The 57,671-nt window shown below is 67.8% G+C and carries 50 protein-coding genes (1 of these 50 only partly in view); 45 read left to right on the top strand and 5 right to left on the bottom strand.

Annotated features, from left to right (window positions below; genetic code table 11):
• Nucleotides 1-482 carry the 5' portion of a CoA transferase subunit A gene (locus ACWEWT_RS11210; RefSeq protein ID WP_452558195.1) on the bottom strand. It extends 274 nt beyond the left edge of the window, so the window shows 482 of its 756 coding nt (coding positions 1-482); the start codon lies at nt 480-482; its stop codon lies beyond the left edge, outside the window.
• Between the two features lie 186 nt (nt 483-668).
• Between ACWEWT_RS11210 and ACWEWT_RS11205 the strand changes: the two genes are divergently transcribed.
• From ACWEWT_RS11205 to ACWEWT_RS11100, 22 genes are all read left to right on the top strand, one after another.
• Nucleotides 669-1,415, top strand: coding sequence for an IclR family transcriptional regulator (locus ACWEWT_RS11205; RefSeq protein WP_452558194.1), 747 nt, complete (start codon nt 669-671; stop codon nt 1,413-1,415).
• 270 nt (nt 1,416-1,685) lie between these two features.
• Nucleotides 1,686-2,612: a LysR substrate-binding domain-containing protein gene (locus ACWEWT_RS11200; RefSeq protein WP_452558193.1), complete on the top strand. Its 927-nt coding sequence runs from the start codon at nt 1,686-1,688 to the stop codon at nt 2,610-2,612.
• A 151-nt stretch (nt 2,613-2,763) separates the two neighbouring features.
• Nucleotides 2,764-3,870: an ATP-binding cassette domain-containing protein gene (locus ACWEWT_RS11195; RefSeq protein ID WP_452558192.1), complete on the top strand. Its 1,107-nt coding sequence runs from the start codon at nt 2,764-2,766 to the stop codon at nt 3,868-3,870.
• A gap of 3 nt (nt 3,871-3,873) precedes the next feature.
• Nucleotides 3,874-5,031: a M24 family metallopeptidase gene (locus tag ACWEWT_RS11190; RefSeq protein ID WP_452558191.1), complete on the top strand. Its 1,158-nt coding sequence runs from the start codon at nt 3,874-3,876 to the stop codon at nt 5,029-5,031.
• Nucleotides 5,028-6,380 (top strand): amidohydrolase family protein, encoded by a 1,353-nt coding sequence (locus ACWEWT_RS11185; RefSeq protein WP_452558190.1) that lies wholly within the window; start codon nt 5,028-5,030, stop codon nt 6,378-6,380. Before ACWEWT_RS11190 ends, ACWEWT_RS11185 begins: the two co-directional genes overlap by 4 nt.
• Nucleotides 6,381-6,487: 107 nt before the next feature.
• Complete coding sequence (locus ACWEWT_RS11180; protein WP_452558189.1) at nt 6,488-7,489, top strand: sugar phosphate isomerase/epimerase family protein; 1,002 nt, start codon at nt 6,488-6,490, stop codon at nt 7,487-7,489.
• The gene (locus tag ACWEWT_RS11175) at nt 7,486-8,961 is read left to right on the top strand and encodes a chlorohydrolase family protein (protein ID WP_452558188.1); all 1,476 of its coding nucleotides are present in this window, start codon (nt 7,486-7,488) and stop codon (nt 8,959-8,961) included. The genes ACWEWT_RS11180 and ACWEWT_RS11175 overlap by 4 nt, the downstream gene beginning before the upstream one ends.
• Complete coding sequence (locus tag ACWEWT_RS11170; RefSeq protein WP_452558187.1) at nt 8,958-10,478, top strand: amidohydrolase family protein; 1,521 nt, start codon at nt 8,958-8,960, stop codon at nt 10,476-10,478. The genes ACWEWT_RS11175 and ACWEWT_RS11170 overlap by 4 nt, the downstream gene beginning before the upstream one ends.
• Nucleotides 10,475-11,752 (top strand): DUF6986 family protein, encoded by a 1,278-nt coding sequence (locus tag ACWEWT_RS11165; RefSeq protein ID WP_452558186.1) that lies wholly within the window; start codon nt 10,475-10,477, stop codon nt 11,750-11,752. Before ACWEWT_RS11170 ends, ACWEWT_RS11165 begins: the two co-directional genes overlap by 4 nt.
• A gap of 5 nt (nt 11,753-11,757) precedes the next feature.
• Nucleotides 11,758-12,480 (top strand): aspartate/glutamate racemase family protein, encoded by a 723-nt coding sequence (locus ACWEWT_RS11160; protein WP_452558185.1) that lies wholly within the window; start codon nt 11,758-11,760, stop codon nt 12,478-12,480.
• Nucleotides 12,481-12,529: 49 nt separating this feature from the next.
• On the top strand, nt 12,530-13,882 hold the full coding sequence (gene allB, locus ACWEWT_RS11155; protein ID WP_452558373.1) for an allantoinase AllB: 1,353 nt from the start codon (nt 12,530-12,532) through the stop codon (nt 13,880-13,882).
• Nucleotides 13,876-15,036 (top strand): allantoicase, encoded by a 1,161-nt coding sequence (alc, locus tag ACWEWT_RS11150; protein ID WP_452558372.1) that lies wholly within the window; start codon nt 13,876-13,878, stop codon nt 15,034-15,036. The genes allB and alc overlap by 7 nt, the downstream gene beginning before the upstream one ends.
• Nucleotides 15,037-15,315: 279 nt before the next feature.
• Nucleotides 15,316-16,671: an MFS transporter gene (locus ACWEWT_RS11145; RefSeq protein ID WP_452558184.1), complete on the top strand. Its 1,356-nt coding sequence runs from the start codon at nt 15,316-15,318 to the stop codon at nt 16,669-16,671.
• A 157-nt stretch (nt 16,672-16,828) separates the two neighbouring features.
• Nucleotides 16,829-18,304 (top strand): 2-hydroxymuconic semialdehyde dehydrogenase, encoded by a 1,476-nt coding sequence (locus ACWEWT_RS11140; protein ID WP_452558183.1) that lies wholly within the window; start codon nt 16,829-16,831, stop codon nt 18,302-18,304.
• Between the two features lie 29 nt (nt 18,305-18,333).
• Nucleotides 18,334-19,113: a 2-keto-4-pentenoate hydratase gene (locus ACWEWT_RS11135; RefSeq protein ID WP_452558371.1), complete on the top strand. Its 780-nt coding sequence runs from the start codon at nt 18,334-18,336 to the stop codon at nt 19,111-19,113.
• Complete coding sequence (locus ACWEWT_RS11130) at nt 19,110-19,589, top strand: RidA family protein (protein WP_452558182.1); 480 nt, start codon at nt 19,110-19,112, stop codon at nt 19,587-19,589. The genes ACWEWT_RS11135 and ACWEWT_RS11130 overlap by 4 nt, the downstream gene beginning before the upstream one ends.
• On the top strand, nt 19,586-20,107 hold the full coding sequence (locus tag ACWEWT_RS11125) for a 3-hydroxyanthranilate 3,4-dioxygenase (protein ID WP_452558181.1): 522 nt from the start codon (nt 19,586-19,588) through the stop codon (nt 20,105-20,107). Before ACWEWT_RS11130 ends, ACWEWT_RS11125 begins: the two co-directional genes overlap by 4 nt.
• Before the next feature lies 1 nt (nt 20,108).
• Nucleotides 20,109-21,149 (top strand): amidohydrolase family protein, encoded by a 1,041-nt coding sequence (locus ACWEWT_RS11120; RefSeq protein ID WP_452558180.1) that lies wholly within the window; start codon nt 20,109-20,111, stop codon nt 21,147-21,149.
• 339 nt (nt 21,150-21,488) lie between these two features.
• Nucleotides 21,489-23,012, top strand: coding sequence for an FAD-binding oxidoreductase (locus ACWEWT_RS11115; RefSeq protein WP_452558179.1), 1,524 nt, complete (start codon nt 21,489-21,491; stop codon nt 23,010-23,012).
• A 111-nt stretch (nt 23,013-23,123) separates the two neighbouring features.
• A complete protein-coding gene (locus tag ACWEWT_RS11110) occupies nt 23,124-23,825 on the top strand; it encodes a GOLPH3/VPS74 family protein (protein ID WP_452558178.1) in 702 nt (233 codons plus the stop codon).
• 242 nt (nt 23,826-24,067) lie between these two features.
• Nucleotides 24,068-25,606 carry a sulfatase-like hydrolase/transferase gene (locus ACWEWT_RS11105; RefSeq protein ID WP_452558177.1) on the top strand — a complete coding sequence of 513 codons (1,539 nt, stop codon included), beginning with the start codon at nt 24,068-24,070 and terminating at the stop codon, nt 25,604-25,606.
• Nucleotides 25,603-26,988 (top strand): DUF1254 domain-containing protein, encoded by a 1,386-nt coding sequence (locus tag ACWEWT_RS11100; protein WP_452558176.1) that lies wholly within the window; start codon nt 25,603-25,605, stop codon nt 26,986-26,988. The genes ACWEWT_RS11105 and ACWEWT_RS11100 overlap by 4 nt, the downstream gene beginning before the upstream one ends.
• A gap of 60 nt (nt 26,989-27,048) precedes the next feature.
• Here ACWEWT_RS11100 and ACWEWT_RS11095 read toward each other — a convergent pair whose 3' ends face one another.
• Nucleotides 27,049-27,510 (bottom strand): nitroreductase family deazaflavin-dependent oxidoreductase, encoded by a 462-nt coding sequence (locus ACWEWT_RS11095; protein ID WP_452558175.1) that lies wholly within the window; start codon nt 27,508-27,510, stop codon nt 27,049-27,051.
• A gap of 306 nt (nt 27,511-27,816) precedes the next feature.
• Here ACWEWT_RS11095 and ACWEWT_RS11090 point away from each other — a divergent pair, with 306 nt between their 5' ends.
• The 4 genes from ACWEWT_RS11090 (at nt 27,817) to ACWEWT_RS11075 (ending at nt 34,131) form a co-directional block, all read left to right on the top strand.
• Complete coding sequence (locus ACWEWT_RS11090; protein ID WP_452558174.1) at nt 27,817-28,971, top strand: zeta toxin family protein; 1,155 nt, start codon at nt 27,817-27,819, stop codon at nt 28,969-28,971.
• A gap of 158 nt (nt 28,972-29,129) precedes the next feature.
• Complete coding sequence (locus ACWEWT_RS11085; protein ID WP_452558173.1) at nt 29,130-30,974, top strand: WXG100-like domain-containing protein; 1,845 nt, start codon at nt 29,130-29,132, stop codon at nt 30,972-30,974.
• Between the two features lie 130 nt (nt 30,975-31,104).
• On the top strand, nt 31,105-32,376 hold the full coding sequence (locus ACWEWT_RS11080) for a hypothetical protein (protein WP_452558172.1): 1,272 nt from the start codon (nt 31,105-31,107) through the stop codon (nt 32,374-32,376).
• 495 nt (nt 32,377-32,871) lie between these two features.
• Nucleotides 32,872-34,131 (top strand): cytochrome P450, encoded by a 1,260-nt coding sequence (locus ACWEWT_RS11075; protein WP_452558370.1) that lies wholly within the window; start codon nt 32,872-32,874, stop codon nt 34,129-34,131.
• A 70-nt stretch (nt 34,132-34,201) separates the two neighbouring features.
• Here the strand turns inward: ACWEWT_RS11075 and ACWEWT_RS11070 are convergent, their stop codons facing one another.
• Nucleotides 34,202-35,599 (bottom strand): wax ester/triacylglycerol synthase family O-acyltransferase, encoded by a 1,398-nt coding sequence (locus tag ACWEWT_RS11070; RefSeq protein ID WP_452558171.1) that lies wholly within the window; start codon nt 35,597-35,599, stop codon nt 34,202-34,204.
• Nucleotides 35,600-35,902: 303 nt separating this feature from the next.
• Here ACWEWT_RS11070 and ACWEWT_RS11065 point away from each other — a divergent pair, with 303 nt between their 5' ends.
• The 6 genes from ACWEWT_RS11065 to ACWEWT_RS11040 all read left to right on the top strand — a co-directional run bounded on the left by ACWEWT_RS11065 (nt 35,903) and on the right by ACWEWT_RS11040 (nt 42,968).
• Nucleotides 35,903-37,045, top strand: a complete 1,143-nt coding sequence (locus ACWEWT_RS11065; RefSeq protein WP_452558170.1) for a site-2 protease family protein — start codon at nt 35,903-35,905, stop codon at nt 37,043-37,045.
• Nucleotides 37,046-37,477: 432 nt separating this feature from the next.
• Nucleotides 37,478-39,289, top strand: coding sequence for an acetate--CoA ligase (acsA, locus tag ACWEWT_RS11060; protein WP_452558169.1), 1,812 nt, complete (start codon nt 37,478-37,480; stop codon nt 39,287-39,289).
• A gap of 38 nt (nt 39,290-39,327) precedes the next feature.
• On the top strand, nt 39,328-40,293 hold the full coding sequence (pdhA, locus tag ACWEWT_RS11055) for a pyruvate dehydrogenase (acetyl-transferring) E1 component subunit alpha (RefSeq protein ID WP_452558369.1): 966 nt from the start codon (nt 39,328-39,330) through the stop codon (nt 40,291-40,293).
• On the top strand, nt 40,290-41,258 hold the full coding sequence (locus ACWEWT_RS11050) for an alpha-ketoacid dehydrogenase subunit beta (protein WP_452558168.1): 969 nt from the start codon (nt 40,290-40,292) through the stop codon (nt 41,256-41,258). Before pdhA ends, ACWEWT_RS11050 begins: the two co-directional genes overlap by 4 nt.
• Before the next feature lies 1 nt (nt 41,259).
• Nucleotides 41,260-42,711 carry a 2-oxo acid dehydrogenase subunit E2 gene (locus ACWEWT_RS11045; protein WP_452558167.1) on the top strand — a complete coding sequence of 484 codons (1,452 nt, stop codon included), beginning with the start codon at nt 41,260-41,262 and terminating at the stop codon, nt 42,709-42,711.
• A 2-nt stretch (nt 42,712-42,713) separates the two neighbouring features.
• Nucleotides 42,714-42,968, top strand: a complete 255-nt coding sequence (locus ACWEWT_RS11040; protein ID WP_452558166.1) for a hypothetical protein — start codon at nt 42,714-42,716, stop codon at nt 42,966-42,968.
• A gap of 144 nt (nt 42,969-43,112) precedes the next feature.
• Here the strand turns inward: ACWEWT_RS11040 and ACWEWT_RS11035 are convergent, their stop codons facing one another.
• Nucleotides 43,113-44,078, bottom strand: coding sequence for a lysylphosphatidylglycerol synthase transmembrane domain-containing protein (locus tag ACWEWT_RS11035; RefSeq protein ID WP_452558165.1), 966 nt, complete (start codon nt 44,076-44,078; stop codon nt 43,113-43,115).
• 371 nt (nt 44,079-44,449) lie between these two features.
• Here ACWEWT_RS11035 and ACWEWT_RS11030 point away from each other — a divergent pair, with 371 nt between their 5' ends.
• From ACWEWT_RS11030 to ACWEWT_RS10970, 13 genes are all read left to right on the top strand, one after another.
• The gene (locus tag ACWEWT_RS11030) at nt 44,450-46,588 is read left to right on the top strand and encodes an MMPL family transporter (protein ID WP_452558164.1); all 2,139 of its coding nucleotides are present in this window, start codon (nt 44,450-44,452) and stop codon (nt 46,586-46,588) included.
• A gap of 69 nt (nt 46,589-46,657) precedes the next feature.
• The gene (locus ACWEWT_RS11025; RefSeq protein WP_452558368.1) at nt 46,658-46,927 is read left to right on the top strand and encodes a metal-sensitive transcriptional regulator; all 270 of its coding nucleotides are present in this window, start codon (nt 46,658-46,660) and stop codon (nt 46,925-46,927) included.
• A 50-nt stretch (nt 46,928-46,977) separates the two neighbouring features.
• On the top strand, nt 46,978-47,223 hold the full coding sequence (locus ACWEWT_RS11020; RefSeq protein WP_452558163.1) for a YgaP family membrane protein: 246 nt from the start codon (nt 46,978-46,980) through the stop codon (nt 47,221-47,223).
• 116 nt (nt 47,224-47,339) lie between these two features.
• Nucleotides 47,340-47,507 carry a hypothetical protein gene (locus ACWEWT_RS11015; RefSeq protein WP_452558162.1) on the top strand — a complete coding sequence of 56 codons (168 nt, stop codon included), beginning with the start codon at nt 47,340-47,342 and terminating at the stop codon, nt 47,505-47,507.
• A 61-nt stretch (nt 47,508-47,568) separates the two neighbouring features.
• Nucleotides 47,569-48,165, top strand: a complete 597-nt coding sequence (locus tag ACWEWT_RS11010) for an Rv1733c family protein (protein ID WP_452558161.1) — start codon at nt 47,569-47,571, stop codon at nt 48,163-48,165.
• A gap of 307 nt (nt 48,166-48,472) precedes the next feature.
• Nucleotides 48,473-48,904 (top strand): Hsp20/alpha crystallin family protein, encoded by a 432-nt coding sequence (locus ACWEWT_RS11005; protein ID WP_452558367.1) that lies wholly within the window; start codon nt 48,473-48,475, stop codon nt 48,902-48,904.
• Nucleotides 48,905-49,155: 251 nt separating this feature from the next.
• Nucleotides 49,156-50,343: a DUF1918 domain-containing protein gene (locus ACWEWT_RS11000; RefSeq protein ID WP_452558160.1), complete on the top strand. Its 1,188-nt coding sequence runs from the start codon at nt 49,156-49,158 to the stop codon at nt 50,341-50,343.
• 158 nt (nt 50,344-50,501) lie between these two features.
• Complete coding sequence (locus ACWEWT_RS10995; protein WP_452558159.1) at nt 50,502-51,086, top strand: CBS domain-containing protein; 585 nt, start codon at nt 50,502-50,504, stop codon at nt 51,084-51,086.
• A gap of 235 nt (nt 51,087-51,321) precedes the next feature.
• Nucleotides 51,322-52,317 carry an Acg family FMN-binding oxidoreductase gene (locus ACWEWT_RS10990; protein ID WP_452558158.1) on the top strand — a complete coding sequence of 332 codons (996 nt, stop codon included), beginning with the start codon at nt 51,322-51,324 and terminating at the stop codon, nt 52,315-52,317.
• Between the two features lie 130 nt (nt 52,318-52,447).
• Nucleotides 52,448-53,113, top strand: a complete 666-nt coding sequence (locus ACWEWT_RS10985) for a DUF2267 domain-containing protein (RefSeq protein WP_452558157.1) — start codon at nt 52,448-52,450, stop codon at nt 53,111-53,113.
• A 2-nt stretch (nt 53,114-53,115) separates the two neighbouring features.
• The gene (locus ACWEWT_RS10980) at nt 53,116-55,155 is read left to right on the top strand and encodes an erythromycin esterase family protein (protein WP_452558366.1); all 2,040 of its coding nucleotides are present in this window, start codon (nt 53,116-53,118) and stop codon (nt 55,153-55,155) included.
• Between the two features lie 52 nt (nt 55,156-55,207).
• Nucleotides 55,208-56,092, top strand: a complete 885-nt coding sequence (locus tag ACWEWT_RS10975) for an ATP-binding cassette domain-containing protein (protein ID WP_452558156.1) — start codon at nt 55,208-55,210, stop codon at nt 56,090-56,092.
• Between the two features lie 5 nt (nt 56,093-56,097).
• Nucleotides 56,098-56,892, top strand: a complete 795-nt coding sequence (locus tag ACWEWT_RS10970; protein ID WP_452558155.1) for an ABC transporter permease subunit — start codon at nt 56,098-56,100, stop codon at nt 56,890-56,892.
• Between the two features lie 100 nt (nt 56,893-56,992).
• Here ACWEWT_RS10970 and ACWEWT_RS10965 read toward each other — a convergent pair whose 3' ends face one another.
• The gene (locus ACWEWT_RS10965) at nt 56,993-57,568 is read right to left on the bottom strand and encodes a CBS domain-containing protein (protein ID WP_452558154.1); all 576 of its coding nucleotides are present in this window, start codon (nt 57,566-57,568) and stop codon (nt 56,993-56,995) included.
• Nucleotides 57,569-57,671 lie beyond the last annotated feature (103 nt).

Genomic DNA, 57,671 nt, shown 5'->3' with positions numbered 1-57,671 from the left:
TCGAGTACGTACCGGCGGCCGTCGAACTCGCGGACTTCTTTCGGCGGTGACGCGACCGCGACGGTTCCGTCCGGCGCGTAGCGCCACGGCAGCCCGCCGTCGCTGATCGGTGTCCCCACCCCGGCCGGGGTATAGAAGGCCGGGATGCCCGCGCCGCCGGCGCGCAGCCGTTCGGCGAGCGTGCCCTGCGGTGTCAGCTCGACCTCGAGTTCCCCGGCGAGGTACTGGCGCGCGAATTCCTTGTTCTCGCCCACGTACGATGCCGTCACCCGGGTGATCCGGCCGGCCGACAACAGGATTCCCAGCCCGTAGTCGTCGACACCGCAGTTGTTGGAGAACACCGCGAAGTCCGAGGCCGTGCCGTCGGCGATGGCCGCGATCAACATATCCGGGATGCCGCACAACCCGAACCCGCCGACCGCGAGTGTCGCGCCGGACGAGATATCGGCGACGGCGGCCGCCGCGGATTCGTATACCGTCACAGAATGACCCCTGACTGTTTGCTGAATGGACGTCTTGTATCCGTCTACGATGGAACAAGTGCGCAGTACAAGATGCAATAGGGCGGATCGGATTGCTCGGATGATGAACCAATCAGGATCGATCGTCCATTCAGTGGACGCATACCCGGCGGCTCGGTCATGAGGTCGGCGGCGGATTCGCCCCGGATGGTGACCAAGGTCGCCGCCCTGCTGCGCGCAATCGGTGGGCAGGGATCGTCGGGAAGCGCGACCAGTGACCTCGCGCGGGCGGTCGGTATACCCCGGCCGACGGCGCATCGTCTGCTCGCTTCGCTCGTCGACGAAGGACTCGTCGACCGGGATCCGCGTAGCGGGCGATGGTTCCTGGGTCCGGAGATGTATCTGCTCGGCTCGGTGGCCGCGAGCAGGTACGACATCACCGGCTACGCGCACGACGTTCTGGAAGGGCTGGCGCAGTCCACGGGCGAGAGCGCGTTCCTGTCGGCCCGCCGGGGAGACGAGACCGTATGCCTGCTCGAGCGCGAGGGCAGCTTCCCGCTACGTTCGCATGTGTTGCGCGAAGGCCGCCGGTTTCCCCTGGGAGTGGCATCGGCCGGGCTGGCGATCCTCAGCCACCTCCCCGTCGATGAAATCGACGCCTTTTTGCTCCGTGCCGACCTCGGACCGTGGGGCCCCGCACATCGGGCGGACGCGATTCGCGACCGTATCGCCGTGACACGGCAGAACGGCTACGCGCTGAATCCGGGACTGCTGGTCGAGGGGAGCTGGGGTATGGGAGCCGCGGTCTTCGACCGGGCGGGCCGACCGGCGTGGGCTCTGAGCCTGACGGGCGTCGAGTCGCGCTTCGGCAGCACTCGATCGCCGGAACTGGGCACCCTTCTCGTCGAGTGCGCGCACCAGCTCTCGAAGCGACTCGAAGGGAAGCCCGGATAGCTCGCTTCGGCGGCGCCCGATCACGGCGGTATCCGGCCGCTATCGCGAGTGGGGCGGGGTTGCGATGGCGAATAGAGCAGATCGCTACGGTCGCGCCGGAGAATCCGCCGGCCCACGCCGAGGCGGTTCTCGAACGCATCGGTGTTCGGCATGCCCTTCTCGACTACACCGGTGTATGTAGTCGCGGTTATATCGAAACCGGTATGGCAATGCGTAAATACTGTGTGAACCGGCTATTGCGTCGGGTCTGTGATGGATAAGGTGCCGTGGGTGGATATTCCTCACCTGCTCGACGGCCGTCTCAAGATCAAGCATCTGGTCCTGGTGGACGCGCTGAGCCGGCAGCGAAGCGTGGTCGGCGCGGCCGCGGCGTTGCATATGACCCAGCCCGTCGCCACCCGCAGCCTGCACGACCTCGAGGCGATCCTCGGCGTGCAGTTGTACGAGCGCGGGCCGCGGGGGATCACGCCGACGATCTTCGGTGAGGCGTTCACCAGACATGCCCGCGCGGTCATAGCCCAGCTCACGCAAGCCGGCCGGCATGTGACCGAATTGGCGGACGCGGATCGCGGCACCGTCGTGGTCGGCACTCATCTCGCGGGTTCGAATATCTTGCTCCCGGGAGCGATCGCGCGGCTGAAGGCCGCGCGGCCGTATCTGACGGTGATAGTGAAAGAGGGCACCCCCGAGGTGCTGCTCGTCGAGTTGGAGGCCGGCCGGATCGATCTCATCGTCGGCCGGCTGACCTCGCCGACGGACCAGAACGCGATCAGGGAAAACCTCTATGAGGAGTCTGTCGAGCTGGTGATCGGGTCCCGGCATCCGCTGGCCGGGGTCAGTGCGGTCACCCTCGGCGAGCTGGCGGACTATCCGTGGATCCTGCCCGGCGTGGAGACCGTCCTGCGCCGGGAACTCGAGGAGTTCTTCGCCCGCAACGGTGTCGCGCTACCGGCGAACCGGGTGGAGGCCACCTCGTTTCTGACGGTGCGCCAGCTACTGCTCGAGACCGATATGATCGCCGTGCTGCCGGGCCTGATCGCACGTGACGACGCCCGGTTGACGACATTGCCGCTGCCACTGGATCCCATCGGGCACAGCGTGGGAATCACCAGGTCGGCCGGGCGCACGCTGAGCCCCTCGGCGGACGCTCTCGTGGCCGGCCTCAACGAGATCGCGCAAGTCAGCGTATTGCGCTGATCGGGCCGCCGTGTCCCGCGGTGGCGATATATCAGAAACGGTATGTCCACGGCGCGAAATGGCATTGTACGAGTATGGGGAGTGTGGGACACACTGGTCACGGGCGAAGGCCCGAATCCCGGATCTCGTTATTTCACGAAGGGCCAGTGTGATGACCACCGTGCATATTCCTGCGTCGCCCGGCCCCCGCGTCGCCCAGCGCGAGATCGTGCTGCGCATTCGCGGTGTCCGGTCCGTCGGCGGGCAGCACCCAGTGGTCCCCGTGCTGGCCGATATCAATTTCGACCTGCGCCGGGGCGAGCGACTGGGAGTCACCGGTGGACGCGGAGCGGGGAAGTCGGCACTCGCGCGGGCGCTGGTGGGCGCGGCCGATCCCGGGCAGATGCTGGTAGCGGGCCGGCTGGAGTTCGACGACGCGGAATACACACTGGGTGGATCGGGGGAGGGATCGGCCGGGATGTCCTCCCGGATCGTTCTGCTCGACGATCTGGCGCGGCGGTTCGCCCCCGGTGCGCCGATCGGTCACCGGATCGGTGCGGAGATCCGGGCGTCCGCCGCCGTCCGTACACCCCGGCAGGTGCGGCACTACGCGATCCGACTGCTGTCCGATGCCGGGATTCACAGTGCGGCAGAACAATTCGATACCGCATTCGGTGAGCTCTCGCGCGACGGCCGGCTCCGCGTCCTGGTGGCGGCGGCGCTGGCCCGGCGTCCCGATGTCCTCGTCGTCGACGACCCGCTCATGGACCGAATCGCGCGCAGTCCGTCCGGCCCGGCCGTATTGTGCGAGGTGGCGGCGAATCGGGATATCGCCCTGATCGTCATGAGCCGCGATACGGTCCCGCTGTCGGCGCTCTGCGACACCGTGCAGGTGCTGCTGGCCGGCAAGATCGTCGAACGCGGACCGGCCCGGTCGGTCCTCGATCGGCCGCGCCACCGGTACACGGCGCAGCTGCGGCGTGGTGCGACGACCTTCGGCAGGCCGCCGCGCCCCAGCCCGGCGGGCTGCGCGTTCGAACCGGTGTGCCCGCGCGGCCACGGACGGAGCGAATGCCGTTCCCTCGTACCCGGCCCTACCGCCTACTCGTCGCCGGCCGGCTCGGTGACCGCCAAATGTCATTTTCCTGTCGACGGGATATGCGCGTGCGGCTGCGCCGCGCGTATCGGCGACCCCGGTCTCCATCGGCCGGTTGATCGCCCCGTGCGGGCGAGTCGTCCGGACGATCCCTTCCTGTCCAATCGAACCAACGGAGCGTGAGTCATGACAGCGCAACTGGAATCCGGCGTCGGCGCGATCGAGCGCATCGGCCGTGGTCTGCGGGAGCGAGGAATCGACACTGTCCTGCTCATGGGGCTGGAGAACGTACAGTTCTCGGCCGGCGCACCGCTGCGATCGGCGAGTGCGCTGGACCGCCCGAACGTCGTCGTCGTGTCGCGCGACGGCAGTGCGACCGTGTTCACCAGTGCGGAGACCGTCTCCACGGTCCGCCTGATGGCGCCGCACCTCGAGGTCCTCGGCTACGACGAGCGCGGCGCGCTGTTCCCCGGCGGAATCATGGATCGGGTAGCCGATTTCCTGGCGCAGAAGTACCCGGACGCGTTCCGGCTGGGAATCGAGACCGACCGGATGCCGGTCATCGTCCACGACCTGCTGCGTTCGCTGCTTCCGAGCGCCGAACTGGTGGGATTCGACGAGGCGCTGCGGATGCTCCGGATGGTCAAGAGTCCGCAGGAGATCGGGGTGATCGCGGAGGCGGCCGCGCTCACGGAACAGGCGATCGCGCGGACCTTCGCCGAGACGAGCGAAGGGGAGACCGAGCGTTCGGTGGCGGACCGTCTCGTCTCGTATCTGCAGGCGTGCGGCTTCAGCGCGGTCGATCCGCTGGTCGGCGGCGGTCCGAATGCCGCCCGGATCGGCCCACCGACGGCCCGTGCGCTCGAGTCCGGCGATTGGCTGCGGCTCGACGTCAAGTCGCGGTACCGGGGCTATTTCTACACCGATGCCGGGCGTATGGCGGTCGTCGGGGAACCCACACAGATCCAGCGCGACGCGTATCGACGTCAATTCGAATTGAATCGGCGGGTCGCCGAGTTCATGGCGCCCGGCCGCCGCTGTGGCGAGGTCTACCGGTTCGCCCGGGAACAATGCGCCGACCTCGGTATCGAACTGTTCAACTACGGCCATATCGGGATCGGGCACGGTATCGGAATCGGTGGCACCGAACGACCGGTCCTGCACGAGCGGGACGAGACCGTGCTCGAGGCCGGCATGGTCGTCAACATCGAACCCAATACCTACGGCCCGGGCCGCGAGATCCTGCATATCGAGGACATGGTCCTGATCACCGAGACCGGTAGCGATGTGCTCTCGCATCGCGCGGACTGGACCGCGCTGCCTTCGACCGGGGTCGCGCGATGACGACCGCGCCGTCCGGTTCGCCGCCGGTGGACCTCCTGATCCGCGACGCGGAATGGGTGGTCACCGTCGGCGGTGCCGATATCGAGGGGGGCTGGGTCGCGTGCACCGGTGCGGCGGTCTCGGCGATCGGCCCGCCCGGCCGGGAGCCCGCCGCGCGCCGGACCCTCGACGCGCGCGGCACGATCGTCACACCCGGGCTCGTCAACGCCCACCATCACCTGTTCCAGAACCTCACCCGCGCCTACACACCCGCGTGTTCGAGCGGACTCGACGGCTGGCTGAACCAGCTGCGGCCACTGTGGGCGCGGCTGGACGCGGAGACCGCCTACCTGTCCGCGTGGATCGGGCTGGCCGAACTGGCGCTCGCGGGGTGTACGACCACGGCGGACAATATCTATCTGCATCCGCGTCCGGGGCTGATCGAGGCGGCACTGCGCGCGGCCACCGAGATCGGTCTCCGGCTGGATCCGTGCCGGGGATACGTCGACAGCGCGCGGGCGTCGGTGTCCGGAGCGCAGGACGCGGAGACGATCCTGCGGCTCAGCGAGGAACTGCTGTGGTCGTGCCACGATCCGAGCCCCGGATCCTTCACCCGCGTATCGCTCGGACCCACCGCGCTGCCGAGCAGCAGTGCCGAACTGCTCGCCCGGTCCGCGGCGCTGGCCACCCGATACGACGCCCGCCTGCACCTGCATCTGTTCGAGGTGCCCGGCGAGACGGACGCCGCGATACAGCAGTTCGGGCGCACCCCGGTCGAGGTGCTCACCGACGCCGGCTGGTCGGACCGCGCGTGGATCGCGCACGGCAGCTATGTGACCGAGGACGACGCGAAGGCACTCGCCGCCGCGAATATCGGTGTGGCGCACTGCCCGAGCTCGAATCTCATGCTCGGGGGCGCGGCCGCCGCCGTACGCACCATGCTGGCGCAGGGATGCAGTGTCGGACTGGGTACCGACGGCGCCGCTTCGGCGGGCACCACGAATCCGTGGCTCGAGGCGCGGACCGCGTTGCTGCTCGCGCGCGAACACGGTGGTCCCACCGCGTTCGCCGCCCGGGACGCGCTGCGAATGGCGACGGTCGGCGCCGCGGAATGCCTCGGCCGGGCCGGAGAAGTGGGTGCGCTGGCCCCCGGAATGCAGGCGGATATCGCGGTATGGGACATCACGGGAATCGGATACGCCGGTGCCTGCACCGATCCGGTCGATATGTGGCTCCGGTGCGGACCCCCGAAGATCCGGCACACAGTGGTCGGCGGCCGGCCTGTCGTGATCGACGGGAACCTGGTCGCGAGCGGTCTGGAAGAGAAACTCGGACTGCATCGGAAGTATGCCCGGGCGTGGCAGCAGTAATCGGCGTCCGTCGATCCGCCCGCCGTTGTCGTAGCGCTGAAAGGAACTGAGAAATCGAAATCGGAGTAGACGGCCGCAAGTTACCCGGTGCCACGGAGCGCACCGCGGTGGCCAATCTCGAGTACGCCGCGGAACTGGGCATGGACGGTGTCTTCTTCCGGACCGTGCTCGACATCACGCCCACACTGGATCGTCACGTGCTCGCCGAACTCCGGCAGCGCGCCGACGAATTGGGTCTCTATCTCGAGATGGGCCTGGCCAAGGTCAATCCGTTCGCGAACGCGGAAGCCCCCGAGGTCCGTGAGCTCGGGGGCGGCGACTATCGCCTCGGCATGATCCGAATGATGGAGGCGTGCGCGGCGATCGGTTGCGACGAACTCTGGGTGGGCACGGCGAACTACAAGCCGCGGCTGCCCGGTTACTACGTCTTCGACCGGTTCCGCACCGACGTGACCTGGCCCGAGCAGCTCACCGCGACCCAGCGGTTCCTGGAGTCGCTCGCCCCGGTCGTGCGGGATCTCGACTGTCACCTGAATGTGGAAACCCACGAGGAGATCACCTCGTTCGAGGTCGTGCGGCTGGTGGAGGCCGTCGGGCCCGACGTTCTCGGCATCACCTACGACCCCGCCAATGTCGTCGCGCGCGCCGAGGATCCGCTCGCCGCCGCCCGGCGGGTGGCGCCGTACGTGCGGATGAGCCATATTCGCGATGTCGCGTTGTTCACCACCGACTACGGAATCGGGCGCATGCTCGCACCGTGTGGTGAGGGCGTCATGGACTGGCCCGCGATCCTGGACGTGCTGTTCACACACCGGCCGGGACTGCGGCTGTCCATCGAGAACTCACGGGACCGCACGGTTATGCCGATGCATGTCTACGATCCCGGGTGGCTGGCCGCCCACCCCGATCTGACGACCGTGGAACTCGCCGAGACCTTCCGCGCGACCCGGGAATACGAGCAACGGGCCGAACAGGGCGAGCGGCCGGCGCTATCGCTGCTGACCGGGACTCCGTGCGATACCGACGAACAATTGCGCTTCATCACGCAGACGGCGGCGTACCTGCGCGGTCTCGCCGACCTCGGCCGCGTTCCGGGGAGCGCGGGGTGAGGACGCGGATCTCGGCGCGGTTCGTCATCGGCTACGACGGCACCGATCACGTGGTCTACGAAGACGGCGAGGTGGTGTACGAGGACAGCCGTATCGTCCATGTCGGGCACGGTTACGACGGACCTCTCGACGCGGACCACGCGGCGGGTGACGCCGTAGTCGGCCCGGGATTCGTCGACCTCAACGCGCTCGGCGATATCGACCACGCCGTCTTCGACACCTATCAGGACCCCGAACTCGGCAAGGGCCTGACCTGGTCGACCGACTACCTGAGCCGGCGCGCGGACGTTTTCACCGCCGAACAGGCGGCGTTCACACGGCGCTACGCGTTCGGGCAGTTGCTGCGCAACGGCATCACGACCGCGTTGCCCATCGCCTCCGAGGTGTACAAGGGCTGGGCGGAGTCCTACGACGAGATGGCGAATGCGGCCGCGAGCGCCGCGGCCCTGGGGTTGCGGGTCTATCTCGGCCCGAGTTTCCGTTCGGCGGTCCCGGTCGTCGACTCCGCCGGCACCCCGGGGCATTACCGCGACAACGCGCTCGGTGCGGCCGGACTGGCCGAGGCGATCCGCTTCGTCCGCGACTTCGACGGCTCCTACGACGGTCTCGTGCGAGGCATGCTGGCGCCGTCACGGGTCGAGACGATGGACACCGATGTGCTGCGGCGCGCCCGCGCGGCGAGCGACGAACTGGCCTGCCCGATCCGGCTGCACGCCGGGCAGACGCTCGCGGAGGTGGCGGTCCTGGCGCGCGAGCACGGGTTGCGGCCGATCGAATATCTCGGTTCGATCGGATTCCTCGGGCCGCGCACGATGATTCCGCATTCCTGGGCGGTCGACGGACACAGTCAATTGCCGCCCGCCGGTCCCGGTAGTGCCGATCTCGACGCACTCCGGGACAGCGGTACCACCGTCGTCTTCTGTCCGATGGCCGTGGCGCGCTACGCCGTCGTCCTGGAATCGTTCGACAGATATATCGCGCACGGGATCACCATGGGGATGGGTACCGACACCGCGCCGCCGGACATGATCCGAGCCATGGATACCGGACTGGTCCTGACCAAGGCGGTCGAGCGGGTGAAGTCCGCGGGTTCGGTGCGCGACCTCTACCGGGCGGCCACCCTCGGCGGTGCCGACGCGCTCGGGCGCCCGGATCTCGGACGCCTGATGCCCGGCGCGCAGGCCGACATCACGGTCGTCGATCTGACCTCCGCCCACGTCGGTCCGGTCGACGACCCGATCCGCACGCTCGTGCTCAACTGCAACGGTCGCGATGTGCGGACCGTCGTCGTCGCGGGCCGGACCGTCGTGGAGGAATACACGCTGCCCGGGGTCGACGCCGACAGCGATCGCGCCCGGGCACAGGAGTACCTGGCGCAGTACCGGGCCGGATATACCGACCGCGACTACCTGGCCAGACCCGAACGAGAACTCTTTCCCCCGACATTCCGAACCGTAGGCGCACCACGATGAGCAGTTCCGGAACCCGATCCGAGCCGTTGCCGGCCGATCTGATCCTCGAGCACGGCACCGTCGTCACGATGGATCGCGATCGGCGGATCATCGCCGACGGCGCCGTCGTGGTCGCCGGTCGCCGCATCGTCGCGGTCGGTACCACCGCCGACCTCCACCGGCGGTACACGGCCCGGGAGCGTATCGATTGCGCCGGGCAGATCGTGCTGCCCGGTCTGGTGGACGCGCACGGTCACGGTGGGCACGCGATCCTCAAGACGATCGGGGTGGACACGCTGTCGTTCTGGATGCGTATCGCCACCCGCACGTACTTCGAGCACGTCTCGGCGGACTTCTGGCACGCAGACGGCCGCATCGCCGCCCTCGAACGCTTGAAGTTCGGTGTCACCACCGGAGTCAGCGTCCTGGGATCGCAGCCGCGATCGGATATCCCCGAGTTCGGTGACGCCCACGCGCGCGCGTACCGGGAGGTGGGGCTGCGCGAGATCATCGGTGTCGGCCCGTGCGGATTGCCGTGGCCGCGCGAGGTCGGCCATTGGGTCGGCGACGAATATCACCGTGCGACTATCGGTCTCGACGAGATGTTCGACGGTGCGGAGCAGACGGTCCGGCAGTGGCACGGTGGTGCCGACGGCCGGATCCGGGTGTATGTCACCCCGTACACGATGGTGCCGTCGCTGAATCCGGGTGGACCGGTGGCACCGGACCTGGCCACCGAACTGACCGCCGCGGATCGGAGCCAGACCGAGCGCGTGCGGGACCTCGCCGCGCGATATTCGACCCGCATCCACACCGACGCGTTCGGCGGCATGATCGCCCTCGCGCACGCCCGGGATCCGAATGCGCTGCTCGGGCCGGATGTGCACTTCCAGCACGGTTTCGGCCTGTCGCCGGCCGAGGTCGCGATTCTCGCCGATACCGGAACCTCGGTGACCCACGGCCCAGGCGTAGTCGTCGGCGCACTGCGCGGCCGCTGCCCGGTGCCCGAACTGCTCGACGCGGGCGTGACAATGGCGGTGACCACCGACGGTTGTGCGCCGATGTCGTCGTTCGACCTGTTCACCGCCATGCGTCAGGCACAGACCATGGCACAACTCCAGCTGCGCGATGTCACGCTCCTGCCCCCGGGCAAACTGCTGGAGCTGGTGACGATCGACGCTGCCCGCGCGATCGGCTGGGACGACGAGATCGGCTCCCTGGAAGCAGGCAAAGCCGCCGATATCGTCGTGGTCGACGCCCGCCGGGCGCATCTGCAACCCCTGCACATGGCGGTGCAGGCGCTCGTGTACAAGGCGAGTGGACAGGATGTCGGTACCGTCGTGGTCGACGGCCGGGTGCTGATGCGCGATCGCGTGGTCCGCCACGTCGACGAGGCGGAGATCATCGACTACGCGCAGGAGCAGTCGCGCCGGGTGGTCGAGCGGGCCCGGCTGGACCGTTACGTCACCGAACCCGTCTGGGGGACATCGCGTCAGACGTTCGACCGGCCAATTCCGTTCGAGGACGGGATCGTATGAGCGGCAACGATATCGACGCGCTACTCGCCCGGATCGACGATGGGCTCGCGCGGTCCGATCAGCTCCTCGCCGACCGGTATCCCGGTGAGCCGAGCGCGCGACAGCCCGTCCACACGGTGTACATCCCGGGCGATCGCTACGACGAGCACACCGTGCGCGAATGGGGAGCGCGCGCTGTCGAACTGCTCGACGAACACGGTGACACCGACGCGCTCGGTATCCCGGATCCGGCGAGCGAGCAGCCGGCCGGGATCCTCGATCGCGTCCGCGCCAAACTCGGGACCGAGCCGATCGAGGATCTCCGGATCGACTTCGAGGACGGGTACGGCGACCGTCCCGACGACCTCGAGGATCGCGAGGTGCTCGCCGCGGCGCGCGCTCTCGCGGCCTCGGTGCACGCGGGCACGGCACCGCCGAATCACGGGCTGCGGTTCAAGAGTCTGGCAGCGGATACCCGACGGCGCGGTTTACGCACCCTCGGGTTGTTCGTCGGTGAACTGGCGGAGCTGGGCGCGTTGACGGACGGCTTCGTCATGACGCTACCCAAGGTGACAGCGGTGGAGCAGGTCGAGGCGCTGGTCGAGGTCTGCGCGTGGTACGAGCGCGAACTCGGTATCACCTCCGGCACACTGAGATTCGAGATCCAGGTGGAGACTCCGCAGTCGATCATCGCCCCGGACGGCACGTTCGCGGTCGCGCGGATGATCCACGCATCGGGCGGTCGGTGCCTCGGGCTGCACTACGGAACGTACGACTACTCGGCCGCGTGCGGTATCCCGGCGGCGTATCAACGGCCGGATCATCCGGCGGCCGATCACGCGAAGATGGTCATGCAGATCGCGGCCGCCGGGACCAGTGTCCGCGTGGTCGACGGTTCGTCGAACGTACTGCCGGTGGGGGACCGGGATGCTGTCCGGCGTGCGTGGCAACTGCACGGCGGACTGGTGCACCGCGCTCTCGGCCGCGGGCTCTACCAGGGTTGGGACCTGCATCCGGGACAGCTCGTCAGCCGGTACGCGGCCACCTACGCATTCTTCCGCTCCGGACTGGATGCGTCGGCCGCCCGGCTGCGCGCGTTCGTCCGCGGTGGCGAATCCGGCTTCCTCGATGAGCCGGCGACGGCGGCCGCGCTGGCCGGATTCATCGTCCGCGGTCTCGAATGCGGGGCTGTGGACGTCGCGGAGGCGGAGAACCTGACCGCGGCGGATCGCCGGCAGCTACTCGTGCTGGCCCGGCGCGGCGGCGCCGCACCGGCTGTGCCCCGAGGGAAGTGATCGACGTGCGCATTCTCGTCGCCAATGTCAACACCACCGAGTCGATGACGCGGGCGATCGTCGGTTCGGGCCGCTCGGTGGCCGCCGCGGGCACCGAGATCATCGGCCTGACACCACGGTTCGGCGCCGAATCGGTGGAGGGAAACTTCGAGAGCTATCTCGCGGCGGTCGCCGTCATGAACGCGGTCGTCGATTTTCCGGAGCCGTTCGACGCGGTGATCCAGGCCGGATTCGGTGAGCACGGCCGGGAGGGGCTGCAAGAACTGCTCGACGTACCGGTCGTCGACATCACGGAGGCCGCCGCGCAGACGGCGATGCTGGTCGGCCGGTCGTATTCGGTGGTGACCACGCTCGATCGCGCGGTGCCGCTGATCGAGGACCGTCTCCGGCTGGCCGGTCTCCGATCACGCTGTGCGTCGGTGCGGTCGAGCGGACTCGGCGTGCTCGAGCTCGAGCACGACCGGGACCGGGCCGTCGCCACGATCGCCGGCGAAGCGCGCCGCGCGGTACTCGAGGATCGTGCCGAGGTCATCTGTCTCGGCTGTGGCGGTATGGCCGGTCTGGACGACGCGGTCCGCGCGGCCACCGGTGTACCGGTGGTCGACGGCATCACCGCGGCCGTGACCCTGGCGGAGAGCCTGGTCCGGCTCGGACTGACCACCAGCAAGAGCCGGACCTACGCGACACCGCGTCCCAAGCACATCACCGGCTGGCCGCTCGGCTCCTGAAGCCGCGATCGCGCCGCCCGGGAAACTTCCGTATCTGCAAAGTGAGTGGATTGTGAACCAGGAACCGCTCGACCTCGTCGTGCGAGCACACCGAGTCGCCACCGCCGCCGGTGAATCGGCCGCCGGTATCGGCGTCCGGGACGGTTCGATCGTCTGTGTCGAACCGTACGACGCTGCGCTCGACGCGGTGGAGGTCATCGAACTGTCCGCCGACGAGGTGCTGCTGCCCGGGCTGGTCGATTCGCATGTCCACATCAACGATCCCGGTCGCAGCGAATGGGAGGGTTTCGCGAGCGCCACCCGTGCCGCCGCCGCCGGCGGTGTGACGACGGTGCTGGATATGCCCCTCAACAGTATTCCGCCCACGGTCGATGTGGACGCACTCGAGGTCAAACAGGCCGCCGCCGCGACGCGGTGCCACGTCGACGTCGGATTCTGGGGAGGTGCCGTCCCCGGGAACATATCCGCGCTGCGGCCCCTGCACACGGCCGGCGTTTTCGGATTCAAATGCTTCCTGGTGCATTCCGGCGTCGACGAGTTTCCGCCACTCGACGCGTCGGAGTTCGACGCCGCGCTGGCGGAACTGCGTACCTTCGACGCGTTGATGATCGTGCACGCGGAAGACGCGCAGGTGATCGCCGCGGCACCGGAACCCGGGGGACGCACCTACCGGCGATTCCTGGACTCGCGGCCGCCGGCGGCCGAGGAGCGGGCGATCGCGCAGGTGATCGCGCTCGCGAAGAAGACCGGGTGCCGAGTCCACATCCTGCACCTGTCGAATGCGTCCGCACTCGGGATGATCGCCGCCGCGCGCCGGGACGGGGTGCGGATCACGGTCGAGACGTGCCCGCACTACCTCGTCTTCAGCGCCGAGGAGATCGTCGACGGGGCCACCCAGTTCAAATGCTGCCCGCCGATTCGCGACGAACGGAACCGGGAGCTGTTGTGGCAGGGGCTCGAGGCGGGGGCGATCGATGCGATCGTCTCGGACCACTCCCCGTCGACCGCTGATCTCAAGGCTCTCGACACCGGTGACTTCGGACGCGCATGGGGTGGAATCTCCTCGCTGCAACTGGGACTGCCGGTGATCTGGACCGAGGCACGCCGCCGCGGCTTCGCCCTCCCGGATGTCGTCCGCTGGATGTCGCGGGGGCCCGCCCGAGTGGCGGGGCTCGAACGCAAGGGCGATATCGCGGTCGGCTTCGATGCCGATTTCTGCGTATTCGCACCGGACGAAGAGTTCATCGTCCGGGCCCGGGAGTTGCACCACAAGAACGCCGTCACGCCGTACCACGCCGAACGCCTGAGCGGCGTGGTCCGCCGCACAGTGCTGCGTGGCGCCGTCATCGATGACACAGCAGGGCCGGTCCGCGGCCGGCTGCTGCGGAGAGGAGCATCGTGACCGACGATTTCCGGTCGCTTCCCGACCTCGCTTCCCGCTCACTCGCGGGCAGTGTGGTCTTCGCCAACGACGAACTGTTCGCCGAGCGGGAGAACCTGATCAAGCCCGGCGCGGCGCAGTTCGCCGTCGACGACTTCGGTCACAAGGGCAAGGTGTACGACGGATGGGAGACGCGGCGACGTCGCGAACCCGGTTCCGACTGTGCCATCGTCCGCCTCGGCGTGCCGGGTGTGGTGCGCGGCGTCGTCATCGACACCGCGTGGTTCAAAGGAAACTACCCGCCGCATGCCTCGGTGGAGGCGGCGAGCCTCGAGGGCTATCCGTCCACCTGTGAACTGGATTCGGCCGAGTGGACGACGATCGTGCCGAAGTCGGCGCTGGCCGGAGACCGGGAGAATCCGTTCCGGGTGGCCGGTGAGCGACGCTTCACGCATATCCGCCTGTCGATATACCCCGACGGTGGCGTCGCTCGATTCCGCGTGCACGGCGAACCGATGCCCGACCCCCGGCTGTTGACGGGGACCGTGGATCTGGCCGCGCTCGAGAACGGTGCGGATGTCGTCGGGTGCTCCGATATGTTCTACTCGTCGCCACTGAATCTGCTGCGGCCCGATCGTGCCCGGCGGATGGGCGACGGCTGGGAGAACGCCCGCCGGCGGGACGGTGGAAACGACTTCGTCACGGTACGTCTCGCCGCGGTGGGCCGGATCCGGCGGGTCGAGATGGACACCTCCTACTTCGTCGGGAACGCCCCGGGCTGGGCGTCGTTGCGTGGCTGGGACGAATCGCGCGGGGGACAGGCGGACGAGTCGGCATGGATCGAGTTGGTCGCTCGGACACGTCTGCAGCCCGATACCCGCCATCATTTCCGGGTCGCGTCGGATACCGCCGCGGTGAGCCACATCAGGCTCGACGTGTTTCCGGACGGTGGTCTGGCCCGGTTACGGGTGCACGGCGAACTGACCGAGCCGGCGTTCGAACTGGCCATTGCGGAATGGCTGAACGCCATGCCCGCGGACCATGCGGTCGCCGCCCTGGTGGCGTCGGGAACGGTGTCCGGCGAGGACGCGCACGCGGTGCTCGCCGGGGGCCCGGTCGATGCCTCCGCGCAGGTGGTGCGGCGGCTTTCGGCCGCGTATACGGGTACTTCCTGATCCGGCGTGCGCCGAATCGGACGGGTGAGGTCCGTGAGCGAGACGATCGTGTCGCTCACGGACCTCATTGCGCTTCCCGGGCCACGCTCCATCGCCGCGGCCGGCCCAAGGTATGCGATTTCTGATATACGAATTCCGCGATTGGGCATTTGTGCGGCATTTCACAAGCCAGCATACTTTCGAGAAGTGTTACGCCCCGACGGAGCGGCGCCCCCTCTACACCGGAGTCCGGCATCGATGAAGATCGCCGGCCTTCCGGCCACACCGATAGGTCGCACAATGAACGAATATTCCGCTGCGAAGCAGGCGGCACCCATCGACAAATCTGCCCGCCGGGTCGCGCTCGCGACATTCTCGGGTACCGTGCTCGAGGGTTACGACTTCTTCATTTACGGAACGACCGCAGCGCTCATTTTCAATGCGCAGTTCTTTCCGTCGCTGAATCCGACCGTCGGCACCCTCGCGGCGTTCAGTACGTTCGCCGTGGGCTTCGCCGCCCGTCCGCTCGGTGGTCTGGCGTTCGGCCATTTCGGTGACCGCATCGGGCGTAAATCGACGCTCGTCGTCTCCTTGCTGATGATGGGAATCGCCACCACCCTGATCGGCCTCATTCCGAACTACGGCAGTATCGGAATCTGGGCGCCTGTCCTGCTCGTCGTATTGCGCTTCGTCCAGGGTGTGGCGCTGGGCGGCGAATCGACGGGCGCGACATTGATGTCCATGGAACACGCCCCGGAGGGACGCAGGAACCTGTTCGCGGGATTCCCCCAGATGGGCACTCCCGCCGGTCTCGTACTCGCCAATCTCACCATTCTCGCCACCAGTACTTTGATGCCCGACGAGGCCTACGCCTCCTGGGGTTGGCGAATTCCTTTCGTCCTGAGCATCGTTCTCGTCGCGGTGGGGCTGGCCGTCCGGCTCCGCGTCGCCGAATCGCCCTCGTTCGTGCACGCGGTCGATCAGGGCGAGGTCGTCCGCTTTCCGCTCGCGGAATGCTTCAAGGTCGGTGCGCCGCGTCTGCTCGTCACGCTGCTGGCCGCCATTGCCAGTGGTGCCATCGGGTACGTCTTCATGGTGTTCAGCCTGTCGTACGGTACGCAGCACCTCGGCTACGACCGTCAATTCCTGGTGCTGTGTGTGACACTGGCCGCCGCGACGTGGTGTGCCCTGATCCCGTTCTGGACGACGGTTGCCGACCGGTACGGCCGTCGCTCGATGTTCGTCGCGGGTTCCGTCTCGCTCGTGGTCGCCGGTATCGCGTTCCTGCCGTTGATCAACACCGGGGACAAGGCGATCGCGGTCGTGGCCTTCGTCATGATGGGGCTGGTCATGCCGATCACGCACAGCGTCCAGGGCGCGATCATCGCGGATGCCTTCCCGCCGAATGTCCGCTACTCCGGTTCTTCGCTGATCCTGCAGACCGGTTCCATTCTGGGCGGGGGTCTGGCCCCGATGATCGCGCTCGCACTGCTCAACGCGACCGGTTCGTCGGTCGGTGTCATCGCCTATGTGGCCGGGATCGGCACCATGAGCCTGGTCGCCGCGCTCGTGATGTTCCGGCTGGTTCCCACGTCCGACATCAGTACGGCCGACCTGTCACCGGCCGGATCCGAGAACGCGAAGGCAGTCGTGTAGCGCCGGATCGACCCGACGCCGGGCCGTCGACCGAATCCGGTCGACGGCCCGGCGTCGTGCTTCGGATGAACCGGCCTGCGAGCTATATTGATTCAGGTATACCATGGCGCGAAATTCGCATTTGTTAAGCATGCATCCTGTTGGTCACAGTTGTTCCATGACCTCACCCTCCGACGGCTGGATCTGCAACTTTGTCGACGGCAGCTTCGTCGAACCCGATCCGGAGCGCTGCTTCGACCAGATCGATCCGGCCACCGGTCGCGTACTGGCGCGGGTGCACGAGGCCGGACAGCGCCTCGTCGACCGCGCCGTGACCTCGGCCCGGCGTGCCCTCGACAGCGGTTGGGCCGCCACCCCGGTACGAGAGCGGGCCGCGTTGCTGCGCCGCGCCGCCGACCGGATCGAGGAGCGTTTCGACGAGTTCGTCGTTGCCGAGCTGGCGGATACGGGTAAGCCGGTCACTCAGGCGCGGGAGCTCGATGTCGCCCGTGCGCTCACCAACTTCCGGACCTTCGCCGATATCGTCGCGGCGGCCGGTCAGGAATCGTTCGTGACCGATCTGCCCGGCGGCCGGCAGGCACTGAACTACGCGGTCCGCAAACCCCTCGGCGTGGTGGCCGTGGTGGTTCCGTGGAATCTGCCGTTGCTGCTGCTCACCTGGAAGGTGGCGCCCGCGCTCGCGTGTGGCAACGCGGTGGTCGTCAAACCCAGCGAGGAGACCCCGGCAACCGCGACACTCCTCGCCGAGGTGCTCGCGGAGGTCGGTCTGCCCCGCGGCGTGTACAACGTCGTGCACGGCTTCGGGGCCGGCTCCGCCGGGGCATACCTCACGGCGCACCCGGGCATCGACGGCGTTACGTTCACCGGCTCGTCCGAAACGGGCGCCCAGGTCATGAAAGCCGTTGCGCCGCGCGTGCGTCCGGTCTCGTTCGAGCTGGGTGGAAAGAACGCCGCGATCGTCTTCGACGATATCGACCTCGACGAGGTGCTCACCGGACTGACGAAGTCGGTGTTCACCAACACCGGTCAGGTATGCCTGTGCACCGAACGGGTGTACGTGCACCGCTCGATCTTCGGTGATATCGCGTCCGGCTTGGCCGAGCGGGCGCGGGCATTGCGGCTCGGCGATCCGAACAACGAGACCACCACCACCGGACCGTTGATCTCGCAATCGCACCGCGACAAGGTCATGCGCTACTTCCGGCGGGCGGAAGAGTCGGGTGCGAAGGTGCTCACCGGCGGCGGAATCCCGGATCTGGGTGCGCGGTTCGCGGCCGGCTCGTGGGTGGAACCGACGTTGTGGACCGGGCTGACCAACGCGGACCCGGTGCTCCGGGAGGAGATCTTCGGACCGGTCGCCGCGCTGGTGCCCTTCGATACCGAGGCGGAGGCGATCGCGCTGGCCAACGACACCGAGTACGGGCTCGCCGCATCGGTGTGGACCAACGATCTGCGGCGCGGCCACCGCGTCGCACAGGCGATGAACGTCGGGATCTCGTGGGTGAATACGTGGTTCACCCGGGAGTTGCGGTCACCGTTCGGCGGTGTCGGACTGTCCGGGATCGGCCGGGAGGGCGGCGAATCCTCACTGCACTTCTACACCGAGCCGACGAATGTGTGCGTGGCGTTGTGACCCCTCCCAGCGAACCGGAAGAGAACATGATGACACCGAAGTCACTGCGGAGCGACGAGATCGACGCGCTCGCACGGCGCCTGGACGACGCGCAGACCGGAGCACGCGATATCGCCGGCCTCGCCGCCGACGTCGACTTGAACGTCGATGACGCGTACCGCATCCAGGATGCGCTCGTCGGCTTCCGGCTCGGGCGTGGGGAATCCCTCGCCGGAGTGAAACTCGGCTTCACGAGCAAGGCGAAGATGGCTCAGATGGGAGTTTCGGAGGTGATCGTCGGCCGGCTCACCGATCGGATGTGCGTGGCCGACGGCGCGGAACTGGACCTGCGGCGGTTCATCCACCCCCGGATCGAACCCGAGATCGCCTACCGGCTCGGCCGGGATGTCGACCTCGACGATCCCACCGTCGATATCGAATCCTGTGTCGACGCCGTCGCTCCCGCGATGGAGATCATCGACTCCCGCTACCGGGATTTCCGCTTCACCTACGCCGACGTCATCGCCGACAACACGTCCGCCGCCGCGTACGTGGTCGGGTCGTGGCGGCCGATGCGGCGCGCCGGCGACCTCGCGGTGCGGCTCACGGCCGGTGACCGGTCCGTCGCGGGTTCGACGGCGGCAATTCTCGACGATCCCGTCAACGCGCTGCACGCATTGCTCGCTATGAGCCGGCGGCGGCGGGTTCCGCTGCGCGCGGGCCATATCGTCCTCGCGGGCGCGGCAACCGCCGCGATCCCACTCACCTCCGGTATCGCGCAGTGCGATATCGACGACCTGGGCACGGTGCGGATCGAGGTGATCGTATGAACGAGAACGCCGTCGAGGTGGACGACACCGCCAGGGTGATCGAACATCTCGCCACCCCCCGCGGACGGTTTCCACACGTGAAGGTCGCGGGCGACTTCGTCTACGTTTCGGGCACCAGCTCACGCCGGCCCGACAACACCTTCGCCGGCGCCGAGATCGATGAGATGGGGACCACGACTCTCGACATCCGGGTCCAGACCCGTGCGGTCATCGAGAACATCCGGGCGATCCTCGCCGAAGTCGGTGCCGAGCTGGGCGACCTCGTCCAGATCACCTCGTACCTGGTGTCGATGAACGACTTCGGCGGATACAACGAAATCTATGCCGAGATGTTCGACGAGACCGGACCCACCCGCACCACCGTCGCGGTGCATCAGCTTCCGCACCCGCACCTGCTCATCGAGATCCAGGGCGTCGCATACCTGCCCGCCCATCGCCGCACGACCCCCGCCGATACGAAGGGCCACCACTCATGACCACCATTCCGCCCGTTATCGACTTCCGGAAATGGATCGCCGACAACCGGCACCTGCTCGCGCCCCCGGTGAACAACCGGACGATGGCGGTCGGTGCCGACTTCATCGTTCAGGTTGTCGGTGGTCCCAATCAGCGCACCGATTACCACCTCGACCCGTACGAGGAGTGGTTCTACCAGATCGCGGGCGATATCCACGTCGACATCATGACCGAGACGGGACCGCAGCGGGTCGATATCCGGGAGGGTGAGACCTGGCTGCTGCCCGGCAACATTCCGCACTCGCCGCAGCGCCCCGACGCGGATTCGATCGGATTGGTCATCGAACGGGTGCGCCGCGAGGGCACGCTCGAGAAGTTCCAGTGGTACTGCCTCGAATGCCACAACCTGCTGCACGAGGTGGAACTCCAGGTGCGCGATATCGTGACCGATCTGCCGCCGGTGTTCGTGCTGTTCTACGAGGACGAGGCAGCCCGGACATGTGTCCGCTGTGGTGCGCTGCACCCCGGAAAGGGCTGACGTGGGCGGCATCATCGATATCCACACCCACTACGTTCCCCGGGGATGGCCCGATCTCACCGCCGACGCCGGGCCCACGGCGCCGTGGCTGAAACTGGAGAGCGAGTCGGAGGCCGTCATCATGATGGGCTCCACCGAATTCCGGCGCGTCCAGGCCGACGCGTGGGACGCGCGGACCCGGCTACGGGATATGGACAGCGACGGCGTGCGGGCACAGGTCGTCTCACCCACCCCGGCCTTCTTCAACTACGGGCGTACCGGAAAGGAAGCCACCCGCATCGCGCGAATCTTCAACGACCTCGCGCTGTCGATCGTCGCGCCCGCCCAGGACCGGCTGATTCCGTTCTGCCAGGTTCCGCTGCAGGACGCGGACGCCGCGTGCCGCGAGGTCGAGCGGTGTGTGGCCAACGGTCATCGCGGGGTCGAGATCGGCAACCATGTGGGTGATCTCGACCTCGACAGTGCGGGCGTGGTGACCTTCCTGCAGCACTGCGCGTCGCTCGATATCCCGGTGTTCGTCCATCCGTGGGATATGGACTCCTCGCCCCGTCTGAATCGGTGGATGGCACAGTGGCTCACCGCGATGCCGGCCGAGACCCATCTGTCGATCCTCGCCATGATCCTCGGCGGAGTCTTCGACCGCATCGATGAGCGGTTGAAGATCGGATTCGCGCACGGCGGTGGCTCTTTCGCCTTCTGGCTCGGCCGCATGGAGAACGCGTGGCACCGGCGCAAGGACATCATCGGGACTTCCGAGATGCCGCCGTCGCACTACCTCGGCCGTTTCTATGTCGACTCGGTGGTATTCGACGACCGTGCGCTGCGCCTGCTCGTCGACACCGTCGGTGTCGAGCGGGTGATGGTGGGCAGTGACTATCCGTATCCGCTGGGCGAACGACCCGTGGGCGAAGTCGTGCGCAAGAGCGAGTTCCTGGACGAGGCCTCGCGAAACCTGATCCAATGCGGGAACGCCGAAAGGTTCCTCGGAGTATCCGGTGGTTGGAGCGGGACCGGCCGGCAGCCGGTGGACCGTCACGAGTGAAGGGCAGTCGGCGGGCCCACTTCCACTGGTTCCAGCTGTGGAGCTGCGTAACCGACGCGATCGCCACCACCTCTATCGGCCGAATGCCAGGCGTTTCGACAGGTCGGTCGAGGGCTTCGTCAACGCCGAGGCGGCCGGCGTTCCGGGCCCCGCGCCGCCCCGACCCGAGCCGGACAGTTCCGCTCACCGGTCGCCGTAGTCCTCGACTGTGGCGTGTCGGTATGTATTGCCACGTCACCCCGTTACCGTGCGGGGGCGACCACAAGGACCGCCCGGCGGCCGGCGGGTGAGAGTTTCCTCGGCGGCCGGGCACTGCGTAGCCCGATCGGAGGACTGGACTTGAGCGCATTTTCTCGCCGTGACCTGTTCAGGACGTCGGCCGCCACCGGTGTCGGGGCCGTCGTTGTCTCCGGCCTGGCGGCCGCGGATACGCCGAACAGCGCGGATCAGAGCGTTGCGGAAGTTGTGGTCGCGGGCGACCCGAGTAGAAACCCGGGATGTCCGCCCGCGACCCTGACCGGGCATATCGTCCGCCCCGGTGACGCGTCGTACACGGATGCGCGACTCGGCTGGGATCAGCTCTTTTCCCACTATCCGCTGGTCATCGTGTTCGCGCAGGAAACCCAGGACGTGGTGAACGCTCTCATCTGGGCGCGGCAGCACAATGTCGCGGTGCGGGTGCGCAGCGGCCGCCACGCCCTCGAAGGCTGGTCGAATGTCGACAACGGCATCGTGATCGATGTCAGCCGATTGAAGTCGGTCCAGTTCGACCCCGGCGCTGGTATCGCGACGGTCGGCGCCGGGCTGACCCAGTTGGAGGCGGTCACGGCGCTCGCGAAGCAGAACCTCGCGGTCACGACCGGAAGCGAGGGCAGTGTCAGTGTGTGTGGTGCGACGCTCGGCGGTGGCCTCGGGCCGCTCAACCGCTGGCTCGGCATGGCCTGCGACAGCCTGATCGCCGCCGAGGTCGTCGTCGCGTCGGGTCACGACTGCGCCGAGGTGATCAACGCGGATCTGGAGCACCATTCGGACCTGCTCTGGGCGTTACGCGGGGCGGGAAACGGTAACTTCGGGATCGTCACCCGACTCACCTACGAGGCGCATCCGCTCGCACACCTCGCCTGTGTGCAGGCGACCTGGGATGGACTCGGGGATTTGTCCGGGGTCTTCGAGGCGTGGCAGCGTACGGTGCCGGACGCCGACGGCCGGCTGGGATCCGAGCTCGAGATCCACAAGTCGCAGATTCTGCTGTCCGCGTGGCTGGTGGAGGGGACGGCGGAACAGGCCACCGAGATGCTGGCTCCCATCCTGTCGGCGGGCACGCCCGATGTCACGGCGCAGGTCGGTAACTGGGGCGATATCTTCGCGGGAGCCCAGGTCCCGCTCGCGCAGGAGCCCGCGAATTGGAAGTTCTTCTCACAGTTCGTCGAAGAGCGGTTCCCGAAGGAAGCGATCGATATCGTCGGCGACTTCATGCGAAACGCTCCGACAGAGGAGAGCAACTACTTCGTCGACGCCTTCGGTGGGGCGATCCGGCGGGAGCCCCGCGGCGGCGCGGCGTTCGCGCATCGCGACGCGCTCTTCTACGGCGAGATCGGCGCGGGCTGGGGGACTCGTTCGACCCGGCCGGGCGTCGACGACCCGCTGACCGCGCAGGCCCAGGCCTGGACCGCCGAGTTCGGTCAGGCACTGCGGCCCTATGTGAACGGCGCCTACGTGAATGTGCCGAACATCGGAATGCAGGGGTGGGAGACCGCCTACTGGGGGAGGCGGCACTTCGAGCGGCTGCGGAGGATCAAGGCGAAGTACGATCCCCACAACGTCTTCCAGTACGAGCAGAGCATCCCGCCCGCGTCCCGGTGATCGACAGTTCGCCGGGACCTCTCCGATCCAGGGGCCGTGCGCGACCGATACGAGACCGCGGCGGCCGAAGTCGGCCTGCTCTTCGACCCCGGAGGGATTAGGGTGGCGGCCGTGACGGTTGCGGACAGTTTCCTGTTGCTGGCCTACAGCAATGAGACGGGTAGGGCTCGGGTCGGCGGAACTCGGCTGGTCACGGCATTGGCCGGCGCGGCCATCGTGGAACTCGCGCTCGACGGCGCCCTACGGATGACCGAAGCCGACGAACCGGGCACGAAGAAGGGTCGACTGAAGTCGACCGGTGCTACGCCCCGGGATCCGCGGTTCGCCGAACTCGTGGCGATGGCCGACGGCCGCAGGCCCAAAGACGCGATCGGTAAGGTGAGCGGACTCGGTTCCTGGCGTAATCGTGCTCGCGACCTGAGGGAAGCTCTGCTCGGTGATCTCGCCGACGCGGGTGAGGTCACCGGAACCCGGAGCAAGGTGCTGGGATTGTTCCCCACCACCGCGTGGCGGCCGCGGGCCGACGGTGAAAAGGCCCGGGTGGAGCAGCGTGTCCGCGCCGCTGTCGTCGAAGAAGCCGAACCCGACGATCGCACCGCGGCATTGATCTCGATCCTGCACGCCGTCGACCTGCTCCCCGAACTGTTTCCCGACGCCGATAAGCGTGCTGTCAGAAGGCGTGGGAAGACGATCAGCGACAGCGAGTGGGGCGGTGCGGCGGTCCGGAAAGCGGTGCAGGAAGTTCAGGCCGTCACCGTAGGCATCATCGTGGCCACCACCACGGTGAGCAGTGCCGGTGGTGGCGGCGGCTGATTCCGCGCTCGTTCCCGCTTTCCTGGACGCACCGAAATTTCGATACCAAAGCGTATTCAGTGCTTGCGAGAACTCGATGCCGATCAGTATCGTTGGGGTGTGCCCGCAACCTCGAAAGCCCGCGGGGCCGAGCGTTCGTCGCGCCGTGGCACACGAGAATCCACGCGTTCGGGTCCGCCGACGCCGCCCGGACGGGCGGCGCGCCGCGGGCCCGACAGACCTCCCTCAGCCGAAGGTGCCCTATGCCCCTTATCGATCGACCGCCGACCGCGCAGCACATCCGCGGGCCCAGTCGCCGGCGGATCCTGTCGTCGATGGCCGCCGCCCCGCTGATCGGGCCGGCTCTCGGTGCGCTCCGGGCCGCCCCCGCGGCGGCCACGGAAGCGGATCGCCCGAACATCCTGGTCATCATGACCGACCAGGAACGTGCCGATATCGCCGTACCCGAGGGGTTCTCGCTGCCGGTGCGGTCCAGGATCGAATCGAGTGGGGTGCGGTTCGCGATGCATCACACGCCGACCGCGCCGTGCACCCCGGCCCGCTCGACATTCTTCACCGGACTGCAGGCGCCGGTCAGCCGGATGACCGACAACGTCAGCGGTAACGATCTCATGGGCCGCCTGCTGGCAAGCCTGAACACCTCGAGCCCGAACCTCGACACCGCGATCCCCACCCTGGGCACCGTGCTGCGGCAATCCGGCTACCGCACCGCCTATATCGGCAAATGGCATCTGTCCGACCCCGTGCCCCCGGCATCGGATGCCCTGTCCGGCTACGGGTTCGACGAAGCCTACGACATCCTCTCCGGCGGTGGCCCCGACGAAGGGGCGCAGGAGGATCCCGGCGTGGTCGCCTTCGCGACCGACTGGCTGGTGCGCAACGCGACGAGCGCACAACCGTGGCTGTGCGTGGTGAGCATGATCAACCCGCACGACATGATGTACTGCCCGCGCTTCTACCGCCTCGACGACGTGCCCGACCACGGCGCCGATATTCCGCCGAACTTCGAATCGGACCTGTCCACCAAACCGCATGTACAGACCGTATGGCGCGCCATGAACGAAATCGTGGGCGGACACATGCCGGGCGAGGTCACCTCACCACACGGGCAGCGACAATGGCGGCAGTGGGGCAATTGGTACCTCGAACTGCTCCGCCGCACTGACGAATTGACCGGCCGGGTCCTCGACGCCCTCGCCAGCGGTGGTGCCGCGCACAACACCGTCGTCGTGAAGGTCGCCGATCACGGCGAACTCGGTGGCGCGCACGGGCTGCGGCAGAAGGGCGCGATGATCTACCGCGAGAACAACCGCGTACCACTCGTCATCGCCGATCCGCGCAATCCCGGCAGCCACGGCGGCACGGTCGACGCCTTGACCAGCCACGTCGATATCGCCCCCACCCTCGCCGCCCTCGCGGGCGCACACCTGCCCGGCCCGCTGCCGGGACGCGACCTGAGCGCACTGCTCACCGATACCGGCGGCACTGTCCGCGAGGCCCTGCTCCTCACCGCCGACGCCGCGTCCAGTGGCGGCCGGGCCCCCGGGGTCCGGTACTGCCTCCGCGGTGCCGTCACGCCCCGCTACAGCTTCGCCCGCTACAGCACCCCCGACGCCATCGGCGGACCACGCACCGAATTCGAATACGAACTCTACGACCGCGACAACGATCCGCTCGAACTACACAACCTCGCCCACAACGGCGGCGCGGCCGCACTGGTCGGTGAACTCGACGGCCTCGTCGATTCCCTGATAGCCGCCGAACTCGGAGGTCGCTCGTGACACCGTATTCCGTCTCGAAGGCGGCCGCGCTGCTCGTCGCGGCCGCGACCGGATTCCTGGCTACCATCGGCCCCGGGGTGGCGCACGCGGACCCTGGTGACGCGGCGGTCGCTACCGCCGAACAGGGCTACATCTTCGGATACGCACCGGTTGTGATGGCCCGCACCCGGGCCGAACTGCTGTGCGGGCGGGCGCCGAACACGCTGCAGAACGTGCCGATCCCGATCAATCCGCTGATCCGCGCCGTCGTCGCCCCCAACACCGACACCTTGTACACCAACGCCTTCCTCGATCTACGGGACGGGCCGGTGACGGTGTCCTACCCCGACACCGGCGGCCGATACGCCGATCTCCAGTTCCTCGATATGTACACCGAGGTGATCGGCAATATCGGCACCCGCACGACCGGAACCGCCGGAGCGAGGGCGACCATCGTCCCGCCCGGATACACCGGACCGATACCCGCGGGAAGTCACCGGCTGCAGGCCGGCACCTGGGATGTGTGGATGCTCGGGCGCACCGGCATCGCCGGTGCCGCGCAACCGGATGCCGCCTCCGTACAACGCGGATACACGATGTCGGTGCTGTCCGCCGATATCGGCGCCCCACCACCCCGGCTGCGTCAACAGCCGTGCACGGGCGCCGATCCGCAGGACCCTGCCGCCGCCGGCGCCGCCTTCTTCGACGAACTCGCCGATGTGCTCGCCGCCGACCCCGCGGTCACCGACCCGGGCATGCTCGAATCGCTGGCGGGCCTGGGGGTCACACCGGGCACTGTCCCGAGTGCCGGCCCGCACCGGGCGGCACTGGAAGCCGGGGTTCGGGCCGGGCAGGCAACCATCGACGGCTCCTACCGGACCGCCTTCGACAGCGCCGGCAACTGGCGGACACCGACCGCGGCAGGCCGTTACGGCACCGACTATCTGCAGCGCGCGGCCACCGCCGACCATGCTCTCGCTGCCAACGAACAGGCCGAATCCCGGTACTTCATGACCGATATCGACAGCAGTGGGGCACCTCTGGACGGACGCGCCACGTATCGGCTGCACCTGCCGGCGGGTGATCCGCTGGTCCCGGTCGAACGATCCCAGGGGGGCTGGTGGTCGATCTCGATGTACGACACCGACAATTTCCTCGTCGCCAACCTCCTCGGCCGCTACGCCCTGGGCGGCGACGAACCCGCACTGCATCGCAACGCCGACGGGTCCGCCGATATCACCGTCTCGGCGATCCCACCCGACCTCACCGACCCCGCGGCCATGGCCATGTCCAACTGGCTGCCTGCCCCCACCGGGCCCTTCAATCTCATGTTCCGCCAATATATTCCGACGGATCCCGACTGGCAGCCGCCGGCCGTGGATCGTATCCGCGCAGCGCGGTAGCCCGGTCCGGGAGCCCCGTGACGCCCCACGTCGGACCTTCTCGGCCTTCCTCGGAACGGGCTACTCCGCGTTCGGTCGGACGTCGTCGATCCGGAAGAGCACACACCGGCCGGCCAGCGCGGCGAACTCGTCCGGATCGGCACTGGTCACCACCCCGGATTTGATCATGACCGGCACACCCGTGGGCACCAGCCGCGGAAACTCCCGCAGCACGGGTTCGCTCTCGCTCGCGGGGATCTCCACCAGGCGCACGACGCGGCGACGCCGTCGTAGTTTCAACTCCGCGGTGTCCGCGGCCTGTACGTTCTTCACCCAATCCGCACCGGGGATACCGCCGAGAACATATTCGACACCGTTGTATTCGAACGGCGTCACCGGTGTGGTCCGGGGTTTCCCCGACTTCCGGCCCGGCACGGTGAGCAGCGCCATCGGCAGCGATACACCCACCCGGCTGACGGCGGTCATCGCCCGGTTCATCGGTTTGAGCCAACGGGGGATTCGGACGTTGCCCTCGTCTGTCACGGTGCACTCCTGGGGAATTCGGTATCGACGGCCCACGTCGAGCTGAGTGGGCCGGGGCGAGATCATACCGTGGCGCCGCACGCAGATCGATGGATCAACTGGCTGGGGAGCGTGGATGCCGGGTACGTGACGCCGTCACCGCCCCCTCGTTCGCCGAAGCACGACGATCGCATGGTCCCAAGCCGCACCGAGTTCGCGGCGCGCCATGGGGAGGGGTAACCGGACGGGGGCGGCCCGGTGAGTTCCCTCCGTGCGCAGCGAAAAGGCAGGCAGTATTGTGCAAGAAATACAATGAGTATCTGCGCAATGTGCACTGCGCACAATTCACGTGAATATTCGATGGCTCCGTCATTCGTGATTCGCCGAGTGATCGGAGTATTTTCTGGTTGTGAGAATCCTGCAGACCGGACGGCCTACCCGATGCTAGGATTCGCCACCGTAAACGGATCGGCGCGTGCGATGCGGGGGCTCACCGGGCGGCTCTGCGATGTAGTCGATCTGGGCGCCCGTGCCGCATCACGAGTACCGCGGCGGTCGGCCGAGAAAGCGAACGTGGCCGCCGACGAATTCGACCTGCGGAATAATCGGATACAGGAGATTTTCGACGAGGAAATAAAGCCGGCTCTCCTCGCCGACCGGCCGGGTCGCCCCCTGAAACAGGTGGATGAAACTGTACTGTATGTCGTCGGCGGACAGCCCGGTGCCGGAAAATCGACACTGGTGGACAGTATTCGCGAACGACTGTCCGATACGGGCGGCGCGGCATTGATCCAGGCCGACGAGCTGGAGAAATTCCATCCGGCATACTCACGTCTCTATCGGGAGAACGATTTCACGGCACACGACCGTCTGTATCCGACAGCGCAGAAGCTACGGAACGTATTCGATGAGTTCCTGATACCGCGGCCGTACAACGTGCTACTGGAGGGCGGTAATACGGATCCCCGGGGCACGCTCGCTCGAATCAAACGGATAGGAGAAAGCCGGAGCCGGACGGTCATGGAAGTGATAGCCCTACCGAAGGAGCAGAGCGACCTGGCCAGGTTGGAACGCTTCGTGCACGCTCGTGAAACCGATGGATTCGGCCGCTATCTCACCCGGCAGACGCACAACACGCTGTATCTGGGCTCCGCGGAACTGGTTCGACTGATCGAATCGGAAAGACCGATTCCGGTGGATCTTTTGCGGATCCGTACCCGCGTCGAGATCCTCTTCGAAAACCATCGGATCTCCGATGAGCAGTGGCACGACTCGCCGCATGGTTGGGCAACGCTGGAGGCCGAGAGAAACCGGGAGTGGACAAGCGAGGAGCGCAGAACCTTCGAGGACCGAGTCGCCAGGTTGGGCGACCTCGTGGACGCGCGGATGAACGAGGATCCGGCCCGCTGGGCGCCGCTGGTGGACGAGATCGAGGGGATCCGTGTCCTCGCGGCGCCCAAGTTGTCCAGGTCTGCGACGTAGGGATGACGACCGGCTGCGCGGGCTCCGAATCTCTGTGGCCGAAGTAGTATTCCATGGCCGCGTTGTCCCGGATCGATGTCATTTGTCCGGGCCGGAGCCCGCCTGTGGGTTCTCAATGGTGGCGGCCGGGGCGCGGTGTGCGACCTTGTGCTCTGCCGGTGGCGAGTCTGTTGTCGGTCGATGGTCATGTCGAGGTGAGTGGGTTGGTCGCTCTGCCGGAGGGTTTTCCGCTGGCGGTGTGTGAGCCGGTACTGGGTCCGTTTCCGCGCGGAAATCCGGAGGCGTTGCGAGCGGGCGGCGATGCCTGGGAGCGGGCGGCACGCAGATGTCGGTCGGAGGCCGCCGAGCTGGCGGGCGTGGCATCGTCGGTGCCGGGGTGCCTATCCGGTGACACGGCGGTCGAAGCGCAGCGGGTCGTCGCCGGGTCGGCGGCCCGGAAGCATGATCTGGCCGGTTATTGCGAGAGCAAGGCGGTGGAATGCCGCGAGACGGCCAACGCTGTCGAACTGGGACGGTTCACCTGGATCGTCATGGGTTCGGCGATGGTGGTGGAGTTGCTGGCGTCGCTGGTGATGCCGGTGGGCGGGGTGGCGGCGGCAGCCGCGGCGCGGGCGGCGGCGCGGAGAGGATGGCAACTGGCATGGGGGCAGTTGATCGAATCGGTGGTGGCGTTGTGTGCCCGGTTGTCGGCCTCGCGTGCGGCGTTGATCGGCCAGGGAATCGTGGCCGGTGCAGTGTTCGGCGGTGGCGTCACCTGGGGTGGGCAGGTGTGGCAACTGCGGCGAGGGGATCGGGAGACGATCGACTGGGCAGCGGTTACGGTGTCCGGCGCCGGAGGCGCGGCCGGCGGCGTGGGTGCGGGTGTGTTGTACACGCGGCCGGTGGCGGGGGTGCTGGCGCGGTTGCAGGCGTCGGGGACACGGGGAGCGAACGCGGTGGCGATGCTGGTGGCCGGTGGCGCGGCCGGGGTAGCCGGTGGGGTTACGGGCACCTTGGGAGGTGCGGTGGCGGCGAGTACGTACAGCGGGGACCCCGTGCTGCCCGATGGGTCGGAGTTCTATCTGGGCGCGATCAGCGGGGCTCTGGAGGGTTTGCTTTCCGGAGGTGTCCACACCATCGGCCATTCGGCTACTCCGCCGCGTCCACCGGCCGGGTTGCTCGGCGGCCCTGCCGGACCCCCGAAACCGAACGACCTGGCCGAAATCTTCACCCGCGCCATACATGGGCGCACATCGGGTCCGTCCGGTAGAGCTGACCTACCTCGCCTCGCGGCGACCGACGCCGCACCCCCGTCAGCTCGTCCCGGCGATATGCCGCCGACTGCCCGGGCGAATCCGGTAGAAGCCGGTGCGGAATCGGTTGTCGGGACAGCCGGAACCTCGACCGGTCCCGGCGCGCCGCCGGCGGATCACCTGACGCCCAGCGACAGATCGGCGACAGCCCCGGGTCCCGGCCGCAGCACCCCGGACGTCACGGCAGCGGCCGGCCCCACCGCCCGTTCCGGCGTCGACGCACAGCCCGGGCCCACCACGTACGCCGCCCCGGCGGGTCGCTCGGACATCGTCACCCGGTACTCGACCCGTCCCGCCGCCGACGCCGACGACACATTCGCGACCACCGCGGCCCCCACATCCGAAAGCCGGGCCACTGCCGACCCACCGGCCGCCGTCACCGAGACCCACACCACGGGCAACGTCGTCGCCACCGACATCCCGGCGGGGGCCGATGGTGCGGTGAATGCCGCCGGCCCGCGCAATTCGACTGTTCCCGCTGCTTCCGATCCACCCGTCGAAACCCCGGCCACATCACTTCTCGCCGGTGCGCACAACCGACCCGAACCGCAACCGGTCGTTCCGGGGATCCACATCGCCGAACACTACACTCCACCAGGGCATCCCAACCCGGAGCACACCCCCTCACCCTGGCGGTCCCAGCGCACCCCGCCACCGGAACCCGGATCCCACGCATCCCCGGTGGGGACCGCCGCCGACCCCCGGCCGTAACAGCCACGCCCGCCGGTGTTCCCCCCGTACTCGGCGGCGGCGCTCCCCCGCAGCCGCGGCAGCTCACCGGGAAAGTCCGGCCGCCGATGAGCGAGGGTGGCGGCAGCGGCGCCTCCAGGACGAGTCCGAATTGGCGCGAGCGCTCTATCACCGACCGGAGACCAGGCAAGCCGCGATCGCGGTGATCGATCGATTGCGCGCCGTCCTTTCCACCCTGCATCCGCAAGCGACTCGCGAGCAGATCGACAATGCGTTCTACGCGCCCGCGGACACGACCTCGGGCGGAATGGTATTGCGCGCTGTGCCGTTGGACGAGCTGCGGCGGGACGGGAACTTGCGCGAGTTGATGGCCGCGGTGCAGAACGCGATGTGGCGGAGCCGCGATATTCCCGACCCGTCGGGTACGACCCTGGACGACGGTCTTGCGAGATTGCTGAACCGGCCGGACTGGGCGGAGCGAGCAGAGCGGCTGGGGTTGAAAGTCGATGCGCTGGCCGGGGTGCGCGCATCGGTCACCGGCGGCGATCCGAGCGCGGCGATCGCGGCACGAGAGCTCCGCTTCGTTCGCCATGCCGTGAGCGACCCCGGGCATCGGGCGATCAGTGAGGAAATCATCCACAGTGGTGCGATCAGGGGACCTCGTGACACACCCGAGCAAATACGCCGGAGACTCACTGTTCAGGACTGGAGCCTGCTCGGGATGCCGTTGTCGGTCCGGGAACTGGAAGCGATCCCCGGCGGGCTGACGGCGCTTCGGAAGTCCGTGCTCGACCCGCACCGGCCGTTACCGTGGGACAACCGGGGCCGAGTCGATGTGACAGCGCTGGAAACGCAGCTGGCCGCCGAGGACCGCGCATTCCGCCACGCCCTTCCGCTATACCGGTACGACGAGGGCGGCCGCCGGGTCCGAGACGAATCCGGACAGGCTGTCGTGGAGAGCGTATTGGTATACCACGAGGAAGGACCGGTCGACGCCGAGACCGCGTTGCGACTCGATCCACACCGTTTCGCTGTTCCCCTGACCTGGTCGCCGGGTGCGGTCCGGTTCGAGTTCGAGAAGGACGGTGAATGGTTCCGCCGGACCGCCGTGGAGCGTGGAGTTCCCGTCGGGACCGGTGTTTCGGGAACAGCGGCGCGAATCGCCTCCCGATTCCACTGGATCATGCCGCGCAGTGTTCCGGATCTCGATTTCGCAGGAGCGATTCTCTCCCTCCTGCTACCGCAGCATCATTCTCTCTACGAAACAGTGCGGGGGATGCAGATGGTCGGAACATCGGTGGTGGATCCGGCGGTTTTCCGGGCCTCGGACAGTATGGTCGCGGATCTGTACAGAGCGGTGTTCGACCGGTTCGGTGTGCCCGCACCGGACGGTTCGGCACGGGTCGCTCCGTTTTCCGGTTGAGGGATCGGCGTGAACCCGGCCGAACCACACGGCGTCCACGCGGCCGACGGGGCAATCGGCCGCCCCGGCCACGCGGGTCCGCGGCCGCGAGTACCGCAGAAGTGGCCGGGCTGTACCCCGAGGGCGGAACAACCCGGAGCTCCCGTGACGGAAGGTAATCGATTCGAGGAGCGATGATGTGGCGCGATCACCCGGCCCGGACCAAGTCGGAGCCGGTCGACGGCGATCATTGTGCATCCTCGCTACGTTCCGCACCCCGTAGCTCACGTGGCTGTCTCGCCGCGAGGTGGGTACGCCGAGTCGTCGGAAGACTCGCGGCAACCTCTCGGGCGAAAGCGGAACCGCGCATTGCAAATCGAATACGAAGTGGTCGATGCCGGGCGGTCGGTATGGATCGGGCCTCTTCCTCGAGTAGGGTCGCCTCGGGCGTTCCGGTGGCGTCGGCAGAGCGGCTTCCGGGCGCCCTCATCCACCTGCACATATGGAGTGACACAGTTGATTTCGCCGCCGCCCGACGCTCAGTCCACCGTACTTCCGCTCATCCACGGATCACCACAGAGCACCGACGGGCCCCGGGTTCCGTTCTACGCAGAGGAGATCGCGCAGGACCCGCACCGCGCCTATCGCGAAATGCGCAGCCGGTACGGCGCGTTGGTACCGGTCGAGTTGGCTCCCGGCATCCCGGCGACCCTCGTCGTCGGCTATCACACCGCCGTGCGCATCCTCAACGATCCCGAGCACTTTCCGGCGGATTCCCGTATCTGGCAGCAGGACATCCCGCGTAGTTGCCCCGTGCTTCCGCTGCTGGAGTGGCGTCCGTCGGCTGTCCGGAACTCCGGCTCCGTGCACGCCCGTTACCGGCAGGCGACCGTTGCCGGGGTGAGCGGGGTCGATCTGTTCTCGCTACACGGCCGGGTGGAGAAGATCGCCGTACCGCTCATCAACGCTTTCTGCGCCACCGGTTCGGCGGAACTCATCGGGCAGTACGCGTTCCCGCTGACCTTCGCCCTCGTCAACGACATAATGGGCTGTCCGGCCGAGATCAGTCAACGCGCGGCCGCCGGAATGGCCACCATGATCGAGGGATCGTCGGCGGCCGCCGCCGAAGGCAACGCCATGCTGGAACAGGCCATGGCCGATCTGGTGAACCTCAAGAAGACCGAACCCGGTCCGGATATCGTCACCCGGATGGTGCGCGACCCGGCGAACCTGGACGACGAGGAGCTGCTGCACAATGTCTACAGCTTCTTCGGAGCGGGAATCGAACCGCTGCAGAACCTGATCGTCAACTCGCTCCGGCTGATACTCACCGACGAGCGTTTCGCCGGCGGCATCATCGGTGGGAGCCTGTCGACCCGGGACGCGGTGGACGAGGTGCTGTTCACCGACCCGCCGGTAGCGAATTACGCGGTCTCCTTCCCCCGCCAGCCGGTGCTGATCGACGGTGTCTGGCTCCCCGCCCATCAGCCGGTGATGATCAGCATCGCCGCGTGCAACAACGATCCCGCCATCGGCACCGGGGCGTATACCGACAATCGCGCCCACCTCGCCTGGAGTGTCGGAGCGCATATGTGCCCGGCCAAAGAGGTGGCCTACCTGATGGCGCAGGAGGCGATCGACCAGCTGCTCGACGCACTGCCCGAACTGCGCCTCGCCGTACCGGCCGAGGAGCTCGCCTGGCGCCCGGGACCTTTCCAGCGTGCGCTCACCGCGCTGCCGGTGGAGTTTCCCGAATCGGCGCCCTTGACGATCTAGCCCGGCGAACCCAGGATGCTGCTGGGCTCTGCCAGTTCCGCACTGCTGCATACCGTGGATACACCGATCGTCATCGTTCGCGCGTGACCGGCGCCGACGTAGCGCCGGGCGGACTCCGGCGGGCGGATGCGGCTCGCCGGTCGCGGGCGTGCGCCGCCAGCACCGCGATCTCGGACGCGATGCCCGAGGAAAGTGTCGCTATATCGGGAGTGGTGTCGTAATCGCCGGTGACCCCGAAGGACAGTTGGTCCCGGTAGCTCAGGATCGCGACGGTCGTGCGAACCCGCAGCGCGATGGGAATACAGGGCCACAACTCCAATACCGTCCGGCCGCCCAGCAGCAGGCAGCGCCGGGGGCCGGGAATATCGGTGGCGAGGGTGACCACACCGCGCTGCGGGAACGACACCGCCAGCCGGAACACCTCCGCCACGAATCCGAAGGGAAGCCACCGCGACCAGCCGAGCAGTGCCTTTTCGGTATCGGCTTCTCCGCGGGCCCGGTGCCGCCGGACCTGCTCGTGGACGACGGCCAGTCGTTCGACCGGGTGGTCCACCTCCACCGGCAAGTGCGCAATCATCGCGGATACTCGGTTGTCGAGTACCTGCCCGGCGTCTCGCGTCCGGGTCGAGATCGGTATCACGATGCGCAGGTCGGTCGGTGTGGGTTGTTCGCCACGGCTGAGCAACAGCCGCCTGTAGGCCGCGGCGATCGCGGCCACCGCGACATCGTTCACGGTGACGCCGAATGCCGCAGTGACTTCCCGGACCTGTAACAGGGACGTGCGCACCACTCGGTAGCGGCGCTGCCGCCCGAGCGGCCCGTTGAGCGACGAATCGCTCGCGGGCGCGATGGCCGCGTACAGAACCGGGGCGAGGACGCGAACAGTTCGCACGGCCGAGCGGGAGAACGACACCGGCAGCCGCGCGACTTCCAGCACTTGTCGCAGAGCACCACCGTCCGGACGTTTCTGCCTCGTCCCCGGTAGCCGGACCGGATCAGCGGCCGGGTCGCAGAAACTCTCCAGCAGCGTGATCTCGGAGATACCGTCGAGCATGGTGTGATGGGCTCTGACGATCAACGCCCAGCGGTCCCCGGCCAGCCGATCGACCACAACCACTTCCCATAGCGGGTGGTCACGATCCAGTCGCTCGGTCAACTCGATCGCGATCAGCTCCTCCAGTTCGGCCTCACCCGCCGGTGCGGGGAGCGCCGTCCAACGGACGTGCCGATCGAGATCGAAATTCGCGTCGATCTCCCAGATCGGAGCGCGGAGATCCAAAGCGCGGCGCCGGATCCGCTGTCGCAAGCGGGGAAGCTTCCGGAGCCCGCGTTCCAGCCAACCGAGCAGTTCGTTTCTGGACGGGGGTGGTCCTTCGAGGATCGCCGCCGTCCCGATGCCCAGGCTGACCCGGGGATCGGTGTCCTCCATCTCCAGGAAGCCCGTGTCCAGCGGGCCCAGTTCGGTCATTGTGAACCTGTTCCGGCGGGCGCGCCGGCCGCGCCGCCTGGTTGCGCACCCTCCCGGACCCGATTCTCGCGCGTCCGGCCGCGACCGGCGAGATGCCCAGGTCACCGCGAATAGTGACCTCCGTCCCGGCATCCGGAGCCGGGAGAAGGTGAGTTTCCGTCTGCGGTACGGAAGCTCCGTCGTCGGGGTACCGCGCGCCCTCGAGGACCAACGCCCCGGTCGACGGCGACGTGCGGCCCGTGCGCGCCGGTGCCGGGGGACCGAAGCTGGGGAGCGACCTTATCGCCTGGAGGTGAGCTCGATATGTTGCAGCCGACGCTGCCGCTGGGGCGGGTGGCCGGTGTGCGGCTGGGCGCGCACTGGTCGGCACTGGTGACAGTGGGTGTGTTCACGTGGATTCTGGCATATGTACTGGCCGCTGATTCCGGATACTCGGTCGCAGTGTGGGTGGGCGCGGCGACCGGCGCAGTCGGCCTGCTGGCGTCGCTGGTGCTGCACGAACTCGCGCATGCCGTCACCGCCCGCCGTGGCGGACTGCCGGTCGAGCAGGTGGTGTTGTGGTTGCTGGGCGGCGTCGCCGCGTTCGGTCGTGAACCCGACGATCCCCGTGCGGATCTGCGGATCGCGCTGGCCGGTCCGTTCACCAGCTTCGTCCTCGCGGCCGGGCTGTTCGCGGCCGGCGGTATCGCGGCAGCGCATTCCGGTGCTGTGCCGGCCGGGGTGCTCTTCTGGCTGGCGACGATGAACTCGGTGGTGGCCGCGTTCAACCTACTGCCTGCTGCGCCGCTGGATGGCGGACGGGTGCTGCGGGCACTGGTCTGGTGGCATACCGGCGATCGGTTGCGGGCTACCGCGGCGGCTGCCCGCAGTGGTCGTGTCCTCGGGACCTTCCTGATGATCGCCGGCGCCGCCGAACTGGTGTTGATCCGCAGCGCGGCCGGATTGTGGCTGCTGCTTCTGGGCTGGTTTCTCGCTTCGGCGGCTGCTGTGGAACTCGCCGACGCGGCCCGTCGGCACCAACTCGGCCGGATGCGGATACGCGATGTGATGACTACCCATCCGACCACGGTTCCCGGCACGTGGACTGTTGCCGATCTGGTCGGCTCGGATATCCTGCGCGGCACGCGGCACGGTGTCTTCCCGGTGGTCGACGAGAAGTATCATCCGGTGGGCCTGCTCACCTGGGCAGCGTTGGTCGCTGTGCCCGTGGCGGAGCGCGAGACGACGACGGTGGGCCGGGCCGCCCGCCCGGTGCCCGAAGCGGCACGCGCGCATCCGGACGAACTGCTGGCAGAGGTCTGTTCCCGTGTTCTGCTACGGCCCGATACCGACCTCATCACCGTGCTCGACGACCACAACAGGATCGTCGCCGTGGTCACGTCGACCGATGTGACACGAGCGTGCCAGCGCAGCGCGCTGGGAATCACCGCCCGGGCCGGAAGCTGAGGAGGATACGGCGCTTTCCGGTATCGATCGATCCTCGCTCACGCCACGGCCCGGCGACTCGGGGACACGGGCATTGCGGCCATCGACTCGAGGGCTTTCTTCCCTGCCCGGCGCTGTCTCCCGGCGGGATGCTCGGTATTGATCCTGACCGTCGGCCCGCAAACGAGCGGAACGGCGGCGCAGGCGGCGGCTCGATGTCCCGGGTAGTGAAGGAGGACAGCCGGTGGTACATGTCGCATCTGGTACGCAGGAACCCGCGGCACCCTCGGTGCTTGCGGCGTCGAACGGATTGCGCGGCCGGACGGCGGACGAGGTGGTCCTACCGGGACCCGGTCTGCGGCCGATTCGCGCGTGGATGCCGCCTGCCGGGTCCGGTCCCGGAGCGGTCCGCGCGGGGACCGGCATGCGTTCGTGGTCCACCCGGGGGCGGATATGACATCTACGAGCAGACATGACGCCGTCTCCTCCGCGCAGTGGACGCCGATCGAGAAGACCGCGGCCGAACGCGCAGCGGCGAAGCTGACCGACTACGACCGGGAACGCCGGATATTCGACTGGCGGACAGCACGATCGGAGTTGACGGGGATGCCCGGGGGCGGCGTGAACATCGCCGTCGAGACGGTGGACCGCCATCTCGGCACGCCGATCGCCGACAGGGCGGCCCTGTGCTGGCGTTCCGCGGCCGGCGACCGTACTGAACTGACGTACGCGCAGTTGGCATCGCTCGGTGATCGTTTCGCTTCTGTGTTGTGTGCGCTGGGCATTCGGCCGGGCGATCACATAGCTCTGCTGCTGGGGCGCACTCCGGAGTTGTACATCGCGGCATTGGGGGCGTGGAAGGCCGGTTGCGTAGTGGTACCGCTGTTCTCGGCGTTCGGGCCCGAACCGGTACGGCAGCGGCTCGAGATCTGTCGCGCTACCACCCTTGTCACCACGACATCGCTGTACCGGCGGCGAGTCGAGCCGGTGCGCGGCGCACTGCCGAGCCTGCGTCATGTACTCGTCGCCGACGCGGCTCTGTCTGTCGAACCGGCCGACGGCGCCATCAGCATGCCGATGGCCGTGGCCGCCGCCGAGGAGCAGTTCCCACCGGTGTGTACTCGCCCGGAAGATCCCGCTCTGCTGCATTTCACCAGTGGTACCACCGGTAGACCGAAGGGCGCGGTCCATGTGCACGAAGCCGTTCTCGCCCACCGGATCACCGCGCGCACCGCGCTCGATCTGGGTCCCGGTGACAGCTACTGGTGCACCGCCGACCCGGGCTGGGTCACCGGAATGTCCTACGGGGTGATCGCGCCGCTGAGCCTGGGCGCGACGGTTGTCAGCGATGAGGGCGAGTTCGATACCGAACGGTGGTATCGCATCCTCACCGAGGAGCGCGTGTCGGTGTGGTACACGGCCCCGACCGCATTGCGGATGCTGATGCGCCGCGGCGACGAGTTGCCCGTGGGGACCGATCTGTCCGCGCTACGTTTCGTGGCCAGTGTCGGGGAACCGCTCAACCCGGAAGCGGTCGAATGGGGTCATCGCGTGCTGGGTCACCCGGTCCACGACAATTGGTGGCAGACCGAGACCGGTGCCATCATGATCGCCAATCTGGCCGCCGAACAGGTGCGTCCGGGGTCGATGGGACGACCTCTACCCGGCATCGATGCCACGATCCTGCGCAGCGGCCGCGACGGCCGCGCCGCGGTGACCCGCGGCATCGTCGAGCAGGCGGATATCGGTGAGGTCGGTGAGCTGGCGTTGCGGACCGGCTGGCCGTCGATGTTCCGCGACTACCGAGGCGATCCCGACAGGTATGCCCGGGCCTTCGCCGGGGGCTGGTATCTGTCCGGCGACCTCGCCCGCCGCGACGACGACGGCTACTACTGGTTCGTCGGGCGGGCCGACGATGTGATCGAATCGGCGGGTCATCTGATCGGGCCGTTCGAAGTGGAGAGCGCGCTGATGGCCCATCCGGCGGTCGCGGAAGTGGGGGCCATCGGCGTCCCCGACCCCGTGGTGGGTGAGCTGGTGAAGGCTTTCGTACTACCCCGTCCCGGTTATCCACCCTCCGGCAGCCTGCGGACCGAACTGCTGGCCTTCGGTCGGCGTGCGCTGGGCGCGGTGGCGCCCAAACAGATCGTCTTCACCGAGGCCTTGCCGCATACCCGTAGCGGCAAGGTGATGCGCCGGCTGCTGAAAGCGCGGGAACTCGGATTACCCGAAGGCGATGTGTCGACACTGGAGACCCTCCGGTGACGGCGACCGAGTCGGTGATCGCGGTGGAACCCGGTCCGCTGCTTCCGCCGGCCGAGCGAATCGATCTGCTGCGGCAGATGATTCGCATCCGTCGTTTCGAAGAGCGCTGTGTACGGCTGTACAGTGCGGAGAAGATCCGCGGTTTCCTGCACCTGTACATCGGCGAGGAGGCGGTCGCCGCCGGTCTGCTCCGCGAAATAGGCCCGGCCGACGCGGTCGTCTCGACCTATCGGGAGCACGGCCACGCGCTGGCCCGGGGGATTCCGATGCCGGATCTGATGGCCGAGATGTTCGGCCGGGCGACGGGATGCAGTGGCGGGCGTGGCGGTTCCATGCATCTTTTCGACGCCCGCCGTCGCTTCTACGGTGGTAACGCGATCGTGGCCGGGGGCCTGCCGCTGGCGGTCGGGCTGGCACTGGCCGATGCGATGCGTGCGGAGCCGATCGTCACCCTGTGCCTGTTCGGAGACGGCGCGGCCGCCGAGGGGGAGTTCCACGAATGCCTGAATCTGGCTGCGCTCTGGCATCTACCCGTTCTCTTCGCCTGCGAGAACAACCGGTACGCCATGGGCACCGCGCTGCGCCGTGAACACGCGGTCACCGATCTGGCACTGCGTGCCGCGAGCTACGGGGTGATGTCCTGGCCGGTCGACGGTATGGACGCCGAAGCGGTGGCGTCGGCCGCGCGGCGCGCGGTGGCTTCGATTCGCGGTGGTGCCGGCCCCTGCTTCCTGGAACTGCGAACGTACCGTTTCCGTGCCCATTCGCTCTACGACGCCGACCGCTACCGCGACAAGGCCGAGATCGAGCAATGGAAGACACGGGACCCGATTCCGCACCTGTCGGCCGAACTCCGCGCATCCGGTGACCTGGACGAGGCGGGGCTGATCGCGCTCGAGGAAGCCGTCGTGGCGGAACTGGACGAGGCGATCGCGTCCGCCGAGCAGGCGCCGCGGGAACCGGTCGCGGATCTGACCCGTCATGTGTACGCGGAGCGGCGATGACCACCTATCGGGAAGCATTGCGCGAAGGACTGCGCGAGGCGTTGAACCGCGACGACCGCGTATTCCTGATGGGTGAGGATGTCGGTGCCTATGGTGGTTGTTTCGGAGTCAGTCGCGGTCTGCTCGACGAATACGGCCCACGACGTATCCGGGATGCGCCGCTGAGCGAGTCGGCGTTCGTGGGGGCGGGAATCGGTGCTGCGCTCGGCGGACTGCGGCCGGTGGTCGAGATAATGACCGGCAACTTCAGCCTGCTGGCGTTGGATCAGATCCTCGACAATGCGGCGACATTGCGGCATATGTCGGGCGGCCAGTTCGGTGTGCCGTTGGTGATCCGGATGGCTACCGGTGCGGGCCGCCAGCTCGCGGCTCAACACTCGCACAGCTTGGAGGCCTACTACGCGCATATCCCGGGATTACGGGTGGTCTCGCCGGCGACTGTGGCCGATGCTCGCGGCATGCTGTGGACGGCACTACAGGATCCGGATCCGGTGGTGGTCTTCGAACCGATCGCACTCTACAACCTCGAGGAGGAATTGCCCGAGGACGCGGGGGCAGTAGATATCGAGCGGGCGGTGATCCGCCGGGTGGGAACGGATGTGACCATCGTCGCCTACGGCGCGACCGTGTCTGTCGCCGCCACGGCCGCGGAGCGTCTGGCGGCGAAGGGTGTCGCCGCGGAACTGATCGATCTACGCACACTGCGACCACTGGACGAGGGCACGATATCGGAATCCCTCGCACGCACGCACCGGTTGGTGATCGTGGACGAAGGCTGGCGCAGTGTCGGTATCGCCGCGGAGATCGCCGCCCGCGCGGCCGAACACGCCTATTACGACCTGGATGCTCCGGTGGGCCGGGTGTGTACCGCGGAGGTGCCTATCCCCTATGCGCGGCAGCTCGAGGAGGCCGCACTTCCGCAGCCCGAGCAGGTCATCGACGCGGTGGCCCGGGCGGTGGGCTGAGATGACCGAGTTCCGGATGCCGTCGCTCGGTGCGGATATGACCGAGGGCACGCTGCTGCACTGGCTGGTGCGTCCGGGAGACTCCGTGCACGCCGGCGATGTAGTGGCGGAGGTCGACACTACGAAGGCCGCTATCGAGATCGAGTGTTTCGACGACGGCATCATCGGTGACCTCCTCGTCCCGGAGGGCGAGAAGGTGCCCGTGGGCACCGTGCTCGCGACCATTGACTCGACAGCACAAGCGAAATCCCCTGGCATCGAAACGAAGTCACGCAGCGATGTCGGGTGGCCCGCATTCGGTGCCACTGCCGATGACGTCGGTGCCGGACAGCACCGCGAACAAGCAACGAACGGCCCGGCACCACACGATTTCCGGGCGACGCCCCTGATCCGGAAGCTGGCCGGCGAGGCGGGGATCGATCTGGCGACGGTGCACGGGTCGGGCCCGGCCGGACGGATAATGCGTGCCGATATCGATGCGGCGGTGTCCGCCCGCGAACCGGTCTCATTCACCGGCCGTCGCCCGGATTCTCCGGGGGGCGCCTCCCGCGCCGCCGACGGGCAGGGGCCCACTCCAACGGTGCGGCCGCCATCTCGGCGTGCGTCCGGGTACGCGCGCCGGTTGGCCGCTTCGCTCGGCGCCGATTTGGCCACGCTGACCGGCACCGGGCCGGGCGGGGCGATCCGTGCCCGCGATGTCCACGCCGCGCCCGCCCCGGTGTCGCCGGCGACGGCAGATACTTCCGGTCCCACGGCGGAGTCGGCCGAAGCCGTGGCAGGCGGCCGGGATCAGGCGGCGATCCGGCGACAGATCGCGGCGGCGATGACCCGGTCCAAACGAACTGTGCCGCACTACTATTTATCCGACGTGGTCGATGTGGACGCCGCTGTCCGCTGGTTGCGGGAGGTGAATCGGAACGCGCCGGTCCCGGACCGGATCGTGCCGTCCGCCCTGCTGCTGTGTGCGACCGCCCGGGCCGCCGCGCGGGTAGGCCAGTTGAACGGTCACTGGATCGACGACGAATTCCGGCCCTCGTCTCGTGTACATCTCGGCGTGGTCGTTTCTCTGCGCCGGGGCGGCATACTCGTGCCCACTGTTCCCGATGCCGACCGGCTGTCGCCCGCGCTGATGATGGCCGCGCTCCGCGGTGTCGTCACCCGGGCCCGTGCGGCCCGGCTGCGTTCCTCGGACACTGCGGAAGCCAGTATCTCCGTGACCAATATCGGTGAAGCCGGGGTGCGCACGATCTTCGGCGTGATCCCGGCACCGCAGGTCGCGATCGTGGGTTTCGGGACCGTCGCCGATCGCCCCTGCGCGATCGGTACAGCGGTCGCTGTTCGGCCTCAGGTCACGGCCACGCTGTCGGCGGACCATCGCGCCAGCGACGGTGCGCTGGGCGCGCGCTTCCTGACCACTGTGCGGGAACTGCTACAGCACCCGGAGGAGTTGTGACCATGGAATCCAGGACTCTCACGCGCGAGCAGGCCGAAGACCTGGTGCGTAAGTCGTTGCGCGGCTTCGATACCGATGAGCAGATCGCCGTGCTCGATGCCGACCGAGCCCTGCGTAGCACTCTGGAATTGGACTCGATAGATTTTCTGACCTTCGTCGAACGCCTCTCCGCGGGTTCCCGGCGAATCGACGAAAGTGATTACCCCAGGCTCACCACGATCCGGTCCTGTGTCGACTTCCTGACCGAGTCCGGCTGATCCCGAGGCGAGCCGGCTCAGACGTCGGCCCACGATTTTCGGGTGCCTCGAACGACCATCCAGGAGACATCCTGATTCCGGATCCTCGGACACCGGCAGATCGCCGATCGGTTCGCCCTCATCGGGGCCGAGCCGCCGAACCGGTCAGAGAATCCGGTTGTGGCGCAAGGAACGGAAGGAGAAGAAACCGCCGGCGACCGGTAACCAGAAGGTCACCAGCCGGAACGTGAGTACACCGGCCAGCGCGGGCCCGGCCGGCACGCCGACCACGGTCAGCCCCGCGACCAGGGCAGCTTCGACCACGCCGAGCCCTGCGGGTGTCGGGCCGGCCGCGCCGAGCGCCGACCCCGCCAGGTATGCGGCGGCGAGCCGGGCCGGGGACACCTGCTGCCCGAAGGCTGCCAGCGCGCAGCCCAGTGCCGCGATGTAGGCGATGTTCACGCCGAGCTGTCCGCCGAACAGCAGTGTCGCCCGTCGCGGCCGGCGGAGAATATCGGTCATCGAATGGAGCGCGTCCCGCGTCTCGGCTATCAGCTGCGGCCGTCGCAGCGCGATCCAGGCGATCGCAGCGGCGACCGCTGCCGCGACGCCGACGCCGATCAGCGCGATCCGGCCGCCGCCCGGTGGCGTGGCGAGCACGGGACCGGTACTGCCCAGCCACAGCCCCACCCCGGCCAGCTCGGCGATGTGCAGCACGAAACCGGTACTCACTGTCAGCGTGACGGCCGCGACGGCTGTGACTGTCGGTACTCCGGACCGCTCCAGGTATCGCTGGTCGACGGCGACCGCGCCGAGCCCGTAGGGCAGGAAAAGGTTGGCGAAGGAAGTCGCTATCTGTACCTTCAGGGTTCGGCGAAAGCCCAGACGGCGTGGACACGCACCCAGCAAGGCCAGCGCGGCCGCCGCGTAGGTTCCCAGTGACATGGCCAGAGCGGCCCCGACCCACGGCCATCGCGCTTCCTGGAGAACCGCCGCACTGTGGCCCAGTCGCCCGGCCTGGGGCAGCAGTATGCAAGTGGCCGCGCCTGCCGCCACGATCCAGCCGATCGCGCTCCAGCGCCGTCGAGGAATCGTTTCCGGTTGTGCGGGACTGCGCGATGAGTTGCTCATACTGGCTCGTCCTGTGCCGGGGGCTCACCGCACTCTCTCAGTTGTCGCGTGGAATCGACAGGGCATTTCGACCCGTCCCCGGTATGCGGATCGCGGTGATCGATTTCCGCCGGTGTCCCGGGACGGTAGCCCTGGCGCTCGTCACAGTACGGGTCGGCGATCACGTACATGTCGCTGCCCGACAGGCGCCGGGTGGTCCTCCGCGTCCTTCGTCGCCTCATATCCGGCGAGGCATGTGGTGGCGAGCACCCCACACTTGCCGAATATACCCCCGGGGGTATATTGGCTCGGGTATATACCCCCGGGGGTATAAATCCCGGTGTCGAACAAGTCGATGACGGTACGGGCGGAGGTACGCGGTGACGGAGACGATGACCGACCGGAAGATGGCGGGGCGGACGGCCGGTGGGCCGCTGTCGCGGCTGGGCGCGGCGATGGCCGGACACACACGCTGGGTGTTCGGCGTGTGGTTGATAGTGTTGGTCGCCCTCGGGTCGGCCGCACCGAGTGTGTTCACCTCGTTGGCCGGGGCCGGTTGGCAGGCGAACGGCTCGGAGTCGGTGCAGGTGCGCGAACTGGCGCAGCAGCACTTCGGCGGTAACTCCTCGGCGGCCGTGCAGGTAGTCGTACATTCCGACACCGAGACGGTCGACAGTCCGGCGGTGCGGGGAGTGCTGGACGCGGTGGCTGCCGAATTGGCCGGCGACAGCCGTTTCGGCAGCGTGGTGCCCCCGCAACCCGGGACGACGATCAGCCCGGACGGCCACACCGGCATCCTCATCGCCGGTGCCAACGCATCCACCGACGATATGGTCCGCGCGGTCGACGATCACAAGGCGGCGCTGACCGCGCTGTCGGGCAGTGGCGTGGAGGTGTATCCGACCGGTGCGTCGGCGCTGTGGAGTGATTTCAACAAAGCCAACCACGACGCGATGATCAAGGCCGAATTGTTCTCCTGGCCGGTGACTCTGGCGATCATGGTGCTGGCGTTCGGTTCGCTGGTGGCCGCGGGACTACCGCTCCTGCTGACCGTCGCCGGGCTGGTGGCGTCGGCCGGTGGATTGGTGTTGTTGAACCAGCTCACGCCGATCTCGGTGTGGGCGATGAATTTCGCGATGATGTTCGCCCTGGCCCTGGGTATCGATTACGCCCTGTTCATCGTCGCGCGTTTCCGTGACGCGCTGACCAGAGCGGGTAGCACCCGTGCGGCGGTGGCCGAGACCATGGACACGGCCGGTAAGGCCGTTGTGCTGTCCGGGCTGACGGTTCTGGTCAGCCTGTCGGCGGTGCTGCTGGTGCCGGCGCCCGCGGTACGGACCATGGCGGTGGGCATCATGCTGGCGGTTGTCTTCGTACTCGCGGCGACGCTCACGCTGTTGCCCGCGGCGCTCGGGGCGCTGGGGACAAAGATCAACGCGGCCGCGCTGCCGTACGCGAAAAGACAGCAGCATCGCTCGCCGCGGTTCGCGCGCTGGGGTGAGATACTGCACGCCCACCCATGGCCTTTCGCGGTCGCGGCACTTGCGGTGCTCATCGGGCTGGCGCTTCCGGTGCTGAGTCTGAAGGTCGCTATGCCCTCGATCCAGGTGGTGCCGGCCGACGCGCCGGTTCGGCAAGGCTACGAACTGGTGCAACAGCAACTCGGTCCCGGTGCTCCGGGAGCCTTGCAGATCATCGCTCCGGCCGCCGATGCCGCCGAGACCGCGCGGATCGCCGCGGCCGGTGACGGCATTGCCATGGTCACACCCGCGCAGGCCGCCGGCGACGGCTCGGGCCTGGTGATGATGCAGGCCCTGCCGGAGGTCGACCCTTCCGACGGGCAGATGGGGCATATTCTCGACGGCTTGCGCGACCGCTTGCCGGTGCAGGCGCTGGTCGGTGGCGCGCCCGCGGAGAACTCGGATCTGCAGAGCGCCCTCGACCACTACCTGCCGATCATCGTCGGTGTGATTCTCACGCTGGGGTTCCTGCTACTGCTGGTCGCGTTGCGGGCTCCGCTGATCGCGGCACTGGGCACCCTGGTGAGTCTGTTGTCGACCGCGGCGGCATTCGGGGTGGCGAAACTGATCTTCCAGGACGGCCACGGAGCGGGCCTGCTGGGCTTCACTCCACAGGGATTCCTCGACGGCTGGGGCCCGGTCTTCTTCTTCGCGATGATCTTCGCGATCGCCATGGACTACACCGTGTTCCTCCTGGCCACCGCTAAGGAGCACTACGAGCGGTCCGGCGATCCGAAAGTCGCCCATATCGACGGGCTCGCCCACTCCGGCCGGGTCATCTTCGCGGCCGCGGCGGTCATGGTGGCGGTGTTCTTCACCTTCGCACTGGCTCAGCCGCTGCCGCCCAAGGAGATGGGCATCATCCTGGGCGTGGCCGTACTGCTCGATGCCGTCGTTGTCCGGCTGGTGTTGCTTCCGGTGCTGTTGCGATTGTCGGGCCACGGTGCGTGGTGGTCGCCCGGGTGGCTTCGTAAGGCCCTGCCCGAGATCGATTTCGCGCATCGGTCATGACCGAGGGAACACGGATGCATATACCCCACCGGGTATTCTTGCGGGAAGGTGATCGAAAAGGAGAAAGTGATGATCGGCGACGAGAACAGCATCGCTCCGGTGCTCAACCGGCTGCGCCGGGCCCACGGCCAGCTGGCCGGGGTGATCGCGATGATCGAGGAAGGACGCGACTGCAAAGACGTCGTGACCCAGCTCGCGGCAGTGTCGCGCGCCCTCGACCGGGCCGGGTTCAAGATCGTGGCGACCGGTCTTCGCGAATGCCTCGATCGCCGGGCCGACGGCGATACCGATCCGATGACCGTCGAGGAACTGGAAAAACTGTTCCTCACCTTGGCCTGAGCCCGCGAGCGCCGCGGGCAGGGCGACCTCTGGAAAGGACGACCCTGCTGATGCAGTATCCACCGCGGCCCACTGGCTGGACCATCGACCGAATTGTCCCGCTGCTCGCGGGAATCCTCGTCCTGGCCGGTACGGCCCTGGCGGTGGCGTTTTCGCCGTGGTGGCTGATCCTGACCACCCTGGCCGGAGCGAATCTGCTGCTCTACAGTGCGGTCGGCTGGTGCCCGGCCACGCTTCTCATGACCCGGCTCGGGGTCCCGTACCGCACCACGGCGTGCGCGCACTCGCGTGCATGACCACCCGATGACCGACCGACAAGGAGGTCGGTCTCGTCATGAGCGATCCGTCCGGCGCTGCGCTGCGCTGACCGCCCGCTGCGAGCGCGCGATCCGATCGCCTGCCGGGCCGGCTGGTGATCATCGAGGTCGAGGCACAGTGCCTCGAGATCGGCATCGGCTTGTCCGGACAGGTGGCCGCCGCGATCCCGGATGCCGTGGCGGCGTTGCTGGACGAAGTGGGTGGGTCCAGGGCGGGCACGTCGGGCCACAAGGCCCACCCGGGCGATGACCTTCTTCTCTGACCACGATCATTCGTAGGCGCGAGGCTCTGATCATGCGCTGGTGTCGGGAGAGGTGTCGGTGATGTCGGAATCCGTTTCGGACGCGAATATTCGATGGTCCACGCTGTCCCGCGGCTGGGCGCTGCGGCCGAGCAACCCCAATACGCTGATGCGTCCGGGCGATCGACTCGAGGCAATAGTCCGGATCGTCGCAGTCCTGGTGGTGCTGGCGCTCATCCCGATCGCGGGCGTGGCCGGGACCGGGGTCTATACGCGCGCCACCGCCGATATCGCTGTCGAGCAGCGGACCAGGTCTACGGTCAGCGCGGCGGTCGTGGAGAAACCCACGACAGTCGGGTGGGATGTCGCCCGAGCGAAAGTCGTCTGGGTGGCCGCCGGCCGCGACCGTGCGGCTACGGTGCCGGTGCCGGTCACTTCGCATATCGGGGACCGGATCGAACTCTGGGTCGATGGACACGGAGACAAGGTCGCGCCGCCCAGACCGCGGTCGGCGGCGGCGACGAACGGGGTCGTTGTGGGATGCGCGGTCGTCTTCTACGGAGCCGTGGCCACCTGGTGCGCGGCGGCGGCGGTCTCCCGGGTGCTCTCGCAGCGGCGAAACGAGCAGTGGGAGCGGGAATGGCGGGCGTTCGACGGCACCACCGGGCGTATGCCCTGATGGTGCGGCTCGATGTCGTCGCGCCGTTCATTGTCCGCTCGGGCGCGCGTGCTCGAGCAGTAGACGCCGCTCGGCGGTATCGATCGCGCGCCGCGCGTCGGGCAGCGCGTCCGGGGTGACCGATATCGACGTGGATCCCATCCGGACCAGCTGCTCGACGACGAGCCGGGTGCACAGCCCTCCGGGCGCCTTCGGCTTATGGGGTGACCTGGGCCTCTGGGATAGGTGACGGCTGCCTCTACAGCGGGGAACCGGCCGGAGCGTGTAATCGACCGAATCGTCCGATAGCCGTCTGTCAGGAGGAATGATGAGCCTTCTCCCCACCCACCGTCAACAGCATTCGTTGCTGCCCGATTTCGCCGACATCTGGAATACGCTGACTCCGCCGGCGGCCCTGACCTCGATGTTCGGCGCGCACCTACTGCGGGTCGAGGACACACTCGAGGACGGCCGATATCTGATCAGAGCCGAGATCCCGGGGGTGGACCCGGAAAAGGACGTCGATGTGTCCGTACGCGAGGGACTGCTGACCATCAGGGCCGAACGCTCGGAGGAACACGAGGGGAAGGGCCGCTCGGAGTTCAGCTACGGCTCGTTCGTCCGCACGGTGACACTGCCGCGGGGCGCCGAGGAGGAAGGGATCGAAGCCAGTTACGCCAAAGGCATTCTGACAGTGTCGGTTCCCGTGTCCGAGCCCACGGTCGAGGCGAAGAAGGTCGAGGTGAAGGCAGCGGAATGATCCGGCGGTCGCGGGACGCTCTGCCGGAACCGAAGAGCCGGTGATCGGCCGCGCAGCCCGGCCCGTTCCGGATGCGGCCGACGGCCGGCATCAACGGTCGGCGTGGACCGAAGTCCTTCCTGCCGGACCTGTCCCGGCCACGATTCGGATCCGTCCGGCACCGTCCGAGGGGACTTCGGCTTCTGTGCCGCACGCCACCCGCGGGCGAAATATCGGACTCGACACATTCCGCGCCGATTCGGGACCAGGGTATGGACATCAGCGAGCAGTACACCGGTGAAGACACACCGCCCCGAACGGTATTGCCCGATGCGCGGTCGGCCGAACCCTTCCGCGACGGGCGCCGGCGCTGGTTCGGCCTGGTGACCGTCGGCGCGACTGCCGCATGGGCGCTCCCGATCATTGTCTATCCGTTGGCCGACGCTCTCACGCCGTGGAGTCCGGCGGGGGCGGCAGTGCCCGCCGCAGCCCTGGGGGCAACCGTGCTGGCTGTGACACAGGTACGCGCACTCCGTCGGTGGTCGGTCGCGGTGCCCCCTCTCGACTGGGCCCTCGCCACGGCGGTGGCCGCCGCTCTCGAATGGTCGATCATCTCGGCGGCCATCGGTTACGGGGCGCGACTGGCGGCCCTGCCGGTACTGCTCCAGGTCCTGGTGGTCGCCACGGGCGTGCCGGCCATGGCGTTCGTGCTCGGTATCTGTCAGTGGCGCGTCCTGCGGAGCTGGTCCGATCAGGCGGTCCTGTGGATCTGGGCCGATGCGGTGGCCTGGATCATGGGGGTGACGGTGTTCCTCGGGGTGGCCCGGCCACTCTACGAGGGTGTCGCCCCCGTCTATCCGGCGGCTGTGGTCTCGGTGGTCTTCGGAGTAATACTGCGGGGTGCGGTGTTCGCGGCTGTTACCGGTCTCTATCTGGTGCTTGTGTTCGGTCCCGAGCATCTCCACTCCTGGCTCGCGGCCGACGAGACCCGGGAACAACCGGAGCAGCACGGTGCCGCCGCGGCGCGGGACCGCCTCGAGCTGCGCGCCTCATCGGCGAACGACGCACGCGAGCATCCGGACAGCGTGCGGGGACGAAGGTCGACGCGACCGGGGACGGCCGGCACTGTCGACGGGGGCGGTACTCCGTCGATTCTGGGCCGCGAGGCGGGGAGGGAGAAGGAGGTCGCACCCATGCGCGCACACGTCGGAGACTGGTTGGTCATCGAGCACGGCGCCGCCGACGGCGCGGTGCAGCGGGGGCTCATCGAGGAAATCCATGGAGAGAACGGCAATCCACCGTATCTGGTGCACTGGACCGAGACGGGGCGCCGCGCACTGATGTTTCCCGGGCCGGACGCGCATGTGGTCACCGCGGCAGATCTGCATGCGAGTCAGCACGCAGCCGCCGAGCACTACCTGTTCGGTTCAGAGCCGCGACATCGCACCCCGAGTCGATGAACCAGTGGTTTTCCCGGTGCGGTGGGGTCTTTCGGTCGCTGCGGTGAGGTATTTGCCCTCTGGCGGCGAGGAGACCGGTCGGGCGAACCTGGTGGAAGAGCCGGGGCGACCGTGTCGCTGCGGACGCTTCTCCGGAATCCGAGACGAGGTGGTGCGGTATGCGCGCGCGTGACATTCTCAGCCGTCCGGTGGCCACCGTGCGGCGGGAGACCCCGCTGCCGGAGGCGGTGGCGGAGCTGACCGGGAAGGGATTCGCCGCATTGCCTGTCGTCGACGACCGCGAACGGGTGGTGGGCATACTGACCGAGTCGGATGCGCTGGCAGCCATCGAATCGGGGCGGGAAGCCGGTATCGTCGCGGTCGCGATGAAGACGCCGGTACAGGCTGTCGAACCGGCCACCGATATATCCGAGATCGCGAAGATGATGCTCGACAATCGTCGGCGTTCGGTACCGGTCGTGGAGGCCGGTGTCCTCGTCGGAATCGTGTCCCGGCGTGACCTGCTGCGGGCATTGACACGCGATGAGGACGCGGTGGAGGCGCGGGTGAGTTCGCTGCTCGAAGACTACTCCGGAAGCCATCGTCGCTGGGATGTCGAGGTCGGCGACGGCATGGTCACCATTCGCGGTGCCTGCGCCGACGAAGCCGAGGAGCGGGTGCTGGCGGCGATGGCACGGACGATTCCCGGAGTCGGCGAGGTACGCGTCGTGGATACCGCGGCGGTTCCACCGGGCGGGAGCTGACGCGGTCGTGCAGTTGTAGCGGGTCGCTTCCGCGGCGACCCCGGGATGCGACCGGCCCGGCTCCGGCTCGAGCCCGGGTTCGCCCCGCCGGTTACGGGTGGTTGATGGGTGCCCGCGCGCCCGGAGTGCGGGGCGGCCGTGCGGGCCCAGCCCGGTGATACGAGAGCTGCCCGGCACGAGGATCGGGGACCAAAGACTCCGTTCACCCGGCAGCTTCTTGCCTACCGTCGTAACCATGACGAATGGACCGGCCGGGTCGGTTGTCGAGCGTGCCGTCCGCCGTGCGGGCCGGGCGCCTTCGTTGCACAACAGCCAACCCTGGCTCTGGAAGTCTCACGACCGGGTGCTGAGCCTGTTCGCCGTCCCGGAGCGGATGCTGCCGACGACAGATCCCGGTGGCCGTCAGCTGCTGATCAGCTGTGGGGCGGTGCTGGACCATCTGCGGGTGGCCATGAGCGCCGCCGGATGGCAGCTGTCGGTGGCGCGTCTGCCGAATCCTAATGATCGAAATCATCTGGCGGACATAACATTCCATCGATCGGTAATAGTCACCGAAGGTGATCGCGCGCGCGCTGAGGCGATCGATCGGCGCTATACGGACCGGTTACCGTTCCCGGAGCCGTCCGGCTGGCCGGACTTCGAGACGATCCTGCGGTCGACGTTCGATTCCTATGACGCCGCCCTCGATGTTCTTCCGGAGGAGAGCCGGCCGGCTCTGGCGCACGCCGCGCAGATGGTCACGGCCCTGCGACGCTACGACGCGGACTACCATGCCGAACTACATTGGTGGACAGGTCATGTGATCAGCGCGACCGGCATTCCCCGCAGCGCGCTGGCGGCACCCGGCGAACAGGACCGGGTCGCGGTCGGCCGCCGGTTCCCGAGTTCCGAATCGGGGGCATCCGACCGGGAGCTCGAAGCCGCCGATGATCACGCCAGGATTCTGGTCCTGTCGACCGTGGGTGATACGCCCGAGGAGATCGTGCGCTGCGGTGAGGTGCTGTCCACCGTACTGCTCGAGTCCACCCTCGCCGGTTACGCGACCTGTCCGCTGACGAATCTGACCGAGGTCGACCGCAGCCGTGCCGTGGTCCGATCCCTCATCGGGGGCGATCGTCGGCCCCAGGTCCTCGTCCGGGTCGGTGCCGTTCCGCCTCGGGAACAGCCGCCGGCGCGTACACCCCGGTTGCCGCTGATCGAGATTCTGCACACCGCCGCTCCGTCGGCCTGACCACCCGGCCGACCGTGATCGGGACCATGGCCCCGGCGACCGGCGACTTCCGCCCCTGCACCGGCCGGGCACTCGTATCCAAGGTTGGAGTTGCACCGTGATCGGCGCATCGGACCGAGGAGGCCACGGCATGGCACATCACAACGATCCGCTCGCTGCCGGAGTAGATACCGCGCACACGTGGTTGAACGCCGTCGCCGAGGGGTTGGGAACCGAGGATCGCCACTTCGCCTTCCGCGCCCTGCGCGCGTGGATGCACACGGTCCGTGACCGAATCGGGGTGTCCAACTCCACCCATGTGGCCGCCCAGCTCCCGGAGTTCCTGCGTGGGGTGTGGTACGAGGGCTGGGTCCCGGCACGGGTCCCGGTCCGGCACGGAGTGGGTGCGTTCGTCGACCAGTTCGCCGAATCGGCGCGAATCGACCGTGACGAGGTCGTGCCGATCGCCGGAAAGATCACCAGAACGCTGGACGGGCTGTTCGCGCCCGGTCAGCTCACCCGTATCTTCGCAGTGCTACCCGGTCCCCTGGACATCGCCCTGTGGGGTGATTTCCTGGGCGATGAGCCCGCGGCCGCGCACGTTTCCCCGCCCTCCCGCGGGAGTTCGGGCCACCAGCGGGACCTGGCTTCGCAGGTCCGCGGCCTCGGGGAGGCTCTGGCGGTATTGGCCCGGGGGCTCGAACAGCTTCCCGTCACCCCGCCCGACGAGCAGCGGGTCGCCGCCGCGGCACAATCGGCGCATCGCATTCTCCTCGCCGAGGGCCTGGTGGACCGGCACACCACGGAAGCGAGTTGACGATGGCATCCCTGGACACCGAGCGGGCCGGGACCCGTATCTTCCACGACCGCCGCGAAGCCGGCGCCGCCCTGGCTCGCTTGCTGGAGCATTACCGCGGTGAACCGGACCTGCTGGTGCTGGGACTTGCGCGCGGCGGACTACCGGTCGCGTGGGAGGTCGCCGCAGCGCTCGAAGCGCCGTTGGACACGATGATCGTGCGCAAACTCGGCGCCCCCGGCGATCCCGAATTCGCGATCGGTGCCCTGGCCTCCGACGGCCGGATCGTGCTCAACGACGATGTCGTACGCGCGCTGCGTCTGTCTGCCGAGCAGGTTCGCGATATCGCGCGGGAGGAAGCGGCAGAGCTGGACCGGCGCGCGGCGCGGTACCGAGCGGGGCGTGGACCGCTGGAAATGTCGGGTAGGACCGTGATCCTGGTCGACGACGGACTCGCCACCGGCGCGAGCATGTTCGCCGCCGTCGAGGCAGTTCGCAGCGCGGAGCCGAAAAGGATCGTCGTCGCCGTCGCCGCCGCACCCGAATCCACCTGCCGCGAACTCGGTGCCGCGGTGGACGAACTGGTCTGCGCGACCGTGCCGTCCCCGTTCCGTGCCGTCGGAGAATCCTACTGGGACTTCGGTCAGGTCACCGACGAACAGGTCGGCCGGCTGCTGGCCGCGCCCACGGCCGGGGTGCCCGGGCGCCTTCCACCGGACTCGTCGGCGGTACTGCGCGACGCCGCCGTCGCCGCCCCCGCCGGAATCCCTCCGTGGACTGTTCTCGGTGATCTGGTCGGCGATGCCCGGTTCGTGCTCATCGGTGAGAGTTCGCACGGCACATACGAGTTCTACGCGGCGCGCGCGGCGATCACCAAGTGGCTCATCGAACAACGCGGGTTCACCGCGGTGGCGGCGGAGGCGGACTGGCCCGATGCCTACCGCGTCGATCGTTATGTGCGCGGCCACGGCGCGGATCGGGATGCGGAGGACGCTCTGGCGGGATTCGAACGCTTTCCGTCGTGGATGTGGCGCAACACCGTGGTCCGGGATTTCGTCGGTTGGTTACACGGGCACAATGCCCGCTGCCGGGGTGCCGGTGCGCCGGAGACCGGTTTCTACGGGCTCGATCTCTACAGCCTGCACCGGTCGATGCGCGCGGTGGTGCGCTACCTCGAACAGGCCGATCCACCGGCGGCGCAGCGGGCCCGGGCCCGCTATTCCTGCTTCGATCAGGTGAGTGGCGACGACGGAGAGGCCTATGGACTCGCCACAGCGTTCGGCGCTGGGGAAGGCTGTGCGAAACAGGTGGTCGAGCAGCTCGTCGAACTGCAACGGGGCCTGCTCACCACCGCGATGTCACACGGCGGGGACTCCGAGGAACAGTTCGACGTCCTCCGAAATGCGTGGTCCGTCCGCAACGCGGAGGCCTATTACCGTGCGATGCTCGGCGGCCGCGTGCATTCGTGGAATATGCGTGATCGGCATATGGCGCAAACCCTCGACGCGCTCGCCACCCATCTGGCGCGGCCGGGCGACTACGCGCGGATACACGGGGAACCACGCATTGTGGTGTGGGCGCACAACTCTCATGTGGGAGACGCGCGGGCCACCGAACTCGGCGCGGAAGGGCAGATCACCCTCGGGCAGTTGGTGCGTGAACGGCACGGGGACCGGTGCCGCACTATCGGATTCAGCACCGGCTCCGGCACGGTGACCGCGGCTCGGAAATGGGGCGGTCCGGCCCTGCGCGAAACCGTACGCGAGCCGCTTCCCTCCAGTCTGGAGTCACTTCTGCGCGACACCGGGAAACAGGAGTTCCTGCTACGCCTGGATACCCGAGGCGCTGTTACCGATCACCTCGGCACGCCCCGTATCCAGCGGGCCATAGGAGTGGTGTACAGCCCGGGCACCGAACGCCAGAGCCACTACTACCACGCTCGCGCGGCGCAGCAGTACGACGCACTCATCCATATCGACCGGACCACCGCGCTCCAGCCGCTCCAATCGGAAGGAGACCCCGGCTCCGGCACCGTCCCCGAGAGCTACCCCACCGGGCTGTGAACCGATTTCGCGCAGTGGAGGACGGCCGCGCCGGCCGGATCGGAGGTCTGTTGTGACGATCGAGCTCACCGGACTGACCAAAACCTATGGCCGGACCATGGCGCTCACGGATGTGAACGTACGGATCCCGGCCGGAGTCGTCTTCGGCTACGTGGGTCCCAACGGTGCCGGGAAAACCACCACCATCCGCATCCTGGCCGGCCTGATGCGGCCGACGCGCGGCTCGGCCCGAATCTGCGGCGCGGACACCACGCGGGAACGTGAACTCGCGCAACGGCATCTCGGATACCTGCCGGGCCAGTTCGTCGCCTACCCGGATCTGACCGCCGGCCAGTACCTCGACTACCTGGCACACCTGCACGGTGGGGTCGATCCGTCGGTGCGCGGGGCCGCGGCGCAGCGACTCGGCTTGGATCTCTCGGCCCGCATCGGGGCGATGTCCCACGGCAACAGGCAGAAGGTCGGTCTGGTGCAGGCCTTCATGACCGATCCGGACGTGCTCGTGCTCGACGAACCGACCACCGGCCTGGATCCACTGGTTCAGCGTGAGTTCCTGACCATGGTGCGGGAGGTTCGCGACAGCGGGCGCACGGTGTTCCTGTCCTCCCATGTGCTCTCCGAGGTCGAAGCGGTCGCCGATACCGTGGGGATGCTCCGGCGCGGGCAGCTCATCGCGGTCCGGTCCGTCGCCGAACTCACCGTCCGGACCGTACGCCGGATCGACCTGACATTCGCCGGGACACCCCCGGATCCGGACTCGATCCGCGCCGTGCCGGGCGTCCGCCGGATCGATCGCAACGCGCACCGTATGCAGGTCGAGGTGCAGGGTTCGACGGCGGAGCTGCTGAAAGCGACTGCCCCGTACGGTGTCGTCGACATCGTGAGTCGTGAGCCGGATCTGGAAGATGTGTTCCTCACCTATTACGGACAGGACTGAATGCTGTGCTGCGCACTGTGTATTCGAAAGGTTTGCGAGATCAACGCCGTGGACTGGCCGGGTGGAGTATCGGAATGGTTGCCCTGGTGCTACTGGAAAGCGCACTGTGGCCGTCGATCTCGGGAATGTCGGGTATGCGGGAACTGCTGGAGAACTATCCCGAGCCGTTGCGCGAGCTGTTCGACCTGGACGAATTCGGCACCGGCACCGGATTCCTGAATGTGGAACTGTTCAGCATGCTTCTTCCGATCCTGTTTCTCGTCTTCGCGATCGGCCGCGGCGTCCGAGCGATCGCCGGCGAGGAGGAGCGCGGAACATTGGAAGTGCTGCTCGTCACGAGAACAACGCCGGTGCGGCTGGCACTCGAACAGGCAGCGGTGCTCGTTACGGCGGTTGTGGTGCTCGGTGTGGTGCTGTTCGCGGCCGTTGTCGCCTGCTCGGCGCTGTTCGGACTCGGTGTGACGGCGGGTTCCGGGCTGACCGGGGCGCTGGCCATGGTGCTCATGGGGATCGAGTTCGGCCTGCTTGCCCTGGCTGTGGGTGCCGCGACCGGAAAGCGGACCCTCGCTGCCGCCGTGGCATCGGTTTTCGCGGTGGCCGCCTATGTTGTGTATGTGGCGAGCAAATTGGTCGACGCAGTACGGCCGTGGGGCCCGCTCTCGCCGTTCCATCAAGCTCTCGAAGGCGGACCGATGGGCGCCGGGATCCCGGCCGCCTACGGCTGGCTGCTGGTGGCCGGCGCGTCGGCACTGGCAGTGGGGTTGCCGATCTTCGCTCGCCGCGATATCGCCGGTGTGTGATCGCGTGCGCCGGTGACTTCGGTGCCACACCAGCAGGCCGATCGTCGTCAGGATGCAGCGCGCCACGGCGGAAGCGGCAGGTCGGTTTCCCCGGCACTCCTCACCTCTCGGGTGCCGCGGTCGCCGCGATATCGACAATCCGGACTTCCGCGACGCCGGGAACAGTACGTGCCAGTGCTGCGACAGTGCGCTGCTCGGTCTCGTCGGCGTAGATCCCCTGAACGGTCACGGTACCGTCGGCGGCCTCGATATCCCATTGGCGATGGCTGCCGGCATAGTCGTCCAGTACCGACCGGACGCTCGCCTCGATCGTGGTCTCGTCGCAGAGGAGAGCGCGCAGCAGATCCCGCCGGGAGACGATTCCGACGAGAACACCGGCTTCGACGACCGGAATCGATCGCACGTGGTGATCCAGGGCGACGCCGGCGATCGTCGCGGTATCCGCTGCCGGGCCGACTACTTCCACCGGCACGGTCATCGCGGAATCGACAGTGGCTGTACCGGGTGGCGCGGTCATGGCGTCGGACTCGGACAGTATGCCGACTACGCGCTCGCTGTCGTCCACTACCGGTAGGGCCGCGAAGCCGTGCCCGGTCAGCAGCGCGACAGCATCGGGCAGCAGGGTGTCCGGACGAACCGTGATCACCGGCCGACTGAGAATATCGCGTGCGCGCATCACATCACCCTCCTGCTCGGCCCGGCGGCTCCCGGCGCGGTTGTCCCGGGCTTCGACGATCTTCAGCTTCGTCCCCGCGGGTCGTTCCGGTTAGTGCTCGAGG

This window comes from Nocardia sp. NPDC003963 (assembly GCF_053605105.1).
This window is presented reverse-complemented; position numbering and strand designations above follow the sequence as displayed.

What these genes read in the sequence shown, in the direction of transcription:
- ACWEWT_RS11205 (WP_452558194.1), top strand. Translation starts at nt 669, where the DNA reads ATGGTGACCAAGGTCGCCGCCCTGCTGCGCGCAATCGGTGGGCAGGGA.
- ACWEWT_RS11195 (WP_452558192.1), top strand. Translation starts at nt 2,764, where the DNA reads ATGACCACCGTGCATATTCCTGCGTCGCCCGGCCCCCGCGTCGCCCAG.
- ACWEWT_RS11190 (WP_452558191.1), top strand. Translation starts at nt 3,874, where the DNA reads ATGACAGCGCAACTGGAATCCGGCGTCGGCGCGATCGAGCGCATCGGC.
- ACWEWT_RS11185 (WP_452558190.1), top strand. Translation starts at nt 5,028, where the DNA reads ATGACGACCGCGCCGTCCGGTTCGCCGCCGGTGGACCTCCTGATCCGC.
- ACWEWT_RS11170 (WP_452558187.1), top strand. Translation starts at nt 8,958, where the DNA reads ATGAGCAGTTCCGGAACCCGATCCGAGCCGTTGCCGGCCGATCTGATC.
- ACWEWT_RS11165 (WP_452558186.1), top strand. Translation starts at nt 10,475, where the DNA reads ATGAGCGGCAACGATATCGACGCGCTACTCGCCCGGATCGACGATGGG.
- ACWEWT_RS11145 (WP_452558184.1), top strand. Translation starts at nt 15,316, where the DNA reads ATGAACGAATATTCCGCTGCGAAGCAGGCGGCACCCATCGACAAATCT.
- ACWEWT_RS11140 (WP_452558183.1), top strand. Translation starts at nt 16,829, where the DNA reads ATGACCTCACCCTCCGACGGCTGGATCTGCAACTTTGTCGACGGCAGC.
- ACWEWT_RS11135 (WP_452558371.1), top strand. Translation starts at nt 18,334, where the DNA reads ATGACACCGAAGTCACTGCGGAGCGACGAGATCGACGCGCTCGCACGG.
- ACWEWT_RS11130 (WP_452558182.1), top strand. Translation starts at nt 19,110, where the DNA reads ATGAACGAGAACGCCGTCGAGGTGGACGACACCGCCAGGGTGATCGAA.
- ACWEWT_RS11125 (WP_452558181.1), top strand. Translation starts at nt 19,586, where the DNA reads ATGACCACCATTCCGCCCGTTATCGACTTCCGGAAATGGATCGCCGAC.
- ACWEWT_RS11105 (WP_452558177.1), top strand. Translation starts at nt 24,068, where the DNA reads ATGCCCCTTATCGATCGACCGCCGACCGCGCAGCACATCCGCGGGCCC.
- ACWEWT_RS11090 (WP_452558174.1), top strand. Translation starts at nt 27,817, where the DNA reads ATGTGCACTGCGCACAATTCACGTGAATATTCGATGGCTCCGTCATTC.
- ACWEWT_RS11070 (WP_452558171.1), bottom strand. Translation starts at nt 35,599, where the DNA reads ATGACCGAACTGGGCCCGCTGGACACGGGCTTCCTGGAGATGGAGGAC.
- ACWEWT_RS11065 (WP_452558170.1), top strand. Translation starts at nt 35,903, where the DNA reads ATGTTGCAGCCGACGCTGCCGCTGGGGCGGGTGGCCGGTGTGCGGCTG.
- acsA (WP_452558169.1), top strand. Translation starts at nt 37,478, where the DNA reads ATGACATCTACGAGCAGACATGACGCCGTCTCCTCCGCGCAGTGGACG.
- ACWEWT_RS11050 (WP_452558168.1), top strand. Translation starts at nt 40,290, where the DNA reads ATGACCACCTATCGGGAAGCATTGCGCGAAGGACTGCGCGAGGCGTTG.
- ACWEWT_RS11045 (WP_452558167.1), top strand. Translation starts at nt 41,260, where the DNA reads ATGACCGAGTTCCGGATGCCGTCGCTCGGTGCGGATATGACCGAGGGC.
- ACWEWT_RS11040 (WP_452558166.1), top strand. Translation starts at nt 42,714, where the DNA reads ATGGAATCCAGGACTCTCACGCGCGAGCAGGCCGAAGACCTGGTGCGT.
- ACWEWT_RS11035 (WP_452558165.1), bottom strand. Translation starts at nt 44,078, where the DNA reads ATGAGCAACTCATCGCGCAGTCCCGCACAACCGGAAACGATTCCTCGA.
- ACWEWT_RS11030 (WP_452558164.1), top strand. Translation starts at nt 44,450, where the DNA reads ATGACCGACCGGAAGATGGCGGGGCGGACGGCCGGTGGGCCGCTGTCG.
- ACWEWT_RS11025 (WP_452558368.1), top strand. Translation starts at nt 46,658, where the DNA reads ATGATCGGCGACGAGAACAGCATCGCTCCGGTGCTCAACCGGCTGCGC.
- ACWEWT_RS11020 (WP_452558163.1), top strand. Translation starts at nt 46,978, where the DNA reads ATGCAGTATCCACCGCGGCCCACTGGCTGGACCATCGACCGAATTGTC.
- ACWEWT_RS11010 (WP_452558161.1), top strand. Translation starts at nt 47,569, where the DNA reads ATGTCGGAATCCGTTTCGGACGCGAATATTCGATGGTCCACGCTGTCC.
- ACWEWT_RS11005 (WP_452558367.1), top strand. Translation starts at nt 48,473, where the DNA reads ATGAGCCTTCTCCCCACCCACCGTCAACAGCATTCGTTGCTGCCCGAT.
- ACWEWT_RS11000 (WP_452558160.1), top strand. Translation starts at nt 49,156, where the DNA reads ATGGACATCAGCGAGCAGTACACCGGTGAAGACACACCGCCCCGAACG.
- ACWEWT_RS10995 (WP_452558159.1), top strand. Translation starts at nt 50,502, where the DNA reads ATGCGCGCGCGTGACATTCTCAGCCGTCCGGTGGCCACCGTGCGGCGG.
- ACWEWT_RS10990 (WP_452558158.1), top strand. Translation starts at nt 51,322, where the DNA reads ATGACGAATGGACCGGCCGGGTCGGTTGTCGAGCGTGCCGTCCGCCGT.
- ACWEWT_RS10985 (WP_452558157.1), top strand. Translation starts at nt 52,448, where the DNA reads ATGGCACATCACAACGATCCGCTCGCTGCCGGAGTAGATACCGCGCAC.
- ACWEWT_RS10980 (WP_452558366.1), top strand. Translation starts at nt 53,116, where the DNA reads ATGGCATCCCTGGACACCGAGCGGGCCGGGACCCGTATCTTCCACGAC.
- ACWEWT_RS10965 (WP_452558154.1), bottom strand. Translation starts at nt 57,568, where the DNA reads ATGCGCGCACGCGATATTCTCAGTCGGCCGGTGATCACGGTTCGTCCG.